The sequence below is a fragment of the Baekduia sp. genome (assembly GCF_035318805.1).
Classification (GTDB): Bacteria; Actinomycetota; Thermoleophilia; order Solirubrobacterales; family Solirubrobacteraceae; genus Baekduia.
Genome location: NZ_DATHDY010000116.1, coordinates 1 through 55,191, shown reverse-complemented (window position 1 = coordinate 55,191; position 55,191 = coordinate 1). Strand labels below are relative to the sequence as shown.

The following is a 55,191-nucleotide window of genomic DNA, read 5'->3' as shown; positions in this document are numbered from 1 at the left end:
CCTCATCGACCTCCGCCGGGTCGGCCGGGATGTCGGGCAGGGCGTCGTCGGACGCCAGGCCGGCGGTGCGCAGCTCGCCGGCGACCACGCGCGCCCAGGCGCGGGCCGGGGCGTCGGCCTCGAGGTGCTCGCGCGTCGCGGCGCGCGCCGAGGCGCTCTGCTGGCCGAGCAGGTAGTCGCCGATCTCGTCCTGGCGCTCGTCGTCCAGGCCGCCGGCGGCCGGTCCGAGCGTCTCCAGCGCCGTGAGGGCACGGTCACGGACCGCTTCGGGGGAGATCTTCAGCAAGCCCGCGATCTCCTCGTACGTGCGCCCCTGGCGCAGCACGAGCTGGAGAACGGCCTTCTGGTCGGCGGGGAGATCGTCGAAAGGCGCCATGCGGCGCAGGAGGCTAACCGAAGGGGCAGCGGTATCGTGCCGCACCCCATGGAACTCGAGCTTCCCCTGCACTTCCCGGGCACCTTCGACGACCTCTACGGGCTGGTGGTCGACAGCGTCGACCTCGACGCCGGGGAGGTCCGCGCCCACGTCGACGTCAAGGCGCACCACAAGCAGCCTGCGGGACTCGTGCACGGCGGCGTGCTGGCCTCGATCGCCGAGTCGATCACCTCGATCGCCACGTGGGGCGCCGTCCAGGCCGACGGCAAGTCGGCCCAGGGACTGAGCAACCAGACCTCGTTCCTGCGCCCGGTGCTGGGCGACCGGATCAACGCGCGCGGGATCGTGCGCCACCGGGGACGGACCACGTGGGTCTGGGAGGTCGAGATCACCGACGACGAGGAGCGCCTCTGCTCGCTCGTCCGGATGACGATCGCGGTCCGGTAGGCGCGGCGCGGCGCGGCGCCGCCGGCCGCGCCTCAGCGGCCGAAGACGCTCACGAGGGACCGCGCGCGGGCGCGGACGCCGCCGAGGTGCTCGCGCACGTCGGCCAGGCCGGCGCGCAGCTCGGCGTCGCCGACCTCGACGGGACGCATCGAGTCCTGCAGCTCCGACAGCACGTGATCGGCGCGGCCCACCGCGTCCACCGCCTCGTCGACGAACCCCTTGACCCCGTGCGACGGAGCGCCCGGGGTGGCCGGCGCGAACGTCCCGCCGGGGAGGCCGAAGCGCTCGGCGAAGCCGGCGTGCGTGCGCTTGGCGCGCCCGTAGGCGACCTGCACCGGCCGGAACAGCTCCTCCTCGAGCCGGTCGGCGGTGTTGTCGTCGAGCAGCTCGTAGGCCGCACCAAGCGCCGCGATCGCCACGGCAAGCTCGTCGATCGCCTCGGCGATCGTGTCGAGCAGCTCCTGCCGGGCCTCGGCGGCGATGTAGGACATGCCCCCAGGGTAATGCGATCAGCCCGCGGCGCCGGCGTCCGGGACGAACAGCGCACGATCCGCCGATCGGCCGACCAGCGGCTATCCGCGGTAGCGGTTGGTGATCGGGACGCGGCGGTCGCGCCCGAAGGCCTTGGACGTGACCTTGATGCCGGGCGGGTTCTGGCGGCGCTTGTACTCCGAGAGGTCGACCAGGCGGATGACGCGGTCGACGTCGTCGGCGGGCAGCCCGCGAGCGATGAGCTGCTCACGGCCGAGGTCCTCCTCGACGTAGCCGAGCAGGATCGCGTCGAGGATCTCGTAGGGCGGCAGGGAGTCCTCGTCCTTCTGGTCGGGCCGCAGCTCGGCCGAGGGTGCGCGCCTGACGATCGAGTCGGGGACGGGGGAGTGCGCGTCGCGCTTGGCGCGCACGTCGACCAGCCGGTAGACGAGCATCTTGGGCAGGTCCTTGATGACCGCGAACCCGCCGGCGCTGTCGCCGTAGAGCGTCGAGTAGCCGACCGACATCTCGGACTTGTTGCCGGTCGTCAGGACCAGCCACCCGAACTTGTTGGACAGGGCCATCAGCAGGTTGCCGCGGATGCGGGCCTGGAGGTTCTCCTCGGTGATGTCGGGCTCGCGGTCGCCGAACACCGGGGCCAGCGTGCGGTCGTAGTCCTCCATCAGGTCCTTGATGGAGAACTCGATCAGCTCGATGCCCAGGTTGCGCGCCAGCGTGCGCGCGTCCTCCTGGGTCTCCGAGGACGAGTACGGCGACGGCATGACGACCGCGGTGACCTTGTCGGGGCCGAGGGCGTCGACGGCGATCGTCGCGACCAGCGTGGAGTCCACGCCGCCCGACAGCCCGAACACGACGTGCTGGAAGCCGTTCTTGCGCACGTAGTCGCGCGTGCCGAGCACCAGCGCCGCGTAGATCTCGGCGTCGGCGTCGAGCGGTTCGGCGACGTCGCCGTGCGGCGCCGGCTTGGCGGTGTCGCCGGCGGTGGTGGCGAAGCGCCCCAGGTGCGCGACCGGTCGGTGCTCGACGCGCCGCGCCAGGCGGGGGCGCGTGTCGCGCAGGCGCGCCGCGCGGGCGGCGTGCGCGTCGACGTCGGCGATCAGCAGGTGCTCGGCGAACTGCGGCGCGCGGGCGACCACCGAGCCGTGGTGGTCGTACACCGCGCTGGAGCCGTCGAAGACCAGCTCGTCCTGGCCGCCGACCAGCGCGCAGAACGCGAACGCGGTGAGGTTGTCGCGCGCACGCTGTTCGAGCATGGTCTCGCGCTCGGCGGGCTTGCCGGCCTGGTAGGGCGAGGCCGAGACGTTGATCACGATCTCGGCGCCGGCGAGCGCCTCGTCGACGATCGGCCCGTCGGGGACCCAGTCGTCCTCGCAGATCGTGACGCCGATCGTGACGCCGTCGACCTCGAGGATCGCCGGCTGGGTGCCCGCCTGGAAGTAGCGGACCTCGTCGAAGACGCCGTAGTTGGGCAGGCGCATCTTGCGGTAGATGCCCTGGACCTCGCCGTCGGCCAGGACGGCGAGCGCGTTGTACACGTCGTCGGCGCGCTCCGGGAAGCCGACGAGGGCGACGATGCCCTGCGCCTCCTCGGCCAGCCGGTCGACGGCGTTGCGCGCGTCCTGCAGGAAGTGCTCCTTGAGCAGCAGGTCCTCCGGCGGGTAGCCGGTGATCGCCAGCTCGGGGAACGCGACGACCTGCGCGCCGGCCGCCTTGGCCGCGAGGATGCCGTCGCGGATGGCGGCCTCGTTGCCGGGGAGGTCGCCGACGGTGGCGTTGAGCTGCTGCAGGGCCAGGCGCATGTGGCGCTGAACGCTACCCGGCGGCGCGGCCCAGCCAGTATTCGACGAAGGCGCGCAACGCCGGGTCGTCGGGCGAGGTCGTGGCCAGCACCCGGTCGCCGCCGTAGGCGTGGAGGCTCGGGCACTGGGCCTTGCGGCCCTCCCGGTCCCGGCAGACGACGAGGTTCGCGACACCGCCGTCGGCCACGTCGACCTGCACCGCCTGGCCCGCGGCGAGCAGCGCCGGCGATGGCGGTCCGGCGACCTCGTCGGCGAGCAGCTGCGCGGCGGGCTGGGCGCCGGGGTCGTCGACGACGATCACGACGTTGCCGCGCCGCACGTCGGCGGCATGCGGCACGAGTCCGTGGAAGATCGCGCCCGGAACCGCCACCGGCGGCCCGCTGGTCGTCGCGCCGTCGTTGGCGGTGAAGAACCACACCGCCGCCAGGACGCCGGCCACCGCCAGCACGACGACCGCGGCGCCGCTGAGGAGGCGGCCGATCAGGTCGCGACGGGGGTCGGCGTGCGGCGGGGCCCGGTGCGTCCGGCGCGATCGTCGGCGTCCGCGACGCGCGCGAGGTCGTCGATCGCCCCTTCGAGGTGCTCGGCGATGTCCTCGAGGTCGGCGAGCGCGTCGAAGTCGGCGAGCAGACCGAACCCGAGGCGCCCGTTGTAGGACATGATCGCGATGCCGAGCGCCTGCTTGAGCGCGAGCGGCACGACGGGGTAGAGGCCGAGCATCCGGTGGCCGAGCAGGAACAGCTCGAACTGTGGGCCCGGGACGTTGGTCACGACGAGGTTGAAGAACCGCTGGCGCGCCTGCAGCCGCGCGGCCTGGCTCATGATCGTCGGCGGCGCGAAGTCCGCCAGCTGCGTGAGCGTCTCGGCGCCGACGGCCTGTCCGGACTCCTTCAGGCCGCGCATCGCCCGGTGGACCTCGTCGAACGCCGCCACGGGGTCCTCCACGCCGACCGGCAGCGGCGCCCACATCGTCGCCACGCGGTTGCCCAGCGCTCCCTCCTGGGCCTCGGCGCGGACGGACACCGGGACCATCGCGCGGAGCACGAGCCCGTCGGTGTCCTCGCCGCGCCCGCGCATCCAGCGCCCGAGCGCGAGCGACACCGCGGTCAGGACGACGTCGTTGACCGTCCCGCCGAGGCTCGACTTGATGGCCTTGAAGCGCCGCAGGTCGGCGTCGACCCACGTGTAGCGCCGGTGCGGGCCAATGTCGACGTTCAGCGACGAGCGCGGCGCGGGGCTGAGTCCGGCGAGCGCCATCGAGCCCAGCCCGGCCACGCCGCCGGCGAGCCGCTCGGCCACCTGCCGCGGTGCCCGGGTCAGCTTGCGCACGCCGCGCAGCGCCTCGGCCGGGACGGTCGAGCGCTCCAGCAGGGCCTCGGCGAGCAGCTCGGTCTGGGTCGGGACGGGGCGCGGCAGCCACGGGGCGCTCGGCGGGGCGGGCGGCGCCGGGTCGCGCATGGGGTCGAAGAGGATCGAGACGATGTCGACGCCGCTGACGCCGTCGACCAGTGCGTGATGGGTCTTGGAGAGGATCGCGAAGCGCGTGGAGTCGATGCTCTCCACCAGCCAGATCTCCCACAGCGGCTTGCTGCGGTCCAGCCGCTGCCCGAAGACGCGGGCGGCCAACCGCTTGAGCTCCTCGTCGGAGGCCGGCGCGGGCAGCGCGGTGTGGCGGATGTGGTATCGGGCGTTGAAGTGCGGGTCGTCGACCCAGCGCGGGCGGCCCTGGCCGAGCGGCACGAACGCGAGGCGCTGGCGATAGCGCGGAACGAGGTGCAGGCGCGCCTCGATGGCCTCCACCAGATCGTCGTAGGCGGGCGCCACGCCCTCGAACGTCATGACGGCGGCCACGTGCATGTGCGCCCCGTTGTCCTCGAGGTGCAGGAAGGACGAGTCCAGAGCGGTGAGGCGTGTGGGCACGCCGCGATGCTCCCACCCCGGTGGGGCGCTTCGCAAGGTGCCATCGCGGGAGGCCGTGGACTGCACCACCGCGATGCAAACCTTCAACATCGTGTGTAAGGTTGCCGCGCAGCGGGTAGAGCACCTCCGTCACCTCGGACTGGAGTACCCGATGTACCTCGGCGATCCCACCACCTTCGGCCGCATCTACGACGAGCACCGCCGCGGCGTCCACGCCACGGCCTACCGCGTTCTCGGCAGCACCGCGGAGGCCCAGGACGTCGTGCAGGACGTGTTCCTGCGCGTCTGGCGCAACCCGGGCCGGTTCGACGCCGGCCGCGGCGAGCTCGGCAGCTACCTGCGCCTGATGGCGCGCAGCCGCGCCGTCGACCTGTGGCGCGAGGGCCAGGCCTCGGGCCGGGCGAGCGATCGCCTGAAGGTCGTCGTCGCCACCGACGCACCGCGCGACGACGCGCGGCCCGACCGCCTGGCGCTGGAGTCCGCCGACCGCTCAACGGTCCGCGACGCGGTGCGCCGACTGCCCGCGGCGCAGCGCGAGGCGCTCGTGCTGGCCTACTGGGGCGGGCTGACCGCCGACCAGATCGCCGCGCGCGCGGGCGTCCCGCTCGGCACGGCCAAGAGCCGCATCCGCCTGGGCCTCGCGCGCCTGCGCGACGAGCTGGGCGGCACGCTGCCCGATCGCGCCGCCGTCGCGGCCTAGGGGGAACACTGGCCCAGAGGGCCAGGTTCCCTTGCGGGTGTTCGCCCAGGGGGCGAAACCCGCGGCGGATTAGGACCCACGCTCCGTCGCGCGACGCGGGGTAGGGTCCGGCCCGTGCCGGTTCGCCCGCTGCCCTTCGACGACGTCGGCTCCGACCTGCGTGCCGAGGCGCTGCGCTGGCTGGGCGACGGCGTCACCTGGTTCGACGCGCACACGCACATCGGCCACCACGACCCCGACGGGTACGAGGCCGATCCCGAGGAGCTCGTCGCCGCGTTGGAGCTGGCCGGCCAGCAGAAGGCGCTCGTCTTCCCGATGCAGGAGCCCGGCGGCTACCGGGCCGCCAACGACTGGGTGCTGCGCTCGTGCGCGGAGTCGGGCGGGCGGCTGGTCGGTCTCGCGCGGATCGACCCGAAGGATCCGGGAGCGATGGACGAGGCGCGCCGCACGCTCGCGGCCGGCGCGCGTGGCTTCAAGCTGCACCCGCGCAGCGACGCGTTCGGGCTGCCGCACCCGGTCGTCGAGGAGGTCGTCGCCCTGGCCGGTGAGCACCGCCTGCCGGTGCTCTTCCACGCCGGTCGCGGCATCCCCGACCTCGGCGACAGCGTCATCCACATGGCCACCGACCACCCGGGCGCGCGGCTGATCCTCGCGCACGCGGGCATCAGCGACCTTGGGCTGCTCGGTCCGCGTGCGGCCGGCCGCTCGAACATCCTGTTCGACACGTCGTGGTGGCACGTGTCCGACCTGCTGACGCTCTTCGCCACCGTCGCGCCGGGACAGATCCTCTACGCGTCCGACATGCCCTACGGCGGTCCGCGCTACGCCTCGATGGCGATGCTGCGCGTCGCGCGCGCCGTCGGCCTGAGCCCCGAGCAGGCGGCCGGGATCGCGGGCGCGCAGCTCGAGCGCGTGGTCGCCGGCGAGGATCTGCTCGACCTCGGAGCGGCCCCTGGCACCGGCGGCCTCGGCCCGCGCGTGCTGGGCTTCGAGCGCGCGATCGGGTACCTCACGGCCGCGGTGCAGATGACGTTCCGCCAAGGCGACCCGACGGAGGCCCTCGCGCTGGCCCGGCTGGCCTGCCAGGCGCAGGCCGAGGCCGAGCACTACGACGACCTGCGCGCGGTCGACGACCTCATCGCGCTCGCCCAGGAGCGCACGGCGGCCGGTGGCGACCCGTACGCGGGCGTGCACGCGGCGATGACGGCACAGGTCCTCGCGGGGACCTCAGCGGCGCTCAACGGCCGCTGAAGCGCGATTGAGCGGTCCGTCGGCGGACCGCGGGGTTTGTGAGCCCCCTCACACAGCGCTATGGGACCAGGGGTAGCCTCACAAACCTTGCTCAAACACGCCGAGCTGCTCCCGCACTGACGGGAGCGGACGGGGGACCCAGAGCCGGCCGGTGTGGTCCAGACCCGGCTGGATGGGGCGAATCGGAGCCTGCTGGCTTCCGTAGCGGTCTGTCGCCACGTGCCCGATGCACGGCGAGCGGCGGTCGCGAGCCCGACAGCTAACCCCGTAGGCGCTGAAGCGACACGTAGGAGGTTGCCTCATGCCGAGGCTCAAGACCCTGTCCGCGCCCGGCCTCGCCGGAGCGCTTCTCAGCACGACCATCCTCGCGGCGACGCCGTCGAGCGCGAGCTCCGACACCCAGGCCCCGCCCGCCACGATCCCGGCGACGACCGCTGCTCCTGTCGCGACCAAAGCCACCTCGACGCTGAGGATCCGGAGCGTCCGGCGCACCGTCCTGGCCGGCAGGCGCGTCGTCGTTCGCGGGGTGCTCCGGCCTGCGGGCTCCGGGCGCGCCGTCTCGCTGCAGCTCGGCCGCGCCCGCGGCGGCTGGACGACCGTCGACCACGACCGCACCGACGGTCGTGGCCGCTACGTCCTGATGTGGCGCGCCAGCCGCATCGGCACCAAGCGCGTCCGCGTCCACTTCGGCGGCACGCGCGAGCTCGGCTCGGCCCGCGAGCTGGGCGGCACCGCACGCGTCTACCGGCGCGCGGTCGCGTCCTGGTACGGCCCCGGCCTGTACGGCGGGCACCTGGCCTGCGGCGGCACGCTCAGCGCCGGCACGCTCGGCGTCGCACACAAGTCGCTGCCGTGCGGCACCAAGGTGACGCTGCATTACCACGGGCGCACGGTCCGCGTCCCGGTCGTCGACCGCGGGCCCTACGTGGGCGGCCGCGAGTTCGACCTCACCGCCGCGACGAAGCAGAAGCTCGGCTTCGGCTCGACCGGCACGGTGCTGAGCACCCGCTAGGAGCCCTCGCGGCAGCCGGCCACGCCCCCGGAGCGTCGAGGGACGATTCGATCTCGCTGTACGAGATTCATTCGTCCCTCGACGCCCGTGGGGCGGCCGGCGCGGGGGGCGGCCGGCGCGGGGGCCGGCGCGTCGGAGGCGCCGCGTACCCTGGCGGCCATGGCCAAGCGGGTCATCGCCCACCTCGACTGCGATGCGTTCTACGTGTCGGTCGAGCTGCTGCGCCGGCCCGAGCTGCGCGGCCTGCCGGTGATCGTCGCCGGGTCCGGCCCCCGCGCCGTCGTCACGACCGCCAGCTACGAGGCGCGCAAGTTCGGCGTCGGCTCGGCGATGAGCGCGGCCGAGGCGCGGAGGCGCTGCCCGCAGGCCGTCAACGTCCCGCCTGACCACAAGGCCTACTCCGAGGTCTCCCGCACCGTCTGGGCGCTCGTGCGCGAGCGGCTCGACGTCCTTCAGCAGGCCGGGATCGACGAGGCCTACGCCGACCTGAGCGGCATCGACCGGCCGATCCCGCTGCTGCGCGACCTCATCGCGCACATCAAGCAGGAGACGGGCATCCAGATCTCGGCCGGCGTCGCGCCCAACCGCCTGGTGGCCAAGATCGCCAGCGACCTCGGCAAGCCCGCCGGGTTCGTCGCCATCGGCCGCGAGGCCGCCGCCGCCCACCTCGCCGATCGCTCGCCCCGGATCGTCCCCGGCATCGGCCCCAAGACCGCCGCCCGCCTGGCGGAGATGGGCTACCCGACGCTCGGCGCGCTGCAGGCCGCGCCCGTCGCCGAGCTGCAGGAGCGTTTCGGCGAGCGCTACGGCCACGACCTGCACCGGCGCGCGCACCTGCACGACGAGTCGCCCGTCGTCACCGAGCGCGTGGTCAAGTCGCGGTCGGTCGAGACGACCTTCGACACCGACATCGACGACCACGCCCAGCTCGAGGCGATCCTGCGCAAGCAGTCCAAGGAGCTGGCCGAGGGGCTGCAGGGCAAGGGCGCGCGCGGCCGGACGATCGCGATCAAGGTGCGGCTCGACGACTGGACCACGGTGACGCGGGCGCGGTCGATCGACGCGTTCGTCAACGACGAGGCCACCATCATCGAGGTGGCCGTCGACCTCCTGCGCGCCTACGCGCCCGCGCGGCCCGTGCGCCTGCTCGGCGTCCGCGTCGCGGGATTCGAGGACGAGGTCGCCGAGCCCGAGCCGCGCCCCGCACCGCCCGGGCAGCTCGTGCTGCCGATCTCGGACCGCGCCGGCTCGACGGCTTGATCGAGCGTCCGCGGAGGGGGACAGCGGCGGGCTGGGTGGTGGAGGCGCGGGGGTTGGTGGCAACGGCGCCGCGGGCGTCGGGGGCGGCCTTCGGAGGGGCGGTCGCGCCGCGGTCCGCGATCGGGCCTGGCTTGAACCTCTCCGTCACTGCCCCGCCCGGCGCCCGCAGCACGAGGACGACGGCGCTGGGCGCCCGCCGCGCCCGCCGCCCCCGGCCCGGCGCCCGCCCCCCACGCCGGCACCCGCACCCCGACCGGCCGCCTCGCTCTCCCGGTACGGTCGGCACATGGCGCATCTCACCGTCCAGGGGCGAGAGCTCTTCCACCAGCGGCGCGGCTCCGGCGAGCCGCTGCTGCTCATCCAGGGCATGAGCGGGACGCACCTGTCCTGGGGCGATCCGTTCCTGGAGCGCCTGGACGGCTTCGATGTCGTCAGCTACGACCACCGCGGCATCGGGCGCAGCGCGCGCATCGACGATCCGTTCTCGATCGTGGACCTCGCCGAGGACGCGGCCGGGCTGCTGGACGCGGTCGGCTGGGAGAGCGCCCACGTGCTGGGCATCTCGATGGGCGGCATGGTCGCCCAGGAGCTCGCGCTGCGCCATCCGCAGCGGATCCGCACGCTGACGCTCGGCTGCACCTACTGTGGCGGCCCCGGCTCGGCGCTGGCGCCGCAGGCCACCATCGAGCGCCTGTCGGCCGGCATGATGTCGGGCGACAAAGAGCTGGCCATCCGCACCGCGTTCGAGGTCAACGTGTCGGCGGCCTTCGCGGCGCGCGACGGCGCCTACGACACGTTCCGCGCGATGGCCGGCGCGCTGCCCGCGCCGGTGCCGGTGATCATGCTCCAGATGCAGGCCGTCGCCGGCCACGACACGAGCGCCCGCCTCCCGTCGCTGGCGGCGCCGACGCTCGTGATCCACGGCGACGAGGACCAGATGCTCCCCGTCGACAACGGCCGCCTGATCGCCTCGCTCGTGCCGGGCGCGCGCCTGGCGATCCTCGAGGGCGTCGCGCACATGTTCTGGTGGGAGCAGTCGCAGCGCAGCGCGGAGCTGCTCTGCGCACACGCCCGCGCGGGCGCCGCCTTCTAGTAGAGCGCGCCGGCGAGCCGGCGTCGCGCGTCGCGCGCGAACGGATGGTCGACGCCGAACGCGTCGAGGATCCCGACGATCACCCGGCGCAGGTCGTCGCGGTGCTTGACGTCGTGCTCGACCGCGTCGATCAGCAGGTCGACGGCCCGCTTGGGATCGCCGTGGTCGAGCGCCTTGAACGCCTCCTGGGCCGACTCGACGCCGTCGCGCTCCAACCGGATGCGCGCGGCGAGGCCGTCCGCGCTGAAGTCGCCCTCGGCGTTCTCGAGGGTCTCGAGCGCGCCGTCGACGTCGCCGTTGCGGCGCTGCTGGATCGCGAGCTTGACCTTCGCGTCGGCGCGCGCCGGCTCGAGCTCGATGGCGCGGCGCAGCGACTCCACGTCGCCGGCCTCGACCAGGGCGTCGGCCTCGGAGGGCACGAGCCCGTCGAAGAACTGCTCGACCCGGGCGGGCGGCTGCACGCCGACGAACTCGTCGACGACCTTGCCGTCCTTGAACGCCTTGACCGCGGGAATGCCCTGGATGCCGTACTCCTGGGCGAGACGCGGGTTGGCGTCGGTGTCGAGCTTGGCGAGGACGACGTCGCCGTCGCGCTTGGCGGCCGACTGCTCGAGGAGCGGGGTGAGCGCGCGGCAGGGCCCGCACCACTCAGCCCAGAAGTCGACGACGACGGGCGTCTCCTTCGACTTCTCGATGACCTGCTGCTGGAAGTCCTGCTCGGTGACGTCGATGACGGCCATGTCTCCTAGGGTACGACGGGTGACGTTGTTCCAAGAGCGAAGTGGCTCCGGCACCCCCGTCGTGCTGCTGCACGGCCTGACGGCGACGCACCGCTACGTCGTGATGGGCTCCAAGGCGCTGGAGCGCTCCGGCCACGAGGTGCTCTCCTACGACGCCCGCGGCCACGGCGCGTCCGACCCGGCGCCGGAGGGACCCGACGCCTACACCTACGCCGATCTCACCGCGGACCTCGTGCGCGTCCTCGACGAGGCGGGGTTCGAGCGCGCGGTCCTCGCCGGCGCGTCGATGGGCGCCCACACCGCGCTGCGCGTCGCGCTCGAGCAGCCCGAGCGCGTCGCGGGGCTCGTGGTCGTCACGCCCGCCTACGACCCGGAGGACTGGCCGGGGAACCTCGCGCGCTGGGACGCGCTGAGCGACGGGCTGCGGACCGGCGGCGTCGAGGGGTTCGTGGAGGCCTACGGCGACGAGGGCGTCGGCGGGCGGTGGCGCGACACGATCCAGACGGTGCTGCGCCAGCGGCTCGGCGCGCACGAGCATCCGGAGGCGGTGGCCGACGCGCTGCGCGCGGTGCCGCGCTCGCGCCCGTTCGCAGACCGCGCGCAGCTGAAGGAGATCAGCGCCCCGACCGTCGTCGTCGCCGACCGCGACGAGCCCGACCCGGGCCACCCGCTGGCCGTGGGCGAGTTGTACGCCTCGCTGATCCCGGGCGCGCGGCTCGTCGTCGAGGACGCCGGCCAGAGCCCGATCGCGTGGCAGGGCGCGCAGTTGTCCAAGGTCATCGCCGAGGTCGCGGCAGCGGCGCAGCAGCAGACGTGAAGCGGCTGGCGACGCGGGCGGTGGGGATGGTCGTCGTGGTCGTCGCCGCGACGGCCGCCGCATGGCTGCTCTTCCATGCGCTGCGACCGAACCTGTTCGCCGGCGAGTCCGGGACGCTGCCGTCGCGGCTGTGGCAGTTCCTGGACCGCGCGTTCCTGCACTTCGACTTCGGCGTGTCGGCGCGCGGCAGCCGCCGGCCGGTCGCCGACCTCATCCGCGAGGGCCTGCCCGCCGACGTGAGCGTGCTGGCCGGCGGGCTGGCGTTCGGGGTGCTCGCGGGCGTGGGCGGCGGGATCTGGTGCGCGCGCCATCCGCGCGGGATCGCCTCGCGGATCGTCCAGGCGGGCGCGATGGTCGGGATGTGCGCGCCGGTCTACGTCGTCGGGCTGATGGCGCTGCTGTTCTTCGGCGAGGACATCGGGATCGTGCCCTTCGGCATCGGGATCCCGTTGCACTACGTCGACTTCGACCACTCGCCCGGTGGCTGGCTCGGCGCGCTGATCGTCCCGTGGATCGTCCTGGGCCTGCCGCTGGCGGGCATGTGCCTGCGCGTGATGCTGGGCGAGATGGTCGAGGTCGCCGGCGAGGACTACGTCCGCTCGGCCCGCGCCAAGGGCCTGACCGAGCGCGCGATCCTCCGCCGCCACGTCGCCCCGGCGGCCCTGGCCCCGACCGCGATGCTCGCCGGAGCGGCGATGCCGCTGTTGCTGACCAACCTGGTGCTCATCGAGAAGGTCTTCAGCGTCCCGGGCATCTTCGCCGACCTGACCGCCTCCATCGGCACGTCCAACGTGCCGCTCGTCCTGGGCACCACCGCGGTCGGCGCGCTGCTCATCGCCGTGACGACCTTCCTCTTCGACGTGTTGCTGGTGTGGTTGGATCCGCGGGTGCGGCTGGCGGATCGATAGCCATGGCGACGCTCGTGATCCGCAAGGAGCTGCGATGACCGACGCCGTGTTCGCGCCCGAGGGCGAGGTCCTCATCCCGTCCGAGCACGCCCGCGGCCCGTGGGACGCGGGGGCGATGCACGGCGGAGCGCCGGCGGCGCTGATCGCCCGGGCCATCGAGCGGCTCGAGACGCCGGCGCCGATGCGCTGCGTCCGCCTCGCGCTGGAGTTCGCCGGCGCGGTGCCGCTGCAGCCGGTGACCGTCAGCGCGCGGATCACCCGCGGGGGCAAGCGGCTCGCGCTCGTCGAGGCGGCGCTGAGCACCACCGACGGCACGGAGGTCCTGCGCGCGCGCGGCACGCTGCTGCGCATCGGCGACGTCGCGCTGCCTGCCGCCGCCACGCCGCCCGACGCGCCGGTGCCCGGACCGGAGCAGGGCCGGCCCGCACACTGGACGGGCGGCGACGAGACCGCCGGCTTCCACCTCACCGCCATCGACCTGCGCTTCGCCCGCGGCGACTGGGGCCACGGTCCCGCCGTGGGCTGGTTTCGCCTCGCGATGCCGCTGGTGGCGGGCGAGGAGCCGACCCCGCTGCAGCGCACCGTCGCCTTCGCCGACTTCGGCAACGGCCTCAGCCGCGCGCTGGACTTCCGCACGCACCTCTTCGTCAACGCCGACCTCACGGTCCACCTGCACCGCGAGCCCGAGGGCGAGTGGGTCGCCCTCGACGCCCGCACCGACCTCGACCGCACCGGCGTCGGCCAGGCGACCTCGATCCTCCGCGACCGGCACGGCCGGCTGGGCGTCGCGGCGCAGTCGCTGTTCGTGGCCGAGCGCTAGGGGTGCCGTAGGCGGCCAGCGAGGCCGAGGCCCACGATGGCCAGCCGTCGCCGCCGGAGGTGGGTCCCCAGTCGCGATAGCGACACAGTCTCCTAGGCGAAGCCTCGCCCAGAGGGCCAGGTTCCCTTGCGGGAACTCGCCCAGGGGCTCGTACCCGCGGTCCGGTAGGGACCCACGCTCCTATCGGGTCTTCGCGTGCTTGCGCCGCGCCGCCTTGACGGCCTTCTTCGGCGCGGCGATAGCGTCCACGGCGATGCCGGCCATCCCGCTGCCCGACCCCGAGCTCGCCGACGGCGTGATCCGCCTGCGGTCGCCGCGGCCGGCCGACGTGCCCGCGATCACCGCGGCGTGCCAGGATCCGCTCATCCAGCGCTTCACGTTCGTGCCGCCCAACTACACCGAGGCCCACGCGCGCGACTGGGTCGGCTCCGAGCCGCTCGCCCGCGAGCGCGGCGAGGCCCTGTCGCTGGTCATCGCGCCGGCCGGCGGCGACGAGGTGCTCGGCACGGTCGGGCTCCTGCGCCCCGACTGGCTGCATCGCACCGCGGAGATCGGCTACTGGGTCGCGCCGTCGGCGCGGGGGCGGGGCGCCGCGACCCGCGCGGTGGCGCTGCTCGCCCCGTGGGCCCTGCGGACGCTGCGCCTGCAGCGCCTGAGCGCCGACGTCGACGTCGACAACGACGCCAGCCAGCGCGTCGCGCAGCGCGCCGGCTTCGTCCGCGAGGGCGTGCTGCGGTCGGCGATCGAGGCCAAGGGCCGGCGCTGGTCGCTGGTGGTGCACTCGCTGCTGCCCGAGGACCTGGCATGAGCGAGAGCCTCGCGAGCCTCGCCGGCGACGATCCCGCGGCGCGCGCCGCGACGGCGGCCGCGGCCGAGCCCGAGCAGCGCGTCACCGCGCTGGAGCTCTTCTTCGACCTGGTGTTCGTCTTCGCGATCACGCAGGTCACCGGCTACCTGTCGGCCGATCCCACGTGGACGCGGCTGCTGGAGGGCGTCGCGATCATCGTCGTCCTGTGGTGGGCGTGGTGCTGCTACGCGTGGCTCGGCAACACCGCGGGCTCCGACGAGGGCGCGTTCCGGGTCGTCCTGCTCGCCGCGATGGGGGCGATGCTCCTCACGGCCATCGCGCTCCCGCACGCCTTCGGGCGCGACGCGCTGGCGTTCGGGATCGCCTACTGCGTGGTCCGCGTGCTGCACATCGTCGCCTATGCGATCCTGGCCCGCGGCGACCCGACGCTGCGCAAGGTCGTCTGGGCCCTGGGGCGCACGATGATCCCGGCCGGCCTGCTGCTCGCCGTGGCGGGCCTGGTCGAGGGCGAGCTGCGGACCGCGTGCTGGGTCCTGGCGATCGCGATCGACCTGGGCAGCCTCTGGATCCAGGGCGTGGAGGGCTGGCGCGTCGACGCGGGCCACCTCGCCGAGCGCTACGGGCTGATCATCATCATCGCGCTGGGCGAGTCGATCGTCTCGCTCGGCGTCGGCGCCGAAGGCCATCCGCTGGACGCCGGGCTGATCGCCGGCGTGCTGCTCGGCATGGCCACCGCGGCCGCCCTGTGGTGGGCGTACTTCGACGTCGTGGCGCTCGTCGCCGAGCGGCGCTTCCGGCGCGCGGCCGGCCTGGAGCGGGTCCTCATCGCGCGCGACTCCTACACCTACCTCCATCTCCCGATGGTCGCCGGGATCATCCTCTTCTCGCTCGGCGCCAAGAAGACGCTGGCCCACGTCGGCGATCCGCTGGAGACGGTCCCGGCCGCGGGCCTGTGCGGCGGGCTCGCGCTGTACTTCCTCGCGCACGTCGCGTTCCGGCTGCGCAACGTCCGCAGCCTCAACGTCGGGCGGCTCGGGCTGGCGATCGTCTTCGTCGCCCTGATCCCGGTGGCGACGGAGATCCCCGCGCTCGCGTCGCTCGCGCTGGTCGCCGCGCTGTGCGTCTCGGTGATGGCCTACGAGTTCGTGCACTTCCACGACGCGCGCGAGCGCCTGCGCCACGCGCTGACGTGAGCGGCGAGCACCGCCGACGCCCGCGGCGCCTGGACCGGCTGCCCGAGCAGTACTTCACGCAGATCCTGGCGGCGGCCGCCCGCGCGCGGGCCGAGCCCGGCGCGCGGTTCCTCGACCTCGGCCGCGGCAACCCGGACCTGCCGCCGCCCGACCACGCCATCGAGGCCCTGCGCGCCGCGGCGCTGCAGACCGACACGCCGATCGTGCACGGCTACCCGCCCTTCGACGGCCACGCGGACCTGCGCGCGGCGATCGCCGCGCGCTACGCGGCCGACCACGGCGTGCCGATCGACCCCGACCGCGAGGTCGCCGTGATCCCGGGGACCAAGACGGGGATCATGCTCGCCTGCCTGGCCACGGCCGAGGCGGGGGAGACGATCCTGCTGCCCGACCCCGGCTACCCCGACTACCTCTCCGGCGCCGCGCTGGCCGGAGCGCGCGTCGCCCCGCTGCCGCTGGACGCGTCGAGGGGCTTCCAGCCCGACTTCGAGGAGGCGGCCGGCGCCGGCAGCCCGGCCGGCGCGGCGCACCCGGCCCTCGCCGTCCTCAACTACCCCTCCAACCCGTGCGCGGCGTGCGAGCAGCCCGGCACGTTCGAGGCCGCGGTCGCCTTCGCGCACGCGCGCGGCAGCTGGGTGCTCAACGACCTGGCCTACGGGTTCCTGGCCTTCGACGGCCACCGGGCCCGCAGCATCCTGGAGGTCGACGGCGCCCGCGACGTGGCCCTCGAGCTGTGGTCGCCGTCCAAGATCTACGGGATGGCCGGCTGGCGGATCGGCTTCGCGGTCGGCTCGGCGACGCTCGTCGCCCGCATCCAGGAGCTGTTGGACCACACGACGGCCGGCGTCTTCACCGGTCTGCAGCGCGGCCTGGCCGCCGCCCTGCGCTCCGACCAGTCCGACGTCGCCCAGCGCCGCGACGTCTACCGCCGCCGGCGCGACCGGCTCGTCGCCACCCTCACCGCCGCCGGCGCCGACCTGGCGCCCGCCGCGGGCTCGTTCTTTGTCTGGTGGCGCCTCCCGCCGGGCCTGACGCCGGAGCGCCTGATCGCCGAGGCCCGCGTGGGCGTCGCCCCGGGCGAGGGCTTCGGCGTCCGCGGCGCCGGCTGGGCGCGCCTCTCGCTCGCGACGCCTGACGCCGACCTCGAAGAGGCGGCGGATCGGCTCGCCCACGCGGTGCGAACCTCCACTTAGCCTGCCGTTTCGGCACACGCTCCCGCGCAGCGCGTTAGATTCAGGTGCATGGCTGAGGCCACCGTCCTCGTGGTCGACGACGATGCGAGCTTCCGGGCGTACGTCCGCGCTGCGCTCGACGAGCGCCGCTTCCGCGTCGTGGAGGCCTCCAGCGGCCCCGAGTCGTTGCAGATCGCCCTGCGCGAGCGCCCCGACGCGATCCTCCTGGACTGGCGGATGCCCGGGCAGAGCGGCATCACGACGTGCCGGTTCCTGCGCGCCGAGCCCGATCTCCAGGGCGTGCGCATCGCCATGGTGACCGGACTCGACGACGAGCGCGATCGCACGCTGGCCCGTCACGCCGGCGCCGACGCGTTCCTGGTCAAGGACCCGGATCCCGACGCGCTCGCCGTCGCGGTGCGCCGCCTGCTGGCGCCCGACGCCGCCGGCGCAACGCAGCCGTAGCGCCGGAGCTGGTTTCACCCGCGAGCGCCGGGGTAACCAAGCGGCCTCTCGTCGTCCTATTGCGGTTCAAGGAGGTCCACCTTGCGGATCAGACCGATGCTCTGTGCTCTTGGCGCCATCGGCGCCGCCACCGCGGTCGGCGGCGTCGTCGCGACCGGCTCGCCGGCGCAGAACGGCGACGTGCGCACCTATGTGGTCCTGCTGGACCCGTCGGCGTCGACCGACCAGGCCACGCAGTCCATCCAGGCCGCCGGCGGCTCCGTCGAGCGGATCAACACCGCCGTCGGCGTCGCGACCGTGCGCTCCACCGCGGCCGACTTCGCCGCGGAGGCGGTCACCCAGCCCGGCATCCAGGGCACCGCCGCCGACCGCTCCATCGGGCAGGTCCCGGCCGAGTCGCGCACCAAGCGCGACCGCGACGCCATCGAGGAGCTCACCGCCGAGCGCAACGCCGCCCGCGGCCAGCAGGGCGCCACGCCGGACGCCGCCACGCCCGGCGACCCGCTCGCCTCGCTGCAGTGGGACATGCAGATGATGCACGCGACCGTCACCGGCTCCTACCGCGAGCAGCAGGGCACCAAGGACGTCCGCGTCGGCATCATCGACACCGGCGTCGACGGCTCGCATCCGGACATCGCACCCAACTTCGACGCGGCGCTCAGCCGCAACTTCACCGTGGACGACCCGGTGATCGACGGCGCCTGCGACACCGATCCCGACGGCTCCTGCGAGGACCCGGCCAACGTGGACGAGAACGGCCACGGCACGCACGTCGCCGGCACGATCGGCGCACCGCTGAACGGCCTCGGCATGGCCGGCGTCGCTCCGCGCGTCGACATCGTCAACCTGCGGGCGGGTCAGGACTCCGGCTACTTCTTCATCCAGCCGGTCGTCGACGCCCTCACCTACGCGGGCGACCACGGCATCGACGTCGTCAACATGTCGTTCTACATCGATCCGTGGCTGTACAACTGCGCGTCCAACCCGGCCGACACGCCGGAGCAGCAGCAGGAGCAGCAGACGATCATCGAGGCGACCAAGCGCGCCCTGGCCTACGCCCATGACCGTGGCGTGACCCTCGTCGCCGCCGACGGCAACGAGAACACCGACCTCGGCCGTCCGGAGTTCGATCCGACGAGCCCGGACTATCCCACCCCGAAGTCGGCGCACGACCGCAACGTCGACAACTCGTGCCTGAGCCTGCCGACCGAGGGCGAGGGCGTCATCGGCGTCACGTCCGTCGGCCCGAGCGGGCGCAAGGCCTACTACTCCAACTACGGGACCGAGCAGGCCGACGTGTCGGCTCCGGGCGGCGACTACTACGACTTCCCGGGCACCGACAAGAACGCCAAGCCGACGAACCTGATCCTGGCGCCGTACCCGGAGGCCGTCGGCCGTGCCGCGGACCCGGCGACCATCGACGCGGCGGGCAACCCGACCACGCCGTTCGTCGTCAAGGACACCAAGAACGGCCAGACGGCCTACTACCAGTACATCCAGGGCACCTCGATGGCCTCCCCGCACGCCGTGGGCGTGGCGGCGCTCATCGTGAGCCAGTTCGGCAAGCGCGATCGGTTCCAGGGCGGCCTGACGCTCGCGCCCGACCGCGTGCAGAACATCATGCAGAAGTCGGCGACCGACACGGCGTGCCCGTCGCCTCGCCAGTACGAGTACGGCGGCCTGCCCGCGGACTACAACGCGTACTGCGAGGGGCCGGTCAAGCGCAACGGGTTCTACGGCGACGGCGTGGTCGACGCCCTCGCCGCGATCCACGCCCGGGATTAGGGCGGGAGGGAGACGGCGGCGGGCTCGGCGCTCATGGCGCGGAGCCCGCCGCCCCGGCGCCATATGCTCGCGGGCGATGCCCGAGCCGACCGTCCCCGATCACCAGCGCCTGGCGGCCATGCGCCGCACCTACGAGCGCGGCGGGCTGGACGAGGGTGACCTCGCGCCGACCTGGACCGCGATGCTCCGGCGCTGGCTGGACGACGCCGAGGCCGGCGGGGTGCGCGAGCCCAACGCGATGGTCGTCGCCACGGCCGACGCCCACGGCCGCCCGAACCTGCGGACAGTGCTGCTGAAGGGGCTCGACGACTCGGGCCTGACGTTCTTCACCCACTACGAGTCGGCCAAGGGCCACGAGCTGGCCGCCAACCCGGTGGCGTCGATCCTCTTCCCGTGGGTCGACCTCCAGCGCCAGGTGCGCCTCACCGGCGCGGTGCACCGCCTCGACGCCGCGGCCTCCGACGCGTACTGGGCCTCGCGGCCCTACGGGTCGCGCATCGGCGCACTGGCCAGCCCGCAGTCGCGCGTCGTCGCCTCGCGCGCCGAGCTCGAGCAGGCGCGCGACGCGCTGCTCGAGCGCTACCCGGAGTCGGGCGCCGTGCCGCGCCCCGAGCAGTGGGGCGGCTACGTCGTGGTCCCCGACGCCGTAGAGTTCTGGCAGGGCCGGCCCGACCGCCTCCACGACCGCCTGGCGTATCGCCGGACGGCCGAAGGGGCGTGGGTCACGGAGCGCCTGGCGCCCTGAGGCGCCGCCGGCGTCAGCGCGTCAGGTGCCAGAGAGCGCCGCTGCCGATCGCCTCCCGGCGCACGAGCCCCTCGCCGGCGGCCGCGATCAGCGCCTGCTCGGCGGCGTCGTGGTCGAGCTCGCCCAGGTTGGTGGTCATGCAGGCGGCGACCTCGCGCGTGACGGGTGCGTAGGGCAGCGCGCGCAGCACGTCGACGACGTCGCCGGCCGCCGGACGGCGCTCCAGGGAGACGTCGAGGTTGGCCAGCGCCGTGTCGTAGGACTCCAGCGGTTGGAAGCCGCCGACCTCGAGGCTGCGCCCGTCCTCGGTCGCGAAGATGATCGACGGCGCCGTGTAGCGCACGGCGCCGTCGGTGTCGGCCTCGCGACCCTGGGCCTCGATCGGCCGGCCCGCCGCGGTCCGCGCCTCGGCGCGGTCCTGCTGGTAGGCGGCCTCGACGGCGGGATCGTCCAGCGCGCCGACGACCGCGTCGACGTCGACCTGGCCCGCGACGGGCGCGAGCGCGGCGCGCAGGTCGTCCTCGCGGTCGAGCAGCAACGTGGTGGTGAACTGCGCGAACTGCAGCGCGCGGAAGACCGCGAGCTCGGCCTCGGGCTGGGCGAGGCGCGCGGCGACGACGACGCGGCACGCCAGGCCGGTGCCGGTCACGCGCTCGCGCGGCTGGCCGCCGAACGGCATCCCGAAGCGTCGCTCGAAGGTGCGAAAGCTCTGAGCGCTGCGCGTGGGCGTGTACCCGGCGGCGACGTAGCGCTCGGGACCCTCCGCGAGGCCGATCATCACGTGGCGCCAGTCGAGCTGATCGCCGAAGCGCCAGTGCAGCACCGAGAGGGCGGGGGAGGCCGAGTAGGCCCAGGGGCAGTGGGGGTCGCTGAAGTGGGTGGTGGCGATGGAGGAGGGCATCTCCGACATGATTGCACGCGCAACGACGGTACGCGCAGGCTCCACCTCCCCGCAAGTTCTTGCACAAGCGTCCTGTTATAGGCAAGGATTTGCTTGAATGGCGGCGAACAGACGCCGGACGCAGTGCAAAATCCACGAGGAGGCATTCTGATGGCAACGGAGCGACCCAGCGGGCTCAAGCAGCGGTCCTACCTGATCGGTGGCGACGAGATCAACTGGTTGGAGACCGCCGCCGGCAAGACCAAGCTGACGCAGAGTGATCTGGTGCGCCTGGCGCTGCAGCGCCTGCGCAAGGACCTCGGTGCTGCTCGCAGCCTGAAGCTGGAGGCCGTCGAGGGCCTCGCCAAGGGCACGAAGTGGGCGCCGGTCAAGCGCGGCGGCCCGCGCCGTCGCGCCGCATAGCCTCACTCAGCGAACCTGAGCGCCACGGCGCCTCGGTGGACGGACGTTCGGTCTGGACGTCCGCCGCTGAGGCGCCGCGGTGCAGTGGTCGACCTAGGGTGGGAGATGATGCATGCCGACCAGCAGATCGACTACGTCCGCACGATCAACAGCGCCCGTCTGGAGCTGGAGTCGGCGGGCAACCCGTCCTACGTCGTGATCACGCTCGACGCGGCCGGGGAGTCGCAGCTCTCGCCGATGGTCTTCTCGACCGTCGGTCCGGCCGCCGACCACGGCGTGCGCACGGCGCGCGAGCTGCAGCCCGGTGAGCAGGTCGTGATCGTCAGCCGCTCGGCCGGCGGTCAGCGCGCGATGTTCACCATCGTCGAGCCCAAGACGCTGAAGCGCATCCACCAGCGCGTCGAGGTCATCGAGCAGTCCTTCGCCGAGACCGACGGCCCCGTCTTCTAGGACGCACCGTCGTCGGTGCCGTCGTCGTCGCTGACGGGGCGGTACCAGAGCAGCGTCATCGGCTCCTCGTCGGTGAACCGCCAGCCGGGCTCGCCGAGCAGCATCGCCATCTCGTCGCGGATCGTCGCGTAGAAGCCGCGGCGGTCGCTGCGCCAGCCGTCGAGCGTCTCGGTCCCGACGTCCTCGGGCTCGAGCCAGTCGTCGTCGATGTCGCTGAACGGCACCGACGCGACGCTGACGACCTCGACGGTCGCGCGCCGGCGTCCCAGGAAGTCCATGACCGGCAGGCGCTGGCCGACACGCGGCGGCCCGCCCTCGAGCTCCCACTCGCGCGCCAGCGTGACCGACAGCGTCTTGCGGCCGGAGATGACGGCGTGGATGTTGCGCTCGCCCCGGCCGCCGTCGTCGGCGTGCCCGAACTCCAGGAACGGCTCATGCGCGCTGCGCCACGGCGCCAGCGGGATCGTCGCCTCCAGGCGCGTGCCGCCGCCGGGCGGGCTGTCGATCGTCAGCTCGCCGCCGAGCGCCGCGATGCGGTCGCGGAGCCCGCGCAGGCCGGAGCCCGCCAGCGGGTCGGCGCCGCCGTCGCCGTCGTCGGCAACGACGGCGACCGCCTCGGCGAGGCGCTGGAAGACGTCGACGCGCACGCGGGTGGCGTTGGCGTACTTGACCGCGTTGGTCAGCGCCTCGGAGGCGAGGTAGAACGCGCTGAGCTCGACCGGGGCCGGCAGCCGGCGCTCGGGCAACCGGCCGATCTCGACCGGCACCGGCGATCGCGCGGCGAGCGCCTCGAGCGCGGGCGCCAGGCCCTTCTCGGTCAGCCCGGCCGGGTGCAGGCCGCGCGCGAGCTCGCGCAGCTCGTCGGTCGCCAGGCGCGCCTCCTCCTGCGCGCGCTCCAGCAGCTCGGCGGCGTCGGGCGGCAGGTCGTCGCCGAGCTTGCGGCGCGCGATGCCGATCAGGTGGCCGAGCGCCACGACGCGCTGCTGCGCGCCGTCGTGCAGGTCGCGCCCGATGCGCTGGCGCTCGCCGTCGGCGGCGTCGAGGACGCGTGAGCGTGCGGCGGCGACCTCCGCGTCGCGCGTGCGCAGCGTCGCCTGGTGGCGGCGGCGCTCGATCTCGGCCGCGGCGCGCGCCGCGAAGATCCGCAGCACGGCCAGCTCGTCCTCGTCGGGCTCCAGCGGCCGCGACGACATGAGCGCCGCGTAGCCGACCTGGCTGCCGTCCGCGCCGGGCAGCGCGACGCCGAGGTAGGAGTCCAGGCCGAAGTCGCGGACGTAGCGGTCGCCCGGATAGCGCTCGCACGTGCCGAACGGCAGCACGAGCATGCCGGTGGCCGCGACGGCCGAGCACGGCATCGTCTCGTCGAGGTCGAACTCGTAGCCCTCGGGCAGCTCGACGCCGTTCTGCCAGGACGCCAGGACGCGCACGCGGCCGGAGGCCGGCTCGGGCAGGAACTCGCCGAGGAAGGCCAGCTCGGCGCCGAACGCGGCGGCGAGGTGATGGACCAGCGCGCGGAGGAAGGCGTCGCCCACGACGCCCGCCGTCCCCGCGGCCAGGCGGCGCAGGAGATCGCGCTCACGCGCGGTCGTCGGCGTGTGCGTGGCGTCGGACGGTTCGGGCGTTGCGGCGGCTGAGGGCTCCAAAGCGCGCCGAATGCTACCCGCGCCGCGGCGCGCCGCCGACCCTTGCGGACCGGCGACGCGCGCGTCGTGCGCTAGTTGAGCGCCATGTTCGGCTCGCCGCGGCTGCTGAGCCCGGAACCGGCGATGGTGCAGGTGCCCCCGCGCGGGGTCCCGCCGTTGTAGGCCTGGCGCACGCAGCTGCGCAGCGCCAGCTGACCCCAGTAGTTGGGGTGGAACGACTCCTGGACGTAGTACGGCCCGAAGACGGTCGAGACGGTGCGGATCTGGTTGACCCACTCGCTCTTGTCGACGGCGCCGGCCTGCGTCCACGACGTCAGGCCCTTCTCCTCCAGCAGCCCGACCGTGTTCTCGCACAGGCGGTGCCCGTTGAACGCCGACTGCAGCTCCAACACCTTCACGTTGGACAGCGCGGTCTGCGCCGCCGCGTTGCGGACGGCGTTGTTGATGGTCGGCAGGGCCGTGCTGTTGGCCCAGTTGGCGTCGTTGTTCCAGAACCCGCAGCCGCCGGTGTTCTGGCGCGTGTAGCCCGACTCGCCGTAGCGGAAGCCCGACCCGGACGGCAGCGGCGACTCGTAGTCCTGAACGACGATCTTGTAGCCGGCGTCGGTGTAGCCGGCGTTCGTCATCGCCTGGCGGACGTTGAGGATCGCGCCCTTGATCGCGGCGGTCTGGGCGGCCACGTTGGCGGCGGTGAAGTTCGCCGTCACCGACGAGTCGTCGTTGCAGTAGTCCTTCCACCACGAGGGGGAGAGGAGCCAGTCCGTGACGCAGGTCTGCACGACCGACGCGAAGTTGAAGTTGTTGCCGCCGATCGACAGCGAGATCATCTTCACGTTGTGGGTCGCGGCGAACGACTGCAGCGCCAGCGCCTGGCCCTGCTTGGACCCGTTGGAGTAGAAGTCGAGGCCGGGCTTGAAGCTCGAGCCGTCCGACGTCGCGGTCGTGGCGCCCGAGCACGCGAAGTTCACGCCGTTGACGCCGCCGCCGATGAACACCTCGGCCGACTTGGACCGGTGACAGCCCGAGATGGCCTCGCCGCTGCCCGAGGCGTTGTCGTAGTAGGCGGTGGAGCCGAGCGCGTCGATGCCGCCCGACCCGGCGTTCGAGTTGCCGGCCCAGCGGCCGGCCTCACCCGAGATGTAGGAGTCGCCCACGGTGGCGACCCACGGCGAGCCGGACCCCGGCCCGTCGGCGCGCGCCGTGCCGCTGTGCACGGCGAGCGCCGCCAGCACCGCGATGGCGGCGAGCACCCCGAAGCGGCGCGTGACCCCACGCGCCGCAGAGATCTGCGACATGTTCTCTCCTCCTGCTGACCCCCGGGGGCGACCGGATGCCGCCCCCGACTGGACGCGAACCTAACCGGCGCGACGGCGTCCGTGTGACAAATGTCGCATGCCGTCTGGCAGGGGCCGAGAACGCCGCTGCTACGATGTGCTGTGTGTTCGGGCGCCCTTGCCCGACGCGAGGCAGCTCGCTTGGGTCCCGCCGGAGTGCGGTTCGGGTCAGCAGTCTCCCCGAATCGTCCGCGACGCTCTGCGCCGCACTGGAGTTCCCAATGTCACAGAAGTCCTTCGCCGATCTCGGCGTGTCCAAGGCCGTGGTCGACGCGCTGGCCAAGCGCGGCCGCACCGAGCCGTTCGCCATCCAGAACCTCATCATCGGCGACATCCTCGCCGGGCGCGACGTGCTGGCCAAGTCGCCGACCGGCTCGGGCAAGACCCTGGCCTTCGGCGTCCCGATGCTCGACCGCATCGACGCCAACGGCTACGGCCGCCCGTCGGCGCTGGTCCTCGCCCCGACGCGCGAGCTCGCCTCGCAGATCGTCGACGAGCTCTACCCGCTGGCCCACGCCCGCGCGTTGAAGATCACCACCGTCTACGGCGGCGTCGGCATCCAGAAGCAGGAGCGCGACGCCGTCAACTCGCACATCGTGGTCGCCACGCCCGGCCGCCTCGAGGACCTGCTGCAGCGCGGCAAGCTCAAGCTCAACGACGTCACCTTCCTGGTCCTCGACGAGGCCGACCGCATGCTCGACATGGGCTTCCGCCCGGCCGTCGACCGTATCGTCGCCAAGTGCCCGCGCGGCCGCCAGACCGTCTTCCTCTCCGCGACGCTGGACGGCGACGCCGGCCGCATCGCCCGCGAGTACACCGAGGACGCCGCCTCGCACGCCATCGAGCCCGACACCGATCGCCTCGAGGCCATCGCGCACCGCTTCATCGCGGTCGAGCGCGACGACCGGCTCAAGATGCTCGTGCGCGAGCTGCGCACCGAGCGCGACCTCGCGCTCGTCTTCGTCCGCACCAAGCACGGCGCCGACCGCCTGGTCAAGCGCCTGGGCAACGAGGGCGTCAGGGCCGTCGCCATGCACGGCGACAAGTCCCAGCGCCAGCGCGAGCGCGCTCTGGCGCAGTTCGAGCGCGGCGAGGTCGACACGCTGGTCGCCACCGACGTGGCCGCCCGCGGCATCGACGTGCGCGACATCTCGCACGTGATCAACTTCGATCCGCCCGAGGACGGCGACACCTACACGCACCGCGTCGGCCGCACCGGCCGCGCCGGGCGCACCGGCGAGGGCGTCACGTTCGTCGGCAGCGAGCAGGCCGGGGACGTCCAGAAGATGGCGACGCAGCTCGGCATCCTCAAGGAGTTCGGCCAGAGCGGCCTGCTGCGCAGCGAGCGCGGTGGCGCCAAGCCGCCGTCCGAGGCCGGCGGCCCCCGCACGACGGGCGCGCGCAGGCGCCGCCCGCGCTCGCGGACGGGCAGCGGCAGCACCTCCGGTCGCCACTCCGGCCGGTAGGTCCGCGCGCCGTGGCGCGGGAGATCGCCATCCGCGGAGACATGATCCGGCTCGGCCAGCTCTTGAAGCTGGCCGACGTCGTGGACGGCGGCGGTGAGGTCAAGGACTACCTCGCCGAGGTCCCGGTCCTGGTCAACGGCCAGCCCGAGGATCGCCGCGGGCGCCAGCTGCACCCGGGCGACGTCGTCGTCACCGGCGACGAGGAGCTGCACGTCGTGAGCGCAGCGGCGTGAGCGACGAGCCGGCCGGCCCGCCGCCGCCCTCCAGCCAGGAGCTCGCGGGCGCGCTCGCGTCCAACGCGGCGCGCAAGCCCATCAACGTCGTCGCCGCGCTCGCCGGCTTCGCCGTGCCGTTCGCGGCCGGCGCGCCGGTGATCGTGGCGCTGCTGGTCGCGATGGTCGTCTACGCGGCCGCCGCGGCGCGCACGATGTTCGACGCGGCCGAGACCGCGCGCGTCACCGCCGCGGCGGGCGGCGCCGGCGACTCCGACGACTCCGAGTCAGAACGCCAGGCGTAGGAGCGCCGTCACGGCGGCCGCGCCGATGACGACCCAGATCACCGACGCGCCGCGCCACAGCAGCAGCGCCGCCGCGCCGAGGCCCACGACGCGCGCGTCGACGTCGAGCTCGCCGCCGTGGATCACGGTCTCGGTGACGACCAGCGCCGCCAGCAACGCGGCGGGCAGCAGCGAGAGCACGCGCGTGACGCGCCGGCCGAGCGTGCGCCCACCGACCGCGACGGGCCCGAACCCGCGGATCGCGAACGTCGTCACCGCGCAGAGCGCGACGGTCAGCCAGGCCTTCTCGGCGGCGGTCACGCCGTGGCCTCCGCGCCGGCGCGCGCGCCGCGCAGGCCGACCAGCGCGATGAGCGACGCGGCGAGGATCCCGATCCCCGCCGGCGCGAGCAGCCCGAGGACGACGGCGACGATCGCGCCGCCGACGGCGACGGCGCTGGCCTGCGCCGTACGCAGCTCGCCGACCAGCAGGGCGAGGAAGAACGCCGGGAAGACCGCGTCGATCCCCAGCGCCTCGGGGTCGGGCAGGGCGCTGCCGGCGATCACGCCGATGATCGTGCCGCTGAGCCACGTGACGTACTGCAGGGCCGAGGAGCCGAAGAGCGTGTGGCGGTCGAAGCGGCCGTCGCCGCGATTGGCCATGGCCCAGGCGGCGTCGACCACCGACTGGCCCTCCATCGCCCGCCGGACCCGGCCGCCCTTCAGCGAGGGCCCGAGCGCGAGGCCCATGGCGAGGTAGCGCCCGTTCATGAGCACGGCGGCCAGGACCGCCGCGATCACCGAGCCGCCCTGGGCGAGGATCGCCACCGCCGCGAACTGCGCGGCGCCGGCGTAGACGATGGCCGACATCACGATCGCCGCCGCCGCGGGCATCCCGGCGGCGCGGGCCGAGATGCCGAACGAGATGGCCACCACGAACCCGGCGGCCGCGAACGGCACCGCCGCGCGGGCGCCCGCGCGGGCGGTCGAGGAGGACCGGAGGCTCGTCACGCTCACGCCGGGCAGGCTCGCAGGCCGCGGCCCGGGCAGCCAGTCACGTCGCTTGGGGCGGCGATCAGCGCCGCTGATCGACGGCGCCGTCCGCGGCGGGCGCTCCGGCGCGCACGGGCGGGGCGTGCAGCTCGAACGCGCCGGCCAGCAGCTCGTAGGAGCGTCGCCGCGCGTCGTGGTCATGGGTGATCGTCACGACGATCACCTCGTCGGTCTTGTACGCGTCGGCCAGCTCCTCGACCTGCGCGCGCACCTTGTCGATGGCGCCGACGATCGCGCGGCGGTTGCGCACCGGCGCGCCGAGCGGCTCGCCCTCGGCCTCGAGGTACCGCAGCGCCTTCTCGGGCGGCGGCACCGCGATCAGCCGGCCCTGGCGCAGCATCTTGAAGGCCATGCGGTGGGAGGCGGCGAGGCGCTGGGCCTCCTCCTCGGTGTCGGCCGCCAGGACCCAGGCGGCGACCGCCGTCTGCGGCTCCATGTGGCGCTCGGAGTGCTGGAAGCGGGCCCGGTAGTCGGCGACGATGCCGGCGCCGCCGGGGTTGATGAAGTCGGCGAACGCGTAGGGGAGGCCGAGCTCGCCGGCCCAGATCGCGCTCTGCGGCGACGATCCCAGCAGCCACGGCTCTGGCGTCTCGGGCCGGCCCGGCAGGTCGGCGGCCAGCCGGCCGAAGCGGTGGCCGTCGGGGAAGCGGTCGTCGAGATAGGCGAGCAGCTCGACGAGCTGCTCGGGGAAGTCGTCGGGCATCGCGGTGCGCCGGTCGCGCTGCAGCGCGAAGGTCGTCATCGGGTCGGTGCCCGAGGCCCGGCCCAGCCCGAGGTCGATGCGCTCGGGAAACAGCCCGGCCAGGACGCTGAAGTTCTCGGCCACCTTCAGCGGGCTGTAGTGCGGCAGCATCACGCCGCCGCTTCCGACGCGGATGCGCTGCGTCGCGGCGGCCAGCGGCCCGATCAGCACCTCGGGGCTGGGACCGGCGAGCATCGGGCCGCCGTGGTGCTCGGAGACCCAGTAGCGGTGGTAGCCCAGCGCGTCGGTCAGCCGCGCCAGGTCGATGCTGTTGCGCAGCGCCGCCGAGCCCGTCGAGCCCTCGGCAACCGGCGACTGGTCGAGGACGCTGAGACGGAGCACCCACTCGACGCTAGCACCTCGAACCCAGGTGGTTCGACGATGACCGAACTTGACGCGTGCGCTTACCATCGACCGCCATGAGCGCCCGCGCCTGGACCGCCTTCGCCGCCGTGGCGACGCTGTGGGGGATCCCGTACCTGTTCATCAAGATCGCGGTCGACGACGGCGTCCCGCCGATCTTCCTCGCGTGGGCGCGCGTGCTCATGGCCGCCATGGTGCTGCTGGCGCTGAGCCATCGCGCGGGCGTGCTGGGCCCGGCGCTCGCGCGCCCGCGGCTGCGCTGGCTCGCGCTCTACGCGGTGGTCGAGATCGTCTTCCCGTTCCCGCTGATCGCCGCGGGGGAGAAGCACGTCCCGTCCTCGCTGGCGGCCATCCTCATCGCCGCCGTGCCGATGATCGTCGCGCTGCTCGCGCTGCGCTTCGACCCGTCGGAGCGTGCGACCGGGCGCCGTGCGGTCGGTGTCGCCGTCGGCTTCGCGGGCGTCGTGGCGCTCGTCGGCCTCGACGTCTCGGGCAGCGGCGGGGAGCTGCTCGGCGCGCTGGCGATCCTGCTGGCGGCCGTCGGCTACGCGGCCGGGCCGATGCTCATCAACCAGCAGCTCGGCGGGCTGGACCCGCGGGCGCTGATGGCCGTCGCGCTGTCGATCGCCGCGGCGGTCCTGACGATCCCGGCGCTCGCCGCCCCACCGGCCACCATGCCGAGCGCCGACGCGCTCCTGTCGATCGTGGTGCTCGGGTTGTTCTGCACCGCGGCCGCGTTCGTGCTCTTCGGCGCGCTGATCGCCGAGGTCGGTCCCGGGCGGGCGACGGTGATCACCTACGTGTCGCCGATCGTCGCCGTCACGCTCGGCGTCGCGGTGCTCGACGAGCGGCCGGGCGCCGGCGCCGTCGCCGGCCTGCTGCTGATCCTCGCCGGCTCGTGGCTGTCGACCGACGGGCGCCTGCCGCCCGGGGTCACGGGCCTGATCGGCCGCGTGCGCGCTAGATTCCTGGATTCTCCAATTCCCGATCGGCAACCGGAAGTTGCCGATCGCCTCTCTCCTCGGAGCATCACCATCATGTCGCCTCTCCGCTTCGCCGTCGCGGCGATCCTCGTTCCCGCTGTGCTGATCCTCGGCGCCTGCGGCAGCGACGATTCCTCGTCCTCCTCGGCCACCACCACCGCCTCCACGACCACGACGGCCGCGGCCGGCAACGAGTGCCAGAAGGCCAACCTGTCGCTGATCAGCGCCGGGCAGCTCACGGTCGGCACCGACAAGCCGGCCTACCCGCCGTATTTCGCGGACGACACGCCGTCCAACGGCAAGGGCTTCGAGAGCGCGGTCGCCTACGCGATCGCCAAGCAGCTCGGCTTCACGCCCGCCGAGGTCAAGTGGACGGTCGTGCCGTTCAACTCGTCCTACGCTCCGGGTCCGAAGAAGTTCGACCTCGACCTCAACCAGATCTCGATCTCACCCGCGCGCGCCAAGCGCGTGGACTTCTCGAAGCCCTACTACACGGCCCCGCAGGCCGTCGTGGCGCTGAAGAAGTCGGCCGCCGCGGGCGCGACGTCGCTGGCCGACCTCAAGACCACCAAGCTGGGCGTGCAGATCGGCACGACGAGCCTGGACGCGACGACGGCGACCATCCAGCCGTCGTCGCAGCCGCAGGTGTTCAACGACTCCAACGACGTCGTTCGCGCGCTGAAGACCGGCCGTGTCGACGCCGTCGTCGTCGACCTCCCGACGGCCTTCTACCTGACCGCCGCGCAGGTCCAGGACGCGAAGATCGTCGGGCAGTTCCAGGCACCGGGCGGCGACGCCTGGGGCGCCGTGCTGGAGAAGGACTCCAAGCTGACGCCGTGCGTCGACCAGGCCGTTGAGAAGCTCTCGACTTCGGGTGCGCTCAAGGCGATCGAGGCCAAGTGGATGGTCGCCGCCGCGGGCGCGCCGGAGCTGCGCTGAGCACGTCGCGGCAGGAGGTGCGCGCCGCTGCCCGGCAGCGTCGCGCCCGGCGGGGGACGGCGATCTCCGTCCTGTCGTCGGTCGTCGTGCTCGGCGGCCTGGCCGCGCTCGTCCTCACGTCGCCCGGCTGGGACGACGTCCGGCAGACGTTCTTCAGCTGGAGCGACTTCAAGGACTCGTTCCCCGACGTCCTGAAGGGGTTCTGGCTCGACGTCAAGCTGTTCGTGATCGTCGAGGTCGTCGTGCTGATCCTCGGGCTGTTCATCGCGCTGGTGCGCACGACGCGCTCGCCGGCGCTGTTCCCGTTCCGGTTGATCGCCGCGGTCTACAGCGACATCTTCCGCGGGATCCCGACCATCCTGATGGTCTACCTCGTCGGCTTCGGCGTGCTCGCGCTGAACCTCAACGGGGTGCCGACCGATCCCCTCGTCCTGGGCGGGGCCGCGCTCGCCGTGGCCTACTCGGCGTACGTCGCCGAGGTCTTCCGCTCGGGCATCGACTCGGTGCACCCGACGCAGATGGCCGGCGCCCTGGCGCTGGGCCTGACGCGCGTGCAGGCGCTGCGCCACGTCGTGGTCCCGCAGGCCGTGCGGCGGGTCGTGCCGCCCCTGCTCAACGACTTCATCGCGCTCCAGAAGGACGTGGCGCTCGTCTCGATCCTCGGGCCGGCCGAGGCCTTCCGCGTCGCGCAGATCGAGGCGTCGTCGAACTTCGTCTACACGCCGCTGGTGGCCGCCGCGGTGCTGTACCTGTGCGTGACGATCCCGATGGCGCGGTACGTCGACCACATCCAGAACCGCAAGCGCCGCGAGCGCGGGGGCGAGGTGGCGCTGTGAGCGAGGTCGTCCTCGAGGTCCGCGGCGTCACGAAGTCCTACGGCGACCGGCCGGTGCTGCGCGGCATCGATCTCGCGGTGCGCGAGCACGGCGCGATCGCGCTGATCGGCGCGTCGGGCTCGGGCAAGTCGACGCTGCTGCGGTGCGTCGACCTGCTGGAGGACATCGACGACGGCGACGTGCTGCTCGACGGCGCGGTCATCACCGACCCGTCGGTCGATCCGATCGAGGTGCGGCGCCGGCTCGGCATGGTCTTCCAGGCCTTCAACCTGTTCCCGCACCTCACCGTGCTGGAGAACCTCGTGCTGGGACCCGTGCGGGCCCACGGCGTCTCGCGCGAGGAGGCGGCCGACCGCGCCCGCGAGCTGCTGACGCGCTTCGGCCTGGGCGGCCGCGAGGACGACTACCCCGACCGGCTCTCGGGCGGCCAGCAGCAGCGCGTGGCGATCGCCCGTGCGCTCGCGACGCGGCCGCGGGCCCTGCTGCTCGACGAGATCACCAGCGCGCTCGATCCAGAGCTGGTCGGCGAGATCCTGCAGCTCGTCGCCGACCTCAAGGGCGAGGGGCTGACCATGCTCGTCGCCACCCACGAGATGGGCTTCGCGCGCGAGGTGGCCGACGAGGTGTGCTTCCTGCACGACGGCGCGATCGTCGAGCGCGGTGAGCCCGAGCACATGTTCGGCGCGCCCGAGCACCCCGAGACGCAGCGCTTCCTCCGTCGGTTGCTGGACGCCGGTCGTCTCTGAAGCCCGTCCGGACGGATAGGTTGTTCCGGAATCCGGTCCGCCATGATGGTCGGTCGGGGAAGCGGAGCCGGGCGGACAAGGACGTGGCGTGGTGCGGCAGGTCGCTGGGCTCATCGGGATCGCGGTGCTGCTGTGCGTGCTGAGCGCGGGCTCGGCGCTCGCCGCCGGCATCACCAACAGCGGCAGCGACCTGCGCGACGGCTGGTACGGAGACCAGCCCAAGCTGGCGCCCGACCTCGTCGGCGGTTCCACCTTCGGCAAGCTCTGGAGCGCGGACGTCGACGGCCAGGTCTACGCGCAGCCGCTGGTGCACGACGGCCACGTCGTGGTGGCGACCCAGCGCAACCAGGTCGTGAGCCTCGACGCGGAGACCGGCAACCGGTCGTGGGCGCGGACGCTCCCGCACGGCACGCCGTGGAACCCGCGCGACCTCGGCTGCAGCGACCTGCTGCCCGACATCGGCGTCACGGCCACGCCGGTCATCGACCCCGCGACCAACACGATCTACCTGACGCACAAGACCTATGCCTCGGGTGGCACGAGCGGCCCGGCGCAATGGTGGATGGACGCGCTCGACGCCGGCACCGGACTCGAGCGCCCGGGCTTCCCGGTGCAGATCCAGGGCAGCGCCGACAACGCGCCCGGGGTGACGTTCAACCCGACCGTGGAGCTCCAGCGACCCGGGCTCCTGCTGCTCGACGGCGTCGTCTACGCCGCGTTCGGCGGCCACTGCGACTACGGCTGGTACCAGGGCTGGGTGTTCGGGGTGAGCACCGCGGGCGCCATCAAGGCGCGCTGGAGCGCCTCCACGAGCTGGGGAGCGGGGATCTGGCAGTCGGGCTCGGGGCTGATGTCCGACGGCCCGGGGCGCATCTTCGTGGCGACGGGCAACGGCGGCTCGCCGCCGGTCGGGCACGCCGGCGGCGATCCCCTGGGCAGCTACGGCGAGTCGGTCGTCCGCCTCGCGGTGCAGTCCGACGGCAAGCTGCGCGCACAGGACTTCTTCGCACCCTACGACGCAGCGCAGCTCGACAACTGGGACGCCGACTTCGCGTCGGGCGGCGTGACCGCGCTGCGCGACGGCGTCTTCGGAACGCCGGAATATCCGCACCTGGCGGTGGCGGTGGGCAAGAGCGGCTACGTCTACGTGCTCAACCGCGACCGGCTGGGCGGCATCGGGATGACCGCCACCGGGGACGACGACGTCGTCAGCCGCGTCGGTCCCTACGGCGGCGTGTGGGCACGGCCGGCGATCTGGCCCGGCGACGGCGGCTGGCTGATGATCCCGACGTCGACGTCGGACGCCGAGGAGGCGGCCAGCGGCGCCAGCGGCTACCTCAAGATGTATCAGTACTCGCAGGTCGGCGGCAAGCCGACGATGGTGGCGCGCGCGAAGTCGACCGACCCGTGGGGCTTCAGCTCGGGCTCGGCGGTCATCACGTCCGACGGCCTGACGTCCGGCAGCGCGCTGGGCTGGGCGATCCATTCGACGGGCGGGTCCGGCGAGGGCGCGGAGCTGCGCGCCTACGACGCGGTTCCGGTCAACGACAAGCTCCGGCTCCGCTTCTCCTACCCGATCGGCACCGCGACGAAGTTCGCGATGCCCGGCGTGGGCAGCGGCCGCATCTACGTCGGCACGCGCGACGGGAAGGTGCTCGGCTTCGGCGCGCCCGTCAACGCCGCGCTGCGGGGACCGTCCACGACGTTCGCGAGGACGACGATCGGCCAGTCGATCACCAAGTCGGTGATGTTGACGCCGTCGGTGGAGCTGACGATCAACTCGGTGAGCTCGACGACGCTGTCCTTCGACGCGGCGTTCGCCGACCTGTCCAAGCCGCTGAAGGCAGGCGACCCGGTTCCCGTTGCGGTGACGTTCCGCCCGACCGCGACCGGCGCGGCGGGCGGCGCGCTGCACGTCGTGACGAGCGCCGGCACCTTTGACTTCGGGCTCAACGGCACGGGTCAGGCCAACGGACCGATGCTCGTGGCCTCGCCGCCGGCGCTGTCGTTCGGCGGCATCGTCGCGGGCGCCAGCCCGCTCGTGCGCACGGCCACCTTCGGCAACGAGGGCAGCGAGGAGCTGACGGTCGAGTCGGTCGAGCTGCCGCAGGGGCCGTTCACCGTGTCCGGCGTGCCCGACGTCGGCGCCACGATCCCCTCGGGCGGGCACCAGGATCTGGCCGTGCGCTTCGCGCCCCAGGTGCCGGGCGCGTATGTCGACGAGATCACGCTGCACACGACCGGCGGGATCAAGACCATCGGGCTGTCGGGAACCGCGGGGCAGGGCGGCCACGTGGAGATCCGGCCCGCCGGCGGGCTCGCGTTCGGCGCAGTGCCGGTGGGCCAGACGGTCGTAGGCGAGCTGACGCTGGCCAACACCGGCGACACGGCGTTTCGCATCACGAAGTCCAAGCCGCCGGTCTCCGACGCGTTCGTCGCGCTCGACGCGCTCGACGAGGGCACCACGTTGCAGCCCGCCGAGCAGCGCACGCTGCGGATCGCCTTCACGCCGCGGGCCACCGGCGCGGCGGCCTCGACGTGGATCGTCAACGGCACCGACGACTCCGGGGCGCACGACATCGCGCTGACCGGCGAGGGCGCGGTGAGCGAGACCGGCGGCGGCGGGCTGCCCGCCCCGCCGCCGGCCCTGACGCCGGTGGCGCCCGGTGACGGCCTGTCCGGCCAGGGCGCGGTCCTGCCCTCCAAGATCCGGTCCGGACTCGTCGTGTCCCGGGCGCGCGTGGCCCGCGACGGCCGCCGGCTGACGGTCGTCGGGCTCTCCAGCCCGCTGGCGGTCGGGGCGCTCGGGATCACCGTCGCGGCCCGCACCGGGGCCAAGCGCATGGTGACGGTCGTGACGGCGCGCAGCCTGCGCGGCGGGCGGTTCGTCGTGCACCTGAACCTGCCGCGCGCCGCCCGCACGTGGCGGTCGCTGAAGATCACCGCGCGCTTCGCAGGAAACACGCGCGTGCTGCCGGGCAGCCACACGCTGGTCCTCGTGCCCGCTCGGTAGCGTCCCCGCCTTGAGCGAGTTCGACGAGATCGTCCCGGTCCCCGACGGCGGCCGGGTCTATGAGCACACGGTGCGGCCCGGGCTCGCCGACGCGGCGCCCGGGGGCCGGGTGCGCCTCGACGCGCTGGCCCGCTGGCTGCAGGACGTCGCGCACGCCGACGTCAGCGACGCCGGCGTCGGCGATCGCGCGGTCTGGGTCGTGCGGCGTGCGCGCATGCAGGTCGCGCGCTTCCCGCGCTTCGGCGAGGCCGCGACGGTGAGCACGTTCGCCAGCGGCCTCGGGCGGATGTGGGCGCAGCGGCGGACGCGGGTGACGACGTCCGCCGGCGCGCTGGTGGAGGCCGTCGCGCTGTGGGTGCACCTCGATCCCGCCAGCGGGCGGCCGGTGCCGTTGACCGACGAGGAGCTCGAGCTCTACCGGGCGTCGTCGGGCGGGCGGGAGATCAAGGCGCGCCTGCGCCACCCGGCCCCGCCGCCCCCGGACACGGTGGACCTGGACGCCCGCCCGTGGGCGTTTCGCGCGACCGATCTGGACCTCGCCGGACACGTCAACAACGCGGCGTACTGGGCGGTGCTGGAGGAGGAGCTGCTCGGCGGGGCCGAGCCGGAGGCGCTCGACGTGGAGCTCGAGTTCCGTGCGCCGTCCCAGCCGGGCCGGTTCTCCGTGCTGGCCGAGGGTGCACGGCGGTGGGTGGTGGCCGACGGGGGCGCGGTCCACGCGTCCTTCGCGCTCGCGACCTGACGCGATGACTTGACAGAGGAAACTAAGGGCATTAGTTTTGCGGCTATGCCTTCTTCCTCCGCCTCCACTTCCGCCGTCACCCGCGTCGTGCGCATGGGCATGGTCAACGCCTACCTCGTCCGCGAGGACGACGGGTTCACGCTCGTCGACACGATGTTCAGCGGCAGCGCCAAGCGCCTGCTGGCGGCCGCCGAGCAGCTCGGCACGCCGATCCGGCGCATCGCGCTGACCCACGCCCACGGCGACCACATCGGCTCGCTCGACGCGCTGGCCCGGGCGCTGCCCGACGCCGAGGTCATCATCTCGGCGCGCGACGCGCGGCTGCTGAACAAGGACAAGTCCTTGGACCCCGGCGAGCCCGAGGGCCGCTGGCGCGGGAGCTTCCCGGGCGCGAAGACCGCGCCGACGCGCACCGTCGTCGGCGGCGACCGCATCGGCTCGCTGGAGGTCGTCGCGGCGCCCGGGCACACGCCCGGCCACGTCGCGCTGCTCGACGCGCGCGACGGCACGCTGCTGTGCGGCGACGCCTACTCCACGCTCGGCGGCGTCGCGACGAGCGCCAGGATGAACCCGCGGTTCCCGCTGCCGACCTTCGCCACCTGGTCGCGCGAGATCGAGCTGGAGAGCGCCCGCGCGCTGCGGGCCCTGAACCCGGCGCGCCTGGCGCCCGGGCACGGCCCGATCGTCGAGGCGCCGGGCGCCGCGATGGACGCGGCGATCGCGAAGGCGTCCTGAGCGCCGTGGCGCGCGCTGGGCTGGACCGCGACCGGGTCGTCGCGGCGGCGGCCGAGATCGCCGACGCCGAGGGGCTCGACGCGGTCACGCTGGCCCGCGTGGCGGCCGCGTTCGGCGTCAAGTCACCGTCCTTGTACAACCACGTCGCCGGCCGCGACGACCTGCTCCGCGGCGTCGGCCTGCTCGGGCTGTCGGAGATCGCGGCGGCGCTGCGCGAGGCGGCGATCGGACGCTCCGGCACCGAGGGCCTGGTGGCGACCGCCGGTGCCTACCGCAGCTACGTCCTCGAGCACCCCGGCCGCTACGCCGCCGGCGCGATCACCGCACCCGACGCCGAGGACGCCGAGCTGCTCGCCGCCGGCGCCGCGGTCCTCGACGTGCTGCGCGGGGTCCTGCGCAGCTGGTCGCTGGACGAGGACGAGACGATCCACGCGCTGCGCGCCTACCGCAGCGCCATCCACGGCTTCGTGTCCCTCGAGGCCGCCGGCGGCTTCGGCCTCCCGCTCGACCTCGACGCCTCCTTCGACCGCCTCGTCCACACGCTCGCGGCCGGCCTCGACGGACGTTGAGACGCTTCCGTCACCCTTCCGTCATGGGGCCTGGCCCCGTTGCGGAAGGGCGGCTCCGGCATCGGCCCTGGACCACCGCACGCCGGGGCTCAGGCGTCGCCCAGCGCCGCGAAGCGCTCGCGCAGCTCGCGCTTGAGGACCTTGCGGCTGGGGCCGAGCGGCAGCTCGTCGACGACCTCGACCAGCCGCGGGCGCTTGTGGCGCGCGACGCGCTCGCCGACCCAGGCCAGGAGCTCCTCGGCGTCGAGGTCGCCACCGTGCTCGGGATCGGGCACGACGACGGCGAGCACCTCCTCGCCGTGCGTGGCATGCGGGATGCCGACGACGGCGACCTGGTCGACCGCGGGATGGCGGACCAGGACCTCCTCGACCTCCCGGGGGTAGACGTTGTAGCCGCCACGGAGGATGAGGTCCTTCTTGCGGTCGACGATGCGCAGGAAGCCGCGCTCGTCCCTGGTGCCCAGGTCGCCGCTGCGAAACCAGCCGTCGACGATCGCCGCGGCGGTCGCCTCGGGGCGCTCGTGGTAGCCCGCGAAGACGTTGTGGCCGCGGATGACGATCTCGCCGACCTCGCCGGCCGGCTTCAGCACGATCGCATCGTCGATGTCGGGGTCGGCGACCTCGACCTCGACGCCCCAGATCGGATGGCCGATCGAGCCGGGCTCGATGCCGAGCTCGAGCTGGTTGACCGTCGCCGTCGGCGAGGTCTCCGAGAGGCCGTAGCCCTCCTGCACGTGCGTGCCGAACGTGTCGTCGAACTCCTCGAGCACCTTGACCGGCAGCGGTGCGCCGCCCGAGACGCACAGGCGCAGCCGCGGGATCGGGCCGCCCGCCTTGACGGCCGCCAGCAACGCCATGTACATGGTCGGCACGCCGAGGAACGCGGTCACCTCGTGCTCGACCATCAGCTCCAGCGCCTGCGCCGGGTCGAAGCGCGGCTGCAGGATCAGCGTCCCGCCGACGAGGAACGTGCCGTTGAGCGCGACCGTCTGCCCGAACGTGTGGAAGAGCGGCAGGCACCCGAACATGACGTCGTCGGCGACGATGTGGTTGGCGGTGAAGGCGTTGACGAACGCGTTCATCACCAGGTTGAGATGGGTGAGGACGGCGCCCTTGGGCCGGCCGGTCGTGCCCGAGGTGTAGAAGAGCACGGCCGGGTCCAGCGGCTCGCGCGCCTCGCGGACGAACCCGTGCGCGCCCGCCTCGCCGGCCAGCGCGGCGTCGTCGCCCAGCGCCAGCACGGGCACGCCGGCCGCGGCCGCCCCGCCCGCGACGACCTCGTCGAGGTCGTCGGCGACGAGCGCCAGCTTCGCGCCGGAGTCCTGGAGCAGAAACGCGATCTCGTCCGCGACGAGCATCGGCGCGACCGGGACGACGACGGCGCCCCGCGCCAGGATCCCGTAGTACGCGGTGATGAAGTCGATGGTGTTGAGCGCGAGCAGCGCGACGCGGTCGCCCGGCTCGACGCCGGCGGCCTCCAGTGCCCCCGCGCGGCGCAGCGCCGCGTCCCACAGCTCGGCGTAGGTGACCTGGCGGCGGGCGGGCGGGCCTTCGATCACGGCGACCTTGTCGGGGCGCCGCAGCGCCGACTCCTGCAGGACGGACGCGAGGGAGAGGTGCACGGGTGCATCCTAGGAGCGTTGGTCCCTCATTCGCCGCGGGTTTCGCCCTCTGGGCGAACACCCGCAAGGGAGCCTGGCCCTCTGGGCCAGTGTTCCCCTGGGACGCCCCGAGCGGTCAATCGCGCCAGGGCGGGGTGCCGCCGCAGAACGCCGCCGCCTCGGCCGGGCTCAGCAGGCCGGCGGGGGAAGGGTCGGCGGTCGCCCGGACGCGCAGGCGCTCCAGCGGCAGCGGCCCGTGGCCGGCGATCAGCACGACGTTGCCCGCGCGGCGGCCGCGCAGCACGGGCCCGCCGCCGACCGCGGCGACGGTCGCAAAGCACTCGCGCAGCCCGGCGCCGATGGCCCGCACGTCGGCCATCGGCGGCGCGTCCACCACGTTGATGGCCAAGGCGCCGCCGGGCGCGACCACGCGGGCGGCGTCGGCCAGGGCCTCGACCGTCGCGAGATGGCGCGGCACGCGCGCGCCGACGAACGCGTCGACGAGCACGACGTCGGCCGACGCGTCGGCGCGGGACGCGATATGCGCGCGACCGTCGGCGCAGCGGACCTTCACCCCCGGCTCCTTGCGCAGCCCGAGGTGCTCGCGTGCGAGCTCGAGGACCGCGGCGTCGACCTCGACGATCTCCTGGCGGCGCATGCGGTCGCGGTCGCCGGCGGCGAGCGCTCGCGCCAGCGCGCAGCCCGCCCCGCCGACGTGCACGATGCGCCGGGCCCGCAGCGCCTCGACGAGGTCGCGCATCCGCCGCAGGTAGTCGAACTCGACGTGGCGCGGGTCGGCGAGGTCGACGTAGGAGGCGTCCATGTCGCCCTGGCGCAGCAGCCGCCCCGTCGGGCGCGCGCCGTCGCGCTGCACCACCAGCTCGCCGGCGGTGGCGAGGATCTCGGGTCCGGAGCCGCGGCGCGCCATCGCCGCAGAACCTAGTGGGTCGCGCGGCCCACTGGAGGGTCGCGGCACATGGGAACGGCCCCTGCGGGGAACGCTGGCCCCGGCACCTTCCCGGCACCAAAGGATCTCCCATGGCCGCGACCACCTCCCATCCCACCGCCTCGCCCGCCGCCGACGTCGCCGCGCTGCGCCGCCTGCTCGACGGCGAGCACGCCGCGATCCGCGACATGACGCGCCAGTGGCTGGCGCGGCCCAGCAGCGCCCCGCGTCCCGACCTGCCGCTCGAGGAGCACCGCGAGCAGGTCCTCGTGTGGGCCCGGGAGCTGGCCGAGGCGGGGGAGACCGCCATCGGCTTCCCGACCGAGTTCGGCGGCCGCGGCCAGGTCGGCGGCTCGATCGCGGCGTTCGAGACGCTGGCGTTCGGCGACCTGTCGCTCCTGGTCAAGTGCGGCGTGCAGTTCGGTCTGTTCGGCGGTGCGGTCCTGCATCTGGGCACGCGCAGGCACCACGAGGCGTACCTGAGCGACATCACGTCGCTGCGGCTCCCGGGGTGCTTCGCGATGACCGAGACCGCCCACGGCTCCAACGTCCAGCAGCTCGCCACGACCGCCACCTACGACGCCGCCACGCAGGAGTTCGTCGTCCATACGCCCGACGACGGCGCGCGCAAGGACTACATCGGCAACGCCGCCCGCGACGGGCGCATGGCCGCGGTCTTCGCGCAGCTGATCGTCGGCGGCGAGCCGCGCGGCGTCCACGCCCTGCTCGTGCCGCTGCGCGACGAGCGCGGGACCGTCCTCGACGGCATCCGGATCGAGGACTGCGGCGCGAAGCTCGGCCTCGACGGCGTCGACAACGGCCGGATCTGGTTCGAGGAGGTCCGCGTGCCGCGCGAGGCGCTGCTGGACCGCTACGCCGAGGTCAGCGCCGACGGGGTGTACACGAGCGCGATCGAGAACCCCACCAAGCGGTTCTTCACCATGTTGGGCACCCTGATCCAGGGGCGCGTCAGCGTCTGCGGCGCCTCGATCAACGCCACGAAGGTCGCGCTGGCGATCGCGGTGCGCCACGCCGAGTCGCGGCGCCAGTTCGGCCCGCCCGGCGGCGAGGAGGTCGTCCTCATGGACTACCGCACCCATCAGCGTCGGCTGCTGCCGGCCCTGAGCAAGGTGTACGCCCTGCACTTCGCCCAGGAGGACGTGGTCGCCCGCCTGCACCGCGTGTTCAGCTCCGGCGAGCCGCTGGACCGCGAGCGGCGCGAGCTCGAGACGCTGGCCGCCGGCCTCAAGGCCGTGGCGACCTGGCATGCGACGGCGACGATCCAGGAGGCCCGCGAGGCCTGCGGCGGGATGGGCTACCTGAAGGGCAACCGCTTCGCCGCCCTGAAGGCCGACACCGACGTCTTCACGACGTTCGAGGGCGACAACACCGTGTTGCTCCAGCTCGCGGCCAAGAACCTGCTCACCGACTTCCGCGACCAGCTCGGCGAGCTCGACCCGCTGGGCACGGCCAGCTTCCTCGCCGGGCAGGTGTTCGAGACGGTCGCCGAGCGCAGCGCGATCCGGGAGGTCCTCGGCCGGCTGGCCGACGACCTGCTGCCGGGCCGCACCGACGAGGGCGACCTGTCGGAGCGCGCAACGCAGCTCGAGCTGTTCCGCTGGCGTTCGGACCACATCCTGTCGGGCGCCGCCCGGCGCCTGAAGGGCGGCATCGACGCCGGGCGCGACCCGTTCGCGGTGCTCGTCGACTGCCAGGATCACGTGATCTCCGCTGCGCGCGCGTACGTCGACAGCGTGGTCCTGGAGTCCTTCGCCGCGGCGGTGCAGCGCTGCGAGCACCCGGGCTCACGCGCGCTGCTGGGCCGCGTGTGCGACCTGTACGCCTTGAGCACGATCGAGGCCGAGCGCGGCTGGTTCCAGGAGCACGGCCGGCTCTCCTCGACACGCTCCAAGGCGGTCATCAAGGCCGTCAACGCGCTGTGCGCCGAGCTGCGCCCGCACGCGTCCGACCTCGTGGAGGCCTTCGGCGTGCCGGAGGCCGCGCTCGGCGACGCGGACGCGGTGGCGCGCGCGTCGGCTGCCGCGGGCTGAGCGGCTAGAAGGCCGCTGAGAATCGGGCGGTCCGGTCAGATGTGTCCACGGCCGCGCTGGCCGCAGCGACTTGTTCAGGGGTCTTGCTAGGCCGCGACCAGCTGCAGCTCGTCGCGGCGGCGCGCCTCACAGCCCAGCGAGGACTGGCCGGCGGCCGAGCGGGCGCGGAGCATCGCGGCGAGCTGGGGAAGGGCCGCGCAGAGCCCGATGACGATGGCGGTGGAGGAGAAGAGGGTGAGAAGCGACATAGCGTGGGGAGAGGGGTCGGGCGTTCATGCCAAACGGTCGGACACGGTAGGAAGTTGCTTCAGCAATTAGTGCGTGAGGTGCGTCACACGCGCCGTTTGCCCCCGCCGAACGCGGGCCTATCTCCACCACCGAACCCGACGAAAGGCGTTGTGATGGCTGTGCGTGTAGACCACCCGGCGTGGAAGTGGTGGTGGCTGCCGATGGTGGTCGGCATCCTGTCGGTCATCGCCGGCGTGCTGGCAATCGTCTGGCCCGGAATCACCCTCCTCGCCCTCGCGCTGATCCTGGGCATCAACCTCGCCGTGCTCAGCGCGTTCACGATCGCCGACGCGCTGTCCGACGACGCCGATCCCGACGATCGCACGCTGCGGATCGTCCTCGGGGTATCGGGGATCATCGGCGGCATGGTGATCCTCCGGCGGCCGGGCGACACGCTGCTCGTGCTGGTCGTCGCCGCCGGTGTCTGGCTGGTCATGGCCGGCGTGCTCGAGCTCATCCGGACGTTCACGCTGGATGACGGGCATCGGCTGTTCCACGCGTTCGGGGGCATCGTCGACCTCGTGATCGGCGTGCTCATCCTCGCGCTCCCCGATCTGGGCCTGGCGACGCTGGCGGTGCTGGTGGCGATCTCGTTCATCTTCCATGGCGTCCTGCTGACCGCCACCGGCTGGCGTCTGCGGCAACTGCGCGCCGAGGAGGCCCGGCCCGGGAGGACCCCAGTCAGCCCGACCCCGGCGTAGCGCTCCTCACCCTGGTGTCAAACGGTCGGCGCCGCGACCGCGAGTCGGCGGCGGTGGATGACCCACGCGACCAGCCCGGCCGGCAGCATGAGCCAGTAGGAGACCAGGCGGTAGGCGAGCGTCGCCACGGCGGCGTCGCCACCGCCGACGCCGGCCAGCACGAGCGTCGCGGTGAGCCCGGCCTCGACCACGCCGATGCCGCCCGGCGTGATCGGGATCTGCGCCAGGAGCTGCGCGGCGACGTAGGCCAGCAGCACGAGCGAGAAGCGCGGATGGCCGCCGACGGCGACGATCGCCGTCACCAAGGCCATCAGGTCGAAGAGCCACCGGCCGACGGCGGCGCCGGCCGCGGCGACCAGGCGGTCACCCAGGCGCTCGACGACCTCGTCGCGGTGGGCGACGAGCCGGTCGGGCAGGTCGGCGGGCAGCCGCCGGTCGCCGGGCAGGCGGGAGCTCAGCTCGCGCGCCATGCGCCCGACCCAGCGCAGCGCCTGCTCGCTGCGCCCGACGCCGAAGCCGAGCGCGAGCATCGCGAGGAAGAGTCCGAGGCCGAGGATCCCGGTCTCCAGCAGCGTGTGCGGGACGCGCAGGCCGAAGACGATCGCCGGGACCGCGAGCGCGGGCAGCACGCACAGGCCGGCGATCTGCAGCACGGTGGCGGCCGCCAGCCCGGTGGCGATGTTGCCGCGCGGGACGTCCTCGGATGCGTTGAGCATGTTGTACTGCGCAGCCGCGGCGGTGGCGGCGCCGCCCGGGATGACCCGGCCGAGCGCGCCCCCGCCGAGCTGCGACGTCGCGACCGCGGTGTGGTCGTGCGTGCCGATGGAGACCGCCTGCAGTTCCCACAGGCACCAGAGCGAGGCGATCTCGAAGAACACCATGGCGGCCAGCCACCACGGCTGCAGGTCGCGCACCTGGGGCCACGCGCCCAGGACCTCGACGACCGCCGGAGCGACGCCGTAGAGGACCAAGGCGGTGAGGGCGAGCGCCGCCGCGCGCCGAACCAGGGGCGGCATCGCCCATCACGGTAGACGACGGGGCGGCGGCCGGTCCGTCAGACGGCCATGGCGGGCGTCCACCCGGCGGCGCCGGGCAGGCGCGGGACGAGCGTGCACTCGAAGGCGCCGCAGTCCAGGCGCACGGGCGCGCCGGCGGCCAGCCCGCCGGGCGTCGGCGTGCGCTCGGGGCGCAGCGGATGGACGCCGAGCTGGGCGTGCCCGCGGCGCGAGGCGGCGGTGCACAGCGCGCGCTGGGCGTGCTCCTGGGTCAGCCGCCAGCCGGCGGCGACGAGGCTGGCGCCGTGCCACAGCTCCCAGCGCCACCGTCGCAGCCCGACGCGGTTGGGCGGCAGCGGATGGAGGGCGTAGGCGAAGCGCGGGACGTCGACGCTGGGCGTCACTCCCTCCAAATTAGCGCCTCGGCGGCCGATACAGGGGGAATGCCGGATCGGACACGGAGCCTCGCCGCGCCCCTGATCGCCCTCGCGGTGGTCGCGCTGGTCGTGCTCGCGACGCGTCCGCGCGGCGCCGCCAGCACGGCGCAGCAGGGCCGGCAGGTCGGCCGCGTCACCGCGACGGAGCGGGCCGCGACGTTCGCGTTCGACCCCGCGGCGGCCCCGGCCGACCGCGACGCCGTCCTGCTGGCCGTGAGCCACGCGCGGCCCGAGGCCCAGCGGCTGATCGCCGCCATCGACGGCATCGTCGACGTCCACGTCGCGTCCACCGCCGCGGGCATCGCGGGCACCACGCAGTCGGTGGGCCCGCGCTACTCGGTCACGCTGAACCTCGCGGTGGTGTCGCGGCGCTACGGCCAGCGCGGCATCGACCGCACGGTCCTGCACGAGCTCGGCCACGTGGTCGACTTCGCCCTCGTCGACTCCGCGCTGCACCGGCGGCTGGACGCGGCGATCCCCACGGGCTACGGGTGCGACGAGCAGCAGATGGGCGGCTGCGCCGACACGCGGGAGCGCTTCGCGGAGAGCTTCGCCAAGTGGGCGACGCGCGACATCGGCGTCGACCTCTACCTGGGCTACAAGGTGCCGCCGCCCGACGACCTCGAGTCGTGGGGCGCGCCGCTGGCCTCCGTCGCGGTCGGCTAGGAGCGTGGGTCAGTAACCGGGCCGGTTCCGTCCGCTGTGTTGTTAAGTATGTCGACATGGCGGATGTGGGAGTGGTTGAGGGCCAGGAGCGGTTGCTGGACGTCGATGCGGCGGCGGTGGTGGTGATGGTGGCCGAGCGGCGGCCGGTGGGGGCCGAGAAGACGTTTCGGGCCTATGACCCCGATCAGGTGTTGTTGATGGCGCCGTCGCTGCGGGACTGGGTGCCCGATGGTGATCTGGCGCACTTCGTCTCGGATCTGGTCGAGACGGGCGCGTTGGATCTGGCGGCGATCTATGCGTCCTATGAGCAGGAGCGTGGCTTTCCGCCGTATGACCCGCGGTTGATGCTCAAGCTGTTGATCTACGGCTACGCCAACAGCGTGGTCTCCTCGCGCAAGCTGGAGCGGGCGACCTACCGCGACGTGGCGGTGCGGATGCTGTGCGCCGGCCAGCACCCCGACCATCGCTCGATCGCGCGCTTCCGCAAGCGCCACCTGACCGCGTTGGGCGAGCTGTTCGTGCAGGCGCTGCGGTTGTGCGAGAAGGGCGGGCTGGTCGGGTTGGGGGTGCTGGCCGTCGACGGCACCAAGCTGCGTGCCAACGCGTCGCGGCACAAGGCGATGAGCTATGAGCGGATGGGCAAGCAGGAGGCCCGGCTTGAGCAGGAGGTCGCGGTGCTGCGCGGGCGGGTCGACGCGCTGCTGGCCGACGCCGAGGCCACCGACGCGGCCGAGGATGAGGCGTTCGGCGCCGACCGGCGCGGCGACGAGCTGCCTGACGAGCTGCAGCGTCGCGAGACGCGTCTGGCGGTCATCCGGCAGGCCAAGGCGGCGCTGGAGGCCGAGGCCGCCGAGGCCGAGACCGCCCGACGCGCGGAGCTTGAGCGGCAGGGCAAGAAGCCGCGCCGGCCGCCCGGTGGCCGCGATCCGTTCAAGCCCAAGCCGACGGCGCAGCGCAACTTCACCGACCCCGAGTCACGGATCATGAAGACCTCCGACGGGTCGTTTCACCAGTGCTACAACGGCCAGGCGATCGTCGATTCCAGCACGCAGGTGATCGTGGTCTCCGAGCTGTCTGACCAGGCGCCCGACGCGCGGCTGCTTCAGGGCGCGCTCGACCAGCTTGACGAGAACCTCGACGCGATCGGCGCCGAGCTGCCCGACGCGGCGGCGCTGCTCGGCGACGCCGGCTACTTCTCCGAGCACAACGTCGCGATCACCGCCGAGCACGGCCTAGATCCGCACCTGGCGACCGGCCGCTTCAAGCACTCAGAACCACCGGCGCCAGCGCCGCGCGGGCCGATCCCCAAGGACGCCGCCCCCAAGCAGCTGATGGCCCGCAAGCTCAAACAGAAGGCGGGCGCCGCGCTCTACGCCCGCCGCAAGACGATCGTCGAGCCGGTCTTCGGCCAGATCGACACCGTCCAAGACGCCCGCCAACTGCTGCTCCGCGGCCGGGATCCGGCCCGCCAGCAGTGGCGCTTTCACTGCGCAATCCACAACCTGCTCAAGCTGCACCGCAACGGCGGGCTGGCCCTCATCCCCACCGGATGACGGCCACCAGGGCGCTCACACGACCGACGACGCCGCCGACCAACGACCCGCCAGCGCCCGCCCGGACCCCGACCCGACCGGCGCTGCGCGCCCCCTTCACGACCTCGACAACACCGAACGCACCGCCACCGCCCTCGGTCGCCGTTACTGACGCACGCTCCTAGGGGTGCCGCAGGCGGCCAGCCAGGCCGAGGCCCACGACGGCCAGCCGTCGCCGCCGGAGGTGGGTCCCCAGTCGCGATAGCGACACCGTCTCCTAGACCTCGTCGGGGTCCGGGTCGGACGCCAGGCGCGCGAGCTGGACCATGTCGGCCCGGAGGCCGCGCTTGACGTAGGCGTTGCGCTTGACGCCCTCGCGGACGTAGCCGCACCGCCGTGCGACCTCCAGCGAGGCGCCGTTGGCCGCGTCGATCTGGAGCGTGAGGCGCACAGCGCCGAGGCGGTCGAAGCCCCAGCGCGTCAGCTGGCGCAGCAGCTCGGTGCCGATTCCGGCGCCGCGCGCGTCGGGGACGACGACGTAGCCGAGCTCGGCCTCGCGGGCGGCGGGCACGATCACCGGCGCCAGCCCGAGCCCGAGGAGGCGACCGTCCGGGTCGACCGCCGCGAAGGCCTCGCGCGTCCCGTCGACCCGGCCGGCGGCGTAGCTGTCCAGCCAGCGGCGCGGGAAGCCCAGGTCCGGCGGCTCCGGAAAGCCCGTGAACCGCCGGACGTCGGGATCGAAGATCATGGCCTTCATCCCGTCGAGGTGCTCCGCGGTGAACCGCTCGAGGCGCAGCTGCGGCATCCCGCGCATCGTCGCAGGCGCCGGGGACTGTCCCCCCTCCGATCGGGCGGGGGACAGTCCCCGGCGCGCGTCATGTCTAGGACTGCACGCCGGCCTCCTTGGGGGCCTGCTGGGCGTCCTCGGACTTCGAGTCCTTCCCCTTGGCCGCCCTGCGCACGACCTTCTCGCACGAGCCGTCGGGGCGCTCGGCGGTGGCGTCGAGGATCACGTCGACCTGGTCGAGCAGCGCGCGGTCGGTGCCGTCGCCGCACGTGATGCGGTCGACCTCGCCGTCGCGGGTGCGGAACGTGTCGTTGCCGGGGCCGCCGTCGAGCGTGTCGCCGGTCTGGTCGACCTCGCCGCTGGGACCGGGCTGGACGTCGCCGCGGGCCAGCGCCCACAGCGTGTCGTTGCCGTCTCCGCCGGTGGACGTGTCCCGGCCGAGGTTGGCGTAGATGGTGTCGTTGCCGGGGCCGCCGTCCTGGACGTCGTCGCCGGTGCCGCCGGCCATGCGATCGTTGCCGGCCTCGCCCGAGGACGTGTCGTTGCCGCTGCCGCCGTAGATGCGGTCGCGGGCGTCGCCGCCCTTGAGCCCGTCGTTGCCGGCGCCGCCATAGACGCGGTCGGCGCCCTCGCCGCCGGTCACCTGATCGTCGCCGCCACGCCCCCAGATGCGGTCGTTGCCCGCGTTCCCGTCGATGGCGTCGGCGACCTGCGTGCCGCGCAGGCGCTCGTTCCCGGGCCCGCCCTGGATCGTAGCGGCGAGCGCGGTGCCGGCCGGCACGATGGCCAGCGCCGCGGTGGCGCCGATGAGGGTCTTGCGTAGCTGCATGGACGTGCTCCTCCTGGGATTGCGTCGTGGTTGCTGCACAGAGGCTCTCCGCATCTTCGAGGCCGCCGACCGTTCTCTCACGCACCTCTCACGCTCGATGAGAGATTCGTGAGAGGCTCTCCGCGCGCGATGACGGGGCGGGAACCTGCGTCATCCTCATGCCCATGCGCCGCCGCCTCGCCGTCCTGCTCCTCCTCGTCCCCTTCGCGCTCGGCGCGGCGACGGCCGCCGCCGACACGCTGACCGGCACGCGCGCCGCCGACGAGCTGGTGGGCACCGACGGGGCCGACCGGATCGACGGGCGTGCCGGCGACGACACGCTCCACGGCCGCGGCGGCGCCGACCGGCTCGACGGCGGGGCCGGCGGCGACACCATCTCCGGCGACGAGGGCAACGACACCATCAAGGGCGGCGCGGGCGCCGACACGCTCCTCGGCGGTAGCGGCAAGGACCGGATCACCGGCGGACCGGGCGCCGACCTGATCATCGGCGGCAACGGCAACGACACGATCCTGGCCCGCGACGGCGAGGTCGACACGATCCGCTGCGGTGCCGGGCGCGATCGCGTGACCGCCGACGCGCAAGACGCCGTGGCCGACGACTGCGAGGTCGTCTCGCGTGGCTGACGCCGCGCCCGCGGGGCCCGTTGTCCTGCTGGTCGACGACGACCCCGCCATCCGGCGCGCGGTGGGCGCCGGGCTGGAACTGGAGGGCTTCGCGGTGGTGGCCGCGTCCGGCGGGCGGGCGGCGCTGGAGGCCGTGGCGCGCGTGCATCCCGCGGTCGTGCTGCTGGACCTGAGCATGCCGGACCTCGACGGCCTCGAGGTGCTGCGACGGCTGCGCGCAGACGGCGACCAGGTGCCGGTGTGCGTGCTCTCGGCGCGCGACGAGATCGACGACCGCGTGCGCGGCCTGCAGGCGGGGGCCGACGACTACGTGGTCAAGCCGTTCGCGCTGGAGGAGGTCGTGGCGCGGCTGCACGCGCTCCTGCGCCGCCGCCCGGCGGGGGAGGACGAGGCGTTGGCGGTCGGCGACCTGCGCCTCGACCCGCGGACGCGCAGCGCGCGGCGCGGAGAGCGCGACCTGGACCTGACGCGCCGGGAGTTCGAGCTGCTGCAGCTGTTCCTGCGCCATCCCGGCGAGGTGCTCGACCGCCGGCGGCTGCACGAGGAGGTCTGGGGCTACACGTTCGACCCGCAGACCAACGTCGCCGACGTCTTCGTGGGCTACGTGCGGCGCAAGCTGGAGACCGCCGGGGAGCCGCGCGTGCTGCACACCGTGCGCGGCGTCGGCTTCGTCCTGCGAGTCTGACCGGGTGCGCAGCCTCCGCGGTCGCCTGACGCTTGGCGTCCTGCTCGTGCTCGCCGCGGCCCTGGCCGTGGCGGGGGCGCTGGCCTTCGACGAGGTCGACGCCTCGGAGCGCTCGGCGCTGGACGACCGCCTGAAGCGCACCGCGGAGCTGTCGCGGCCCACGGCCGTCGCCGCCGTGCAGCAGGAGGTGCCCGAGGACGACCCGCGCCTGGACGCGGTGCTGCGGGCCACGGGCAGCTCGCTGCGGCTGCGGCTCGGCCGGGTCACGCTGCTGGACACCGGGGCGCCGCCGCCGAGCCGGCCGCGGTCGCTGCCGAGCGGGCTGTCGACGTTCACCGCCGCCGGCCAGCGCTACCGCGCCTACGTAACGACGCTGAGCGATCGGGACCTCGGCGGGCTCGGCCGCCTGGAGGTCGTCTCCAGCCTCCGCGGGGTCGACCGCCGCATCTCCGACCTTCAGCGGCGCCTGGCGCTGCTGGCGCTCGCCGCGCTCGCGGTCGTCGGCGCGGCGGTCTGGCTGCTCACCTCGCTGGTCCTGCGCCCGCTGCGGCGGCTGCAGGCGGTGGCCTCCAGCGTGGCCGGCGACGAGGACCTCGACCGCCGCGTGCCGTCCGACGACGGCCCCGCCGAGCTGCGCTCGCTGGCCACGAGCTTCAACGCGATGCTCGCGCGGCTGGGGCGCTCGGCCGGCGACCGCGAGCGCGCGCTGGCCGCGACGCGCCGGTTCGCCGCCGACGCCGGGCACGAGCTGCGTACGCCGCTGACCAGCGTGCAGGCGGCGCTGTCGACGCTGCGCCGCCACCCGGACCTGGCGGCGCCGCGGCGGGGCGACATGCTCGACGACGCGCTGGACCAGCAGCGCAGGATGGTCGACCTGCTCGACGGGCTGCAGGCGCTCGCGCGCGGCGACGCGGGGCCGTTGGAGCACACCTCCGTCGACCTGGCCGACCTGGTCGACGGCGTCGTGACCGCCGCCGCCGCGCGCCACCCGGAGCTCGCGCTGACCGCCGAGCTGCCGGAGGCGCCGGTGGTCGTGGAGGGCTGGGAGCCGGGACTGCGGCTGCTGGTGGAGAACCTGGTGTCCAACGCGGCGCGCCACGGGCGCGGCGGCGAGGGCACGGCGGGACGCGTGCACGTCGCGCTGTCCGGTGGCAACGGCGCGGACGCCGGCGGGCCGGTCCTCACCGTCGACGACGACGGGCCCGGCGTCCCGGCCGGGGAGCGCGAGCGCATCTTCGCGCCGTTCGCGCGCATCGACGGGACCGACCGTCCGGGCTCGGGCCTGGGCCTGGCCCTCGTCGCCCAGCAGGCCGGCCACCACGGCGCGGGCGTCGAGGTGGGCGACGCGCCGCTGGGCGGCGCGCGCTTCACCGTGCGCTTTTAGGCGAAGCCTCGCCCAGAGGGCTCGTTTCGCTGCGGGTACTCGCCCAGTGGCTCGTACCCGCGGTCCAGTAGGGACCGGGCGTTCTAGGCCGCCTCGCGCGGGCGCGGCGCGGCCAGGCGCGTGGGCGCGGCGCGGCCGCGCAGCGTCTCGGTCTCGCCGAGCGCCCAGCGCTGCGCCTCGTCCGTGCCGGCGCGCCGCACCGCCGCCTCGGAGGCCAGGATGCGCTCGTCGTGCTGCTTGGCCAGCTCGGTCAGGCGCGACGCCTCGTTGACCGGATCGCCGATCACGGTGTACTCGAAGCGCTCGGCCGCCCCGATGTTGCCGGCGACCGCGGTGCCGGCCGAGACGCCGATGCCGGCATCGCACCGGGGCAGCTCCTCGGCCAGGCGGCTGCGCAGCGCGCGCGCCGCGCGCAGGGCGGCACCGGCGGCGTCGTCGTGGGGCAGGGGTGCGCCGAAGACGCAGAGCGCGGCGTCGCCGACGAACTTGTTGACCGAGCCGCCCTCGCCGGCGACGACGGCGACGACCACGCAGAAGAACTCGTTGAGCAGCTCGACGACCTCGGCCGGCGGCCGCTCGTGGGCCAGCTCGGTCGAGCCGACCAGGTCGATGAACAGGACCGCGACCTCGAGCTCCTCGCCGCCGAGCGTGATGCCGCGCTCCAGCGCCTGGCGTGCGACGTCCTCGCCGACCTGGCGGCCGAAGAGGTCGCGCAGCCGCTCGCGCTCCCGCAGCCCCTCGACCATGCGGTTGAACCCCGCCTGCAGCAGGCCGAGCTCGCTGCCGTCGTAGACGTCGACGTGCGCGTCGTCGTCCCCGCGCTGCACGCGGGCCTGGGCGCCACGCAGGCCCTCGAGCGGATCGGCCAGCGAGCGTGCGGTCAGCGCCATCACCGTGAGGCCGACGACGAGCGCGATCCCACCGAGGATCACGGCGGTGGCGGCCACCCGGTCGGCCGACGCGTCGAGCACGCCGGTGAGCTCGCCCGCGCCGACGAGCGCGACGCCGACCACCGGCACGCCGGTCCCGAGCGCCCAGGTCAGCAGGAGCCGCACCGCGATGCCGGGCAGCGCGGGATCGTCGGGCACCGCGCCGGCCAGCGCGCGGGCGGCGATCGGGCGCAGCACCCGCTGGGCCAGCAGATAGGCGACGGCGCAGGTGGCGGTGCCGGCCAGCGTCACCGTGATCGCGATGATGAGCGCCAGGTGGCCGTCGTACTGCGCGTTGAGCAGCGTGAACGCCACTCCGCCGAGGGTCCACAGCACGGCGTGGACCAGGAGCTCGCGGGCCGGGGCGAGCAGGGCCACGCGCTGCTCGGCGGCCGTCGGCGGGCGATCCTCCCGCAGCCAGTCGAGCACCGGCCGCAGGAGCCACAGCACCGACAGCGTGCCGGCGGGGACGGCGAAGACGAGGTACGCGATCAGCGCGACGACGTTCGTGCGCCGGACCGCGTCCGAGTCGTCGATCGCGGGCAGCGGCAGCACCCAGCGGATGAGCGCGAACACGATGATCGCGCCGACGACGTTGGCGCCGATCATCAGCGCCGCATAGGGCAGCCACAGCCGGCGTTCGAGGTCGGACGGGGTGCCGCGCACGGAGCGGAACCTACTTCGTGGCGCGCCCGGATCCGCGGTGTCCCGCAATCCTTCGCTGTTGACCGCGCGTTCAGTTAGGGTGCGCGCATGGTGCCCGTCCCACGCCCCGCGCTGCTCGGCGCGGCGGTGGCAGCGCTCCTCGCGCTGGCCCCCGCCGCGGCCCACGCCGCCCCCACGCCCTTCGGCCACGAGTGCACGCCCGCCAACGGCGTCCGCTTCTGCCCGACCAACGATCTCGCCTCGCGGCCCACGAGCTTCGACGGCACGCCGATCGACGTCGACGTCACGCTGCCCGCCACGGGCGACGGTCCGTTCCCGACGATCCTGCTGCTCCACGGACTCGGCGGCGACAAGACGTCGTTCGAGAGCACCACGTCCAAGGAGAACTACACCAACTGGTTCTTCGCCCAGCAGGGCTACGCCGTCGTCACGCCGACCGCTCGCGGCTTCGGCAACTCGTGCGGCAAGCCCGACTCCCGCACCGCCGGCTGCGAAGCGGGGTGGACCCGCCTCGGCGACATGCGCTACGAGGTCCGCGACGTCCAGACGCTGGTCGGCCAGCTCGTCGACCAGGGCGTCGTCAAGCCCGATGCCATCGGCTCGACGGGCATCTCCTACGGCGGAGGGTTCTCCACCATGTTGGCCTTCCTCAAGGATCGCGTGCGGCTCCCCGACGGCGGCTACGCGCCGTGGACGAGCCCGAAGGGCACGCCGATCAGCCTGGCTGCGGCGTGGCCGCGCTGGCTGTGGTCCAACGGCGAGTCGATCTTCACGCGCAACGGCCGCGGCCCGTGGTCGCGCACGCCGACCGGCGTCGAGGCCCAGAACTACGCGGGCGGCATCTTCGCCGTGGCGTTGAGCGCCTTCGTCGCCCCGCCGGGCGGCGACCTCAGCACCGACATCACGAGCTGGAAGCAGCAGCTCGACACCGGCACGTTCGGCGCCTCGGCCCAGGCGACGCTCGACAACTCCTACAACTACCACGGGGTCGCCGGCGTGGCGGGCTCTCCGAGCCCGCTGCTGCTGCAGTCGGGCTGGACCGACGCGCTGTTCCCCGTCGGCCAGTCGCTCGGCGCCTACGACCACGTCCGCGCGCAGAGCAGGACCGCGCCGGTGTCGCTGCAGGTCGGCGACCTCGGTCACGCCCCGGGGGCCAACCACGCCAAGGACACGGCCGCGTTCGACGCCTCCGGCCTGGCGTTCTTCGACGCATGGCTGAAGGGCACGGGCGCCAAGCCCACGCCCGGGTCGGCCACGGCCTACACGATGACCTGCCCGGCGACGGCGCCCTCCGGCGGCGGCCCGTACACGGCGACGTCGTTCGACGGCCTTTCGCGCTCGACCCTGAGGTTCGGGTCGGCCAAGGCGCTGAAGATCACCTCCAAGGGCGCCGGCGCGACGCTCGCCGCGGCGGTGGCCCCGCTGTCGGCCACGGCGTCGCACTGCCTGGCGCACCCGGTGGACAAGACCAGCAAGGCGACCGTGACGACCGTGTCGCCCGGCGCCACGCTCATCGGCCAGACGGTCATCACCGGCACGGTGGCGACCAAGGGCCGCTACGGCCAGCTCGACGCGCGGATCTGGGACCTCAACCCCAAGACCGGCAAGCAGCAGCTGATCGATCGCGGCACGTATCGCCTGACCGACAACCAGAAGGGCAGCTTCCGCTTCACGCTCGACGGCAACGGCTGGAAGTTCCCCAAGGGCCACCGCATCGTCGCCGAGCTGCTCGGCCGCGACGCGCCGACCTACGGGCCCAGCCCGGCGGCGTTCTCGGCGACGCTGACCAAGGTGAAGGTGTCGCTGCCGGTGCGCGAGAAGCGGTAGCGCTCCGGCGCTTGGCGCCCGGCGCTTGGCGCGGCGCGCCGGGCGCGGCACACTGCGAGACGTGATCGAGCACCACGTCTCGCCGGCGGGCGACTGGGAGACCGTCGCCCGCCCGCCGCACCCGGCGCTGCGTCCGCTGGTCCACCGCGGGTACCTGGGCTACCGCGAGGACGTCGGCGCTGCGCTGCGGCGCCTGGAGGTCCCGCACGAGGCGATCACGGTGATCCTCAACCTCGGACCGGCGATCATGGTCGATGGCCCGCGCTTCGGATCGTTCGTCGCCGGGCTGCACGACCGCGCGGTCGTCACCGAGCACGGGGGAGAGCAGCTCGGGATCCAGATGGACCTGACCCCGCTCGGCGCGCAGATGCTCTTCGGCCTGCCGATGGGGGAGCTGTCGCGCCGCGTCGTCGCTCTCGACGCGGTCCTGCCCGCCGAGCTGACCGAGCACCTCGCCGAGCTGCCGGACTGGCCCGAGCGCTTCGCGCTGCTTGACGCGTTCCTGCTCGCCCGCCTGCAGCGCGCGCCGGCGCCGCGGCCCGACGTGGCGTTCGCGTGGTCGCGGCTGAGCGCGACGCACGGCGCCGTCGGCATCGCCCAGCTCTGCGCCGAGTTGGGCTGCAGCCGGCGCCACCTGTCGGGCCGGTTCGCGCAGGACGTCGGCCTCGGGCCGAAGGCGATCGCGCGCATCCTGCGCTTCCGGCGCGTGCTGTCGCTGCTCGACCGCGCCGACGGCCCCGCGCGCTTCGCGGAGATCGCCGCGGTCGGCGGCTACTACGACCAGCCGCACCTCAACCGCGACTTCCGCGAGCTGGCCGGCTGCACGCCGACCGAGTACGTCGCGCGGCGCCTGCCCGAGAACCGCGGCGTCGCGGCCTGAGATGGGTTGTTCCACGAGGCGGTCCCGTCGATGGCTGGTCCGGGCGGATGCCTGGGGTCGCACGATCTCGCAGCCGATCCTGGTCGGATCGGCAAGGGATCGGGTGGCCTCAGGCGCCGGCCGGGCCGGTCAGCGGCGGCAGCGAA

Annotated in this window: 56 protein-coding genes and 1 riboswitch (1 of these 57 only partly in view); of the genes, 36 read left to right on the top strand and 20 right to left on the bottom strand. The window is 73.8% G+C overall.

Features of this window, described 5'->3' with window-relative positions; translation table 11 throughout:
* Positions 1 to 376: the start of an RNA polymerase sigma factor gene (locus VK501_RS23675; RefSeq protein ID WP_324341883.1), read on the bottom strand. The gene continues 563 nt to the left of window position 1, outside the view; the window shows 376 of its 939 coding nt (coding positions 1–376); the start codon lies at positions 374 to 376; the stop codon falls past the left edge of the window.
* 48 nt (positions 377 to 424) lie between these two features.
* On the opposite strand from VK501_RS23675, the gene VK501_RS23670 reads away from it, so the two are divergent.
* Positions 425 to 823: a PaaI family thioesterase gene (locus tag VK501_RS23670; protein ID WP_324341881.1), complete on the top strand. Its 399-nt coding sequence runs from the start codon at positions 425 to 427 to the stop codon at positions 821 to 823.
* A 32-nt stretch (positions 824 to 855) separates the two neighbouring features.
* Here the strand turns inward: VK501_RS23670 and VK501_RS23665 are convergent, their stop codons facing one another.
* The 4 genes from VK501_RS23665 to VK501_RS23650 form a co-directional block, all read right to left on the bottom strand.
* Positions 856 to 1,314 carry a hypothetical protein gene (locus VK501_RS23665; RefSeq protein WP_324341879.1) on the bottom strand — a complete coding sequence of 153 codons (459 nt, stop codon included), beginning with the start codon at positions 1,312 to 1,314 and terminating at the stop codon, positions 856 to 858.
* An 81-nt stretch (positions 1,315 to 1,395) separates the two neighbouring features.
* Complete coding sequence (locus VK501_RS23660; RefSeq protein WP_324341877.1) at positions 1,396 to 3,114, bottom strand: NAD+ synthase; 1,719 nt, start codon at positions 3,112 to 3,114, stop codon at positions 1,396 to 1,398.
* A gap of 13 nt (positions 3,115 to 3,127) precedes the next feature.
* Positions 3,128 to 3,553: a hypothetical protein gene (locus VK501_RS23655; RefSeq protein WP_324341875.1), complete on the bottom strand. Its 426-nt coding sequence runs from the start codon at positions 3,551 to 3,553 to the stop codon at positions 3,128 to 3,130.
* Between the two features lie 41 nt (positions 3,554 to 3,594).
* Positions 3,595 to 5,034, bottom strand: coding sequence for a wax ester/triacylglycerol synthase family O-acyltransferase (locus VK501_RS23650; RefSeq protein ID WP_324341873.1), 1,440 nt, complete (start codon positions 5,032 to 5,034; stop codon positions 3,595 to 3,597).
* 91 nt (positions 5,035 to 5,125) lie between these two features.
* On the opposite strand from VK501_RS23650, the gene VK501_RS23645 reads away from it, so the two are divergent.
* From VK501_RS23645 to VK501_RS23625, 5 genes are all read left to right on the top strand, one after another.
* Positions 5,126 to 5,734, top strand: a complete 609-nt coding sequence (locus VK501_RS23645; protein ID WP_324341871.1) for a sigma-70 family RNA polymerase sigma factor — start codon at positions 5,126 to 5,128, stop codon at positions 5,732 to 5,734.
* Positions 5,735 to 5,848: 114 nt separating this feature from the next.
* A complete protein-coding gene (locus tag VK501_RS23640; RefSeq protein WP_324341869.1) occupies positions 5,849 to 6,985 on the top strand; it encodes an amidohydrolase family protein in 1,137 nt (378 codons plus the stop codon).
* Positions 6,986 to 7,073: 88 nt separating this feature from the next.
* Positions 7,074 to 7,274: riboswitch (cyclic di-AMP (ydaO/yuaA leader) on the top strand.
* Between the two features lie 12 nt (positions 7,275 to 7,286).
* Positions 7,287 to 7,997, top strand: a complete 711-nt coding sequence (locus VK501_RS23635) for a septal ring lytic transglycosylase RlpA family protein (RefSeq protein WP_324341867.1) — start codon at positions 7,287 to 7,289, stop codon at positions 7,995 to 7,997.
* Positions 7,998 to 8,156: 159 nt separating this feature from the next.
* On the top strand, positions 8,157 to 9,257 hold the full coding sequence (gene dinB / locus VK501_RS23630) for a DNA polymerase IV (protein WP_324341865.1): 1,101 nt from the start codon (positions 8,157 to 8,159) through the stop codon (positions 9,255 to 9,257).
* Positions 9,258 to 9,543: 286 nt separating this feature from the next.
* The gene (locus VK501_RS23625) at positions 9,544 to 10,350 is read left to right on the top strand and encodes an alpha/beta fold hydrolase (RefSeq protein ID WP_324341863.1); all 807 of its coding nucleotides are present in this window, start codon (positions 9,544 to 9,546) and stop codon (positions 10,348 to 10,350) included.
* Here the strand turns inward: VK501_RS23625 and trxA are convergent.
* The gene (gene trxA / locus VK501_RS23620) at positions 10,347 to 11,090 is read right to left on the bottom strand and encodes a thioredoxin (RefSeq protein WP_324341861.1); all 744 of its coding nucleotides are present in this window, start codon (positions 11,088 to 11,090) and stop codon (positions 10,347 to 10,349) included. The genes VK501_RS23625 and trxA overlap by 4 nt on opposite strands.
* Before the next feature lie 19 nt (positions 11,091 to 11,109).
* Between trxA and VK501_RS23615 the strand changes: the two genes are divergently transcribed.
* From VK501_RS23615 to pdxH, 9 genes are all read left to right on the top strand, one after another.
* Positions 11,110 to 11,907, top strand: a complete 798-nt coding sequence (locus VK501_RS23615; RefSeq protein ID WP_324341859.1) for an alpha/beta hydrolase — start codon at positions 11,110 to 11,112, stop codon at positions 11,905 to 11,907.
* Positions 11,904 to 12,815, top strand: coding sequence for an ABC transporter permease (locus VK501_RS23610; protein ID WP_324341857.1), 912 nt, complete (start codon positions 11,904 to 11,906; stop codon positions 12,813 to 12,815). The genes VK501_RS23615 and VK501_RS23610 overlap by 4 nt, the downstream gene beginning before the upstream one ends.
* A 34-nt stretch (positions 12,816 to 12,849) precedes the next feature.
* Positions 12,850 to 13,635: a thioesterase family protein gene (locus tag VK501_RS23605; protein ID WP_324341856.1), complete on the top strand. Its 786-nt coding sequence runs from the start codon at positions 12,850 to 12,852 to the stop codon at positions 13,633 to 13,635.
* A 253-nt stretch (positions 13,636 to 13,888) separates the two neighbouring features.
* A complete protein-coding gene (locus VK501_RS23600) occupies positions 13,889 to 14,443 on the top strand; it encodes a GNAT family protein (RefSeq protein WP_324341854.1) in 555 nt (184 codons plus the stop codon).
* A complete protein-coding gene (locus VK501_RS23595) occupies positions 14,440 to 15,636 on the top strand; it encodes a low temperature requirement protein A (protein ID WP_324341852.1) in 1,197 nt (398 codons plus the stop codon). Before VK501_RS23600 ends, VK501_RS23595 begins: the two co-directional genes overlap by 4 nt.
* Positions 15,633 to 16,829: an aminotransferase class I/II-fold pyridoxal phosphate-dependent enzyme gene (locus VK501_RS23590; protein ID WP_324341850.1), complete on the top strand. Its 1,197-nt coding sequence runs from the start codon at positions 15,633 to 15,635 to the stop codon at positions 16,827 to 16,829. Before VK501_RS23595 ends, VK501_RS23590 begins: the two co-directional genes overlap by 4 nt.
* A gap of 48 nt (positions 16,830 to 16,877) precedes the next feature.
* Positions 16,878 to 17,273 carry a response regulator gene (locus VK501_RS23585; protein ID WP_324341848.1) on the top strand — a complete coding sequence of 132 codons (396 nt, stop codon included), beginning with the start codon at positions 16,878 to 16,880 and terminating at the stop codon, positions 17,271 to 17,273.
* A gap of 96 nt (positions 17,274 to 17,369) precedes the next feature.
* Positions 17,370 to 19,058, top strand: coding sequence for a S8 family serine peptidase (locus VK501_RS23580; RefSeq protein ID WP_324341846.1), 1,689 nt, complete (start codon positions 17,370 to 17,372; stop codon positions 19,056 to 19,058).
* A 76-nt stretch (positions 19,059 to 19,134) separates the two neighbouring features.
* Positions 19,135 to 19,803 carry a pyridoxamine 5'-phosphate oxidase gene (gene pdxH, locus VK501_RS23575; protein WP_324341844.1) on the top strand — a complete coding sequence of 223 codons (669 nt, stop codon included), beginning with the start codon at positions 19,135 to 19,137 and terminating at the stop codon, positions 19,801 to 19,803.
* A gap of 13 nt (positions 19,804 to 19,816) precedes the next feature.
* Here pdxH and VK501_RS23570 read toward each other — a convergent pair whose 3' ends face one another.
* Positions 19,817 to 20,704 (bottom strand): DsbA family protein, encoded by an 888-nt coding sequence (locus VK501_RS23570; RefSeq protein ID WP_324341842.1) that lies wholly within the window; start codon positions 20,702 to 20,704, stop codon positions 19,817 to 19,819.
* A 150-nt stretch (positions 20,705 to 20,854) separates the two neighbouring features.
* Between VK501_RS23570 and VK501_RS23565 the strand changes: the two genes are divergently transcribed.
* Together VK501_RS23565 and VK501_RS23560 are read left to right on the top strand one after the other, a co-directional pair.
* A complete protein-coding gene (locus VK501_RS23565; protein WP_324341840.1) occupies positions 20,855 to 21,106 on the top strand; it encodes a hypothetical protein in 252 nt (83 codons plus the stop codon).
* A 108-nt stretch (positions 21,107 to 21,214) separates the two neighbouring features.
* The gene (locus VK501_RS23560; RefSeq protein ID WP_324341837.1) at positions 21,215 to 21,556 is read left to right on the top strand and encodes a hypothetical protein; all 342 of its coding nucleotides are present in this window, start codon (positions 21,215 to 21,217) and stop codon (positions 21,554 to 21,556) included.
* Here the strand turns inward: VK501_RS23560 and VK501_RS23555 are convergent.
* Entirely contained in the window at positions 21,553 to 23,199 is a 1,647-nt protein-coding gene (locus VK501_RS23555) for a histidine kinase (protein WP_324341835.1), read from the bottom strand. The two genes, VK501_RS23560 and VK501_RS23555, sit on opposite strands and share 4 nt — an antisense overlap.
* Before the next feature lie 71 nt (positions 23,200 to 23,270).
* Complete coding sequence (locus VK501_RS23550; protein WP_324341833.1) at positions 23,271 to 24,494, bottom strand: hypothetical protein; 1,224 nt, start codon at positions 24,492 to 24,494, stop codon at positions 23,271 to 23,273.
* Between the two features lie 260 nt (positions 24,495 to 24,754).
* Here VK501_RS23550 and VK501_RS23545 point away from each other — a divergent pair, with 260 nt between their 5' ends.
* Genes VK501_RS23545 through VK501_RS23535 form a run of 3 tightly spaced genes read left to right on the top strand, consistent with a single transcriptional unit; the run spans position 24,755 to position 26,516 of the window.
* Positions 24,755 to 25,999 carry a DEAD/DEAH box helicase gene (locus VK501_RS23545; protein WP_324341831.1) on the top strand — a complete coding sequence of 415 codons (1,245 nt, stop codon included), beginning with the start codon at positions 24,755 to 24,757 and terminating at the stop codon, positions 25,997 to 25,999.
* Positions 26,000 to 26,010: 11 nt separating this feature from the next.
* A complete protein-coding gene (locus VK501_RS23540) occupies positions 26,011 to 26,232 on the top strand; it encodes an RNA-binding S4 domain-containing protein (RefSeq protein WP_324341830.1) in 222 nt (73 codons plus the stop codon).
* Complete coding sequence (locus tag VK501_RS23535; RefSeq protein ID WP_324341829.1) at positions 26,229 to 26,516, top strand: hypothetical protein; 288 nt, start codon at positions 26,229 to 26,231, stop codon at positions 26,514 to 26,516. Before VK501_RS23540 ends, VK501_RS23535 begins: the two co-directional genes overlap by 4 nt.
* Here VK501_RS23535 and VK501_RS23530 read toward each other — a convergent pair.
* The 3 genes from VK501_RS23530 to VK501_RS23520 are packed head-to-tail and all read right to left on the bottom strand — an operon-like array spanning position 26,499 to position 28,631.
* Positions 26,499 to 26,816, bottom strand: a complete 318-nt coding sequence (locus tag VK501_RS23530; RefSeq protein ID WP_324341827.1) for an AzlD domain-containing protein — start codon at positions 26,814 to 26,816, stop codon at positions 26,499 to 26,501. The two genes, VK501_RS23535 and VK501_RS23530, sit on opposite strands and share 18 nt — an antisense overlap.
* Complete coding sequence (locus tag VK501_RS23525) at positions 26,813 to 27,511, bottom strand: AzlC family ABC transporter permease (RefSeq protein ID WP_324341825.1); 699 nt, start codon at positions 27,509 to 27,511, stop codon at positions 26,813 to 26,815. Before VK501_RS23525 ends, VK501_RS23530 begins: the two co-directional genes overlap by 4 nt.
* Before the next feature lie 58 nt (positions 27,512 to 27,569).
* The gene (locus tag VK501_RS23520; RefSeq protein ID WP_324341823.1) at positions 27,570 to 28,631 is read right to left on the bottom strand and encodes an LLM class flavin-dependent oxidoreductase; all 1,062 of its coding nucleotides are present in this window, start codon (positions 28,629 to 28,631) and stop codon (positions 27,570 to 27,572) included.
* 77 nt (positions 28,632 to 28,708) lie between these two features.
* Between VK501_RS23520 and VK501_RS23515 the strand changes: the two genes are divergently transcribed.
* The 7 genes from VK501_RS23515 (at position 28,709) to VK501_RS23485 (ending at position 37,215) form a co-directional block, all read left to right on the top strand.
* Complete coding sequence (locus VK501_RS23515) at positions 28,709 to 30,574, top strand: EamA family transporter (RefSeq protein WP_324341821.1); 1,866 nt, start codon at positions 28,709 to 28,711, stop codon at positions 30,572 to 30,574.
* Positions 30,535 to 31,410, top strand: a complete 876-nt coding sequence (locus VK501_RS23510) for an amino acid ABC transporter permease (protein WP_324341819.1) — start codon at positions 30,535 to 30,537, stop codon at positions 31,408 to 31,410. Before VK501_RS23515 ends, VK501_RS23510 begins: the two co-directional genes overlap by 40 nt.
* Positions 31,407 to 32,156 (top strand): amino acid ABC transporter ATP-binding protein, encoded by a 750-nt coding sequence (locus tag VK501_RS23505; protein WP_324341818.1) that lies wholly within the window; start codon positions 31,407 to 31,409, stop codon positions 32,154 to 32,156. Before VK501_RS23510 ends, VK501_RS23505 begins: the two co-directional genes overlap by 4 nt.
* A 91-nt stretch (positions 32,157 to 32,247) precedes the next feature.
* Entirely contained in the window at positions 32,248 to 35,169 is a 2,922-nt protein-coding gene (locus VK501_RS23500) for a choice-of-anchor D domain-containing protein (RefSeq protein WP_324341816.1), read from the top strand.
* 10 nt (positions 35,170 to 35,179) lie between these two features.
* A complete protein-coding gene (locus VK501_RS23495) occupies positions 35,180 to 35,911 on the top strand; it encodes an acyl-[acyl-carrier-protein] thioesterase (RefSeq protein WP_324341814.1) in 732 nt (243 codons plus the stop codon).
* A gap of 45 nt (positions 35,912 to 35,956) precedes the next feature.
* The gene (locus VK501_RS23490; protein ID WP_324341813.1) at positions 35,957 to 36,646 is read left to right on the top strand and encodes an MBL fold metallo-hydrolase; all 690 of its coding nucleotides are present in this window, start codon (positions 35,957 to 35,959) and stop codon (positions 36,644 to 36,646) included.
* 5 nt (positions 36,647 to 36,651) lie between these two features.
* Positions 36,652 to 37,215, top strand: coding sequence for a TetR-like C-terminal domain-containing protein (locus tag VK501_RS23485; RefSeq protein ID WP_324341812.1), 564 nt, complete (start codon positions 36,652 to 36,654; stop codon positions 37,213 to 37,215).
* Between the two features lie 89 nt (positions 37,216 to 37,304).
* Here VK501_RS23485 and VK501_RS23480 read toward each other — a convergent pair whose 3' ends face one another.
* The gene (locus VK501_RS23480) at positions 37,305 to 38,837 is read right to left on the bottom strand and encodes a long-chain fatty acid--CoA ligase (protein ID WP_324341810.1); all 1,533 of its coding nucleotides are present in this window, start codon (positions 38,835 to 38,837) and stop codon (positions 37,305 to 37,307) included.
* Between the two features lie 115 nt (positions 38,838 to 38,952).
* Positions 38,953 to 39,744: a fused MFS/spermidine synthase gene (locus tag VK501_RS23475; protein ID WP_324341808.1), complete on the bottom strand. Its 792-nt coding sequence runs from the start codon at positions 39,742 to 39,744 to the stop codon at positions 38,953 to 38,955.
* 110 nt (positions 39,745 to 39,854) lie between these two features.
* Here VK501_RS23475 and VK501_RS23470 point away from each other — a divergent pair, with 110 nt between their 5' ends.
* Entirely contained in the window at positions 39,855 to 41,813 is a 1,959-nt protein-coding gene (locus VK501_RS23470) for an acyl-CoA dehydrogenase (RefSeq protein ID WP_324341805.1), read from the top strand.
* 86 nt (positions 41,814 to 41,899) lie between these two features.
* Here the strand turns inward: VK501_RS23470 and VK501_RS23465 are convergent, their stop codons facing one another.
* Positions 41,900 to 42,061: a hypothetical protein gene (locus VK501_RS23465; protein WP_324341804.1), complete on the bottom strand. Its 162-nt coding sequence runs from the start codon at positions 42,059 to 42,061 to the stop codon at positions 41,900 to 41,902.
* 153 nt (positions 42,062 to 42,214) lie between these two features.
* Here VK501_RS23465 and VK501_RS23460 point away from each other — a divergent pair, with 153 nt between their 5' ends.
* On the top strand, positions 42,215 to 42,802 hold the full coding sequence (locus tag VK501_RS23460) for an HdeD family acid-resistance protein (protein ID WP_324341802.1): 588 nt from the start codon (positions 42,215 to 42,217) through the stop codon (positions 42,800 to 42,802).
* A 17-nt stretch (positions 42,803 to 42,819) separates the two neighbouring features.
* On the opposite strand, the gene VK501_RS23455 is transcribed toward VK501_RS23460, so the two are convergent.
* Both VK501_RS23455 and VK501_RS23450 read right to left on the bottom strand, forming a co-directional pair.
* Positions 42,820 to 43,818, bottom strand: coding sequence for a lysylphosphatidylglycerol synthase transmembrane domain-containing protein (locus VK501_RS23455; protein WP_324341800.1), 999 nt, complete (start codon positions 43,816 to 43,818; stop codon positions 42,820 to 42,822).
* 38 nt (positions 43,819 to 43,856) lie between these two features.
* The gene (locus VK501_RS23450; protein ID WP_324341798.1) at positions 43,857 to 44,201 is read right to left on the bottom strand and encodes a hypothetical protein; all 345 of its coding nucleotides are present in this window, start codon (positions 44,199 to 44,201) and stop codon (positions 43,857 to 43,859) included.
* Between the two features lie 39 nt (positions 44,202 to 44,240).
* Here VK501_RS23450 and VK501_RS23445 point away from each other — a divergent pair, with 39 nt between their 5' ends.
* Both VK501_RS23445 and VK501_RS23440 read left to right on the top strand, forming a co-directional pair.
* Positions 44,241 to 44,900, top strand: a complete 660-nt coding sequence (locus VK501_RS23445) for a hypothetical protein (protein ID WP_324341796.1) — start codon at positions 44,241 to 44,243, stop codon at positions 44,898 to 44,900.
* Between the two features lie 125 nt (positions 44,901 to 45,025).
* Complete coding sequence (locus tag VK501_RS23440; protein WP_324341924.1) at positions 45,026 to 46,453, top strand: IS1182 family transposase; 1,428 nt, start codon at positions 45,026 to 45,028, stop codon at positions 46,451 to 46,453.
* A gap of 256 nt (positions 46,454 to 46,709) precedes the next feature.
* Here the strand turns inward: VK501_RS23440 and VK501_RS23435 are convergent, their stop codons facing one another.
* Both VK501_RS23435 and VK501_RS23430 read right to left on the bottom strand, forming a co-directional pair.
* Entirely contained in the window at positions 46,710 to 47,237 is a 528-nt protein-coding gene (locus tag VK501_RS23435; RefSeq protein ID WP_324341795.1) for a GNAT family N-acetyltransferase, read from the bottom strand.
* Positions 47,238 to 47,313: 76 nt separating this feature from the next.
* Positions 47,314 to 48,048: a calcium-binding protein gene (locus tag VK501_RS23430; protein ID WP_324341794.1), complete on the bottom strand. Its 735-nt coding sequence runs from the start codon at positions 48,046 to 48,048 to the stop codon at positions 47,314 to 47,316.
* 164 nt (positions 48,049 to 48,212) lie between these two features.
* Here VK501_RS23430 and VK501_RS23425 point away from each other — a divergent pair, with 164 nt between their 5' ends.
* Genes VK501_RS23425 through VK501_RS23415 form a run of 3 tightly spaced genes read left to right on the top strand, consistent with a single transcriptional unit; the run spans position 48,213 to position 50,743 of the window.
* Complete coding sequence (locus VK501_RS23425) at positions 48,213 to 48,674, top strand: hypothetical protein (protein WP_324341793.1); 462 nt, start codon at positions 48,213 to 48,215, stop codon at positions 48,672 to 48,674.
* The gene (locus VK501_RS23420; RefSeq protein WP_324341792.1) at positions 48,667 to 49,359 is read left to right on the top strand and encodes a response regulator transcription factor; all 693 of its coding nucleotides are present in this window, start codon (positions 48,667 to 48,669) and stop codon (positions 49,357 to 49,359) included. Before VK501_RS23425 ends, VK501_RS23420 begins: the two co-directional genes overlap by 8 nt.
* A gap of 4 nt (positions 49,360 to 49,363) precedes the next feature.
* On the top strand, positions 49,364 to 50,743 hold the full coding sequence (locus VK501_RS23415) for a HAMP domain-containing sensor histidine kinase (protein WP_324341791.1): 1,380 nt from the start codon (positions 49,364 to 49,366) through the stop codon (positions 50,741 to 50,743).
* 83 nt (positions 50,744 to 50,826) lie between these two features.
* Here VK501_RS23415 and VK501_RS23410 read toward each other — a convergent pair whose 3' ends face one another.
* Positions 50,827 to 52,338 (bottom strand): adenylate/guanylate cyclase domain-containing protein, encoded by a 1,512-nt coding sequence (locus VK501_RS23410; RefSeq protein WP_324341789.1) that lies wholly within the window; start codon positions 52,336 to 52,338, stop codon positions 50,827 to 50,829.
* Between the two features lie 87 nt (positions 52,339 to 52,425).
* Between VK501_RS23410 and VK501_RS23405 the strand changes: the two genes are divergently transcribed.
* Both VK501_RS23405 and VK501_RS23400 read left to right on the top strand, forming a co-directional pair.
* Positions 52,426 to 54,165, top strand: coding sequence for a CocE/NonD family hydrolase (locus tag VK501_RS23405; RefSeq protein WP_324341787.1), 1,740 nt, complete (start codon positions 52,426 to 52,428; stop codon positions 54,163 to 54,165).
* 61 nt (positions 54,166 to 54,226) lie between these two features.
* The gene (locus tag VK501_RS23400; protein WP_324341785.1) at positions 54,227 to 55,045 is read left to right on the top strand and encodes a helix-turn-helix transcriptional regulator; all 819 of its coding nucleotides are present in this window, start codon (positions 54,227 to 54,229) and stop codon (positions 55,043 to 55,045) included.
* Positions 55,046 to 55,191: the final 146 nt, after the last annotated feature.

Bases quoted from the DNA above. Each gene is read 5' to 3' on its own strand.
- VK501_RS23425 (WP_324341793.1), top strand. From the start codon at position 48,213: ATGCGCCGCCGCCTCGCCGTCCTGCTCCTCCTCGTCCCCTTCGCGCTC.
- VK501_RS23600 (WP_324341854.1), top strand. From the start codon at position 13,889: ATGCCGGCCATCCCGCTGCCCGACCCCGAGCTCGCCGACGGCGTGATC.
- VK501_RS23570 (WP_324341842.1), bottom strand. From the start codon at position 20,704: ATGCCCTCCTCCATCGCCACCACCCACTTCAGCGACCCCCACTGCCCC.
- VK501_RS23445 (WP_324341796.1), top strand. From the start codon at position 44,241: ATGCCGGATCGGACACGGAGCCTCGCCGCGCCCCTGATCGCCCTCGCG.
- VK501_RS23565 (WP_324341840.1), top strand. From the start codon at position 20,855: ATGGCAACGGAGCGACCCAGCGGGCTCAAGCAGCGGTCCTACCTGATC.
- VK501_RS23435 (WP_324341795.1), bottom strand. From the start codon at position 47,237: ATGCCGCAGCTGCGCCTCGAGCGGTTCACCGCGGAGCACCTCGACGGG.
- VK501_RS23670 (WP_324341881.1), top strand. From the start codon at position 425: ATGGAACTCGAGCTTCCCCTGCACTTCCCGGGCACCTTCGACGACCTC.
- VK501_RS23635 (WP_324341867.1), top strand. From the start codon at position 7,287: ATGCCGAGGCTCAAGACCCTGTCCGCGCCCGGCCTCGCCGGAGCGCTT.
- VK501_RS23455 (WP_324341800.1), bottom strand. From the start codon at position 43,818: ATGCCGCCCCTGGTTCGGCGCGCGGCGGCGCTCGCCCTCACCGCCTTG.
- VK501_RS23605 (WP_324341856.1), top strand. From the start codon at position 12,850: ATGACCGACGCCGTGTTCGCGCCCGAGGGCGAGGTCCTCATCCCGTCC.
- VK501_RS23545 (WP_324341831.1), top strand. From the start codon at position 24,755: ATGTCACAGAAGTCCTTCGCCGATCTCGGCGTGTCCAAGGCCGTGGTC.
- VK501_RS23405 (WP_324341787.1), top strand. From the start codon at position 52,426: ATGGTGCCCGTCCCACGCCCCGCGCTGCTCGGCGCGGCGGTGGCAGCG.
- VK501_RS23560 (WP_324341837.1), top strand. From the start codon at position 21,215: ATGCATGCCGACCAGCAGATCGACTACGTCCGCACGATCAACAGCGCC.
- VK501_RS23460 (WP_324341802.1), top strand. From the start codon at position 42,215: ATGGCTGTGCGTGTAGACCACCCGGCGTGGAAGTGGTGGTGGCTGCCG.
- dinB (WP_324341865.1), top strand. From the start codon at position 8,157: ATGGCCAAGCGGGTCATCGCCCACCTCGACTGCGATGCGTTCTACGTG.
- VK501_RS23515 (WP_324341821.1), top strand. From the start codon at position 28,709: ATGAGCGCCCGCGCCTGGACCGCCTTCGCCGCCGTGGCGACGCTGTGG.
- VK501_RS23585 (WP_324341848.1), top strand. From the start codon at position 16,878: ATGGCTGAGGCCACCGTCCTCGTGGTCGACGACGATGCGAGCTTCCGG.
- VK501_RS23430 (WP_324341794.1), bottom strand. From the start codon at position 48,048: ATGCAGCTACGCAAGACCCTCATCGGCGCCACCGCGGCGCTGGCCATC.
- VK501_RS23475 (WP_324341808.1), bottom strand. From the start codon at position 39,744: ATGGCGCGCCGCGGCTCCGGACCCGAGATCCTCGCCACCGCCGGCGAG.
- pdxH (WP_324341844.1), top strand. From the start codon at position 19,135: ATGCCCGAGCCGACCGTCCCCGATCACCAGCGCCTGGCGGCCATGCGC.
- VK501_RS23665 (WP_324341879.1), bottom strand. From the start codon at position 1,314: ATGTCCTACATCGCCGCCGAGGCCCGGCAGGAGCTGCTCGACACGATC.
- trxA (WP_324341861.1), bottom strand. From the start codon at position 11,090: ATGGCCGTCATCGACGTCACCGAGCAGGACTTCCAGCAGCAGGTCATC.
- VK501_RS23625 (WP_324341863.1), top strand. From the start codon at position 9,544: ATGGCGCATCTCACCGTCCAGGGGCGAGAGCTCTTCCACCAGCGGCGC.
- VK501_RS23550 (WP_324341833.1), bottom strand. From the start codon at position 24,494: ATGTCGCAGATCTCTGCGGCGCGTGGGGTCACGCGCCGCTTCGGGGTG.
- VK501_RS23440 (WP_324341924.1), top strand. From the start codon at position 45,026: ATGGTGGCCGAGCGGCGGCCGGTGGGGGCCGAGAAGACGTTTCGGGCC.
- VK501_RS23490 (WP_324341813.1), top strand. From the start codon at position 35,957: ATGCCTTCTTCCTCCGCCTCCACTTCCGCCGTCACCCGCGTCGTGCGC.
- VK501_RS23660 (WP_324341877.1), bottom strand. From the start codon at position 3,114: ATGCGCCTGGCCCTGCAGCAGCTCAACGCCACCGTCGGCGACCTCCCC.
- VK501_RS23465 (WP_324341804.1), bottom strand. From the start codon at position 42,061: ATGTCGCTTCTCACCCTCTTCTCCTCCACCGCCATCGTCATCGGGCTC.
- VK501_RS23470 (WP_324341805.1), top strand. From the start codon at position 39,855: ATGGCCGCGACCACCTCCCATCCCACCGCCTCGCCCGCCGCCGACGTC.
- VK501_RS23580 (WP_324341846.1), top strand. From the start codon at position 17,370: ATGCTCTGTGCTCTTGGCGCCATCGGCGCCGCCACCGCGGTCGGCGGC.
- VK501_RS23595 (WP_324341852.1), top strand. From the start codon at position 14,440: ATGAGCGAGAGCCTCGCGAGCCTCGCCGGCGACGATCCCGCGGCGCGC.